At 63.1% G+C, this 57,671-nt stretch carries 50 protein-coding genes and 1 tRNA gene (1 of these 51 only partly in view); 17 read left to right on the forward strand and 34 right to left on the reverse strand.

Annotated features, from left to right (window positions below; genetic code table 11):
* The 3 genes from J5J06_11525 to J5J06_11535 all read left to right on the forward strand — a co-directional run.
* Positions 1-774 carry the end of a choice-of-anchor B family protein gene (locus J5J06_11525; protein ID MCO6437710.1) on the forward strand. It extends 1,239 nt beyond the left edge of the window, so 774 of the gene's 2,013 nt are visible here — the last part of the coding sequence; its start codon lies beyond the left edge, outside the window; it ends in the stop codon at positions 772-774.
* A 48-nt stretch (positions 775-822) separates the two neighbouring features.
* Positions 823-1,539 (forward strand): hypothetical protein, encoded by a 717-nt coding sequence (locus J5J06_11530; GenBank protein MCO6437711.1) that lies wholly within the window; start codon positions 823-825, stop codon positions 1,537-1,539.
* A 175-nt stretch (positions 1,540-1,714) separates the two neighbouring features.
* Positions 1,715-3,724 (forward strand): C1 family peptidase, encoded by a 2,010-nt coding sequence (locus J5J06_11535; protein ID MCO6437712.1) that lies wholly within the window; start codon positions 1,715-1,717, stop codon positions 3,722-3,724.
* A gap of 178 nt (positions 3,725-3,902) precedes the next feature.
* Here the strand turns inward: J5J06_11535 and J5J06_11540 are convergent, their stop codons facing one another.
* The 3 genes from J5J06_11540 to J5J06_11550 form a co-directional block, all read right to left on the reverse strand.
* Positions 3,903-4,403 carry a hypothetical protein gene (locus J5J06_11540; protein ID MCO6437713.1) on the reverse strand — a complete coding sequence of 167 codons (501 nt, stop codon included), beginning with the start codon at positions 4,401-4,403 and terminating at the stop codon, positions 3,903-3,905.
* A gap of 31 nt (positions 4,404-4,434) precedes the next feature.
* The gene (locus J5J06_11545) at positions 4,435-4,944 is read right to left on the reverse strand and encodes a hypothetical protein (protein MCO6437714.1); all 510 of its coding nucleotides are present in this window, start codon (positions 4,942-4,944) and stop codon (positions 4,435-4,437) included.
* A 154-nt stretch (positions 4,945-5,098) separates the two neighbouring features.
* Complete coding sequence (locus tag J5J06_11550; protein ID MCO6437715.1) at positions 5,099-6,214, reverse strand: aminopeptidase; 1,116 nt, start codon at positions 6,212-6,214, stop codon at positions 5,099-5,101.
* Positions 6,215-6,422: 208 nt separating this feature from the next.
* Here J5J06_11550 and J5J06_11555 point away from each other — a divergent pair, with 208 nt between their 5' ends.
* Complete coding sequence (locus tag J5J06_11555) at positions 6,423-6,746, forward strand: co-chaperone GroES (GenBank protein MCO6437716.1); 324 nt, start codon at positions 6,423-6,425, stop codon at positions 6,744-6,746.
* 90 nt (positions 6,747-6,836) lie between these two features.
* Complete coding sequence (locus tag J5J06_11560) at positions 6,837-7,622, forward strand: BtpA/SgcQ family protein (GenBank protein ID MCO6437717.1); 786 nt, start codon at positions 6,837-6,839, stop codon at positions 7,620-7,622.
* 15 nt (positions 7,623-7,637) lie between these two features.
* Here J5J06_11560 and J5J06_11565 read toward each other — a convergent pair whose 3' ends face one another.
* The 5 genes from J5J06_11565 to J5J06_11585 all read right to left on the reverse strand — a co-directional run bounded on the left by J5J06_11565 (position 7,638) and on the right by J5J06_11585 (position 12,004).
* Positions 7,638-8,138 (reverse strand): response regulator, encoded by a 501-nt coding sequence (locus J5J06_11565; GenBank protein ID MCO6437718.1) that lies wholly within the window; start codon positions 8,136-8,138, stop codon positions 7,638-7,640.
* Between the two features lie 39 nt (positions 8,139-8,177).
* Positions 8,178-8,852 (reverse strand): PEP-CTERM sorting domain-containing protein, encoded by a 675-nt coding sequence (locus tag J5J06_11570; protein MCO6437719.1) that lies wholly within the window; start codon positions 8,850-8,852, stop codon positions 8,178-8,180.
* 291 nt (positions 8,853-9,143) lie between these two features.
* The gene (locus J5J06_11575) at positions 9,144-9,797 is read right to left on the reverse strand and encodes a PEP-CTERM sorting domain-containing protein (protein MCO6437720.1); all 654 of its coding nucleotides are present in this window, start codon (positions 9,795-9,797) and stop codon (positions 9,144-9,146) included.
* Between the two features lie 243 nt (positions 9,798-10,040).
* Positions 10,041-10,631, reverse strand: a complete 591-nt coding sequence (locus tag J5J06_11580) for a PEP-CTERM sorting domain-containing protein (GenBank protein ID MCO6437721.1) — start codon at positions 10,629-10,631, stop codon at positions 10,041-10,043.
* A gap of 119 nt (positions 10,632-10,750) precedes the next feature.
* Positions 10,751-12,004, reverse strand: a complete 1,254-nt coding sequence (locus J5J06_11585) for a hypothetical protein (GenBank protein ID MCO6437722.1) — start codon at positions 12,002-12,004, stop codon at positions 10,751-10,753.
* A gap of 564 nt (positions 12,005-12,568) precedes the next feature.
* On the opposite strand from J5J06_11585, the gene J5J06_11590 reads away from it, so the two are divergent.
* The 4 genes from J5J06_11590 (at position 12,569) to J5J06_11605 (ending at position 16,952) form a co-directional block, all read left to right on the forward strand.
* A complete protein-coding gene (locus tag J5J06_11590; protein MCO6437723.1) occupies positions 12,569-13,159 on the forward strand; it encodes a peroxiredoxin in 591 nt (196 codons plus the stop codon).
* A 153-nt stretch (positions 13,160-13,312) separates the two neighbouring features.
* Positions 13,313-14,944, forward strand: coding sequence for an acetolactate synthase large subunit (locus tag J5J06_11595; GenBank protein MCO6437724.1), 1,632 nt, complete (start codon positions 13,313-13,315; stop codon positions 14,942-14,944).
* 47 nt (positions 14,945-14,991) lie between these two features.
* Complete coding sequence (locus tag J5J06_11600) at positions 14,992-16,692, forward strand: DUF2723 domain-containing protein (GenBank protein ID MCO6437725.1); 1,701 nt, start codon at positions 14,992-14,994, stop codon at positions 16,690-16,692.
* Positions 16,693-16,861: 169 nt separating this feature from the next.
* Positions 16,862-16,952 (forward strand) — tRNA-Ser (locus J5J06_11605).
* A gap of 80 nt (positions 16,953-17,032) precedes the next feature.
* On the opposite strand, the gene J5J06_11610 is transcribed toward J5J06_11605, so the two are convergent.
* From J5J06_11610 to dnaA, 4 genes are all read right to left on the reverse strand, one after another.
* Positions 17,033-19,606 carry a DNA gyrase subunit B gene (locus J5J06_11610; protein MCO6437726.1) on the reverse strand — a complete coding sequence of 858 codons (2,574 nt, stop codon included), beginning with the start codon at positions 19,604-19,606 and terminating at the stop codon, positions 17,033-17,035.
* Between the two features lie 7 nt (positions 19,607-19,613).
* Entirely contained in the window at positions 19,614-20,015 is a 402-nt protein-coding gene (locus J5J06_11615; protein MCO6437727.1) for a hypothetical protein, read from the reverse strand.
* Between the two features lie 50 nt (positions 20,016-20,065).
* A complete protein-coding gene (gene dnaN / locus J5J06_11620; GenBank protein ID MCO6437728.1) occupies positions 20,066-21,178 on the reverse strand; it encodes a DNA polymerase III subunit beta in 1,113 nt (370 codons plus the stop codon).
* A gap of 336 nt (positions 21,179-21,514) precedes the next feature.
* On the reverse strand, positions 21,515-22,822 hold the full coding sequence (gene dnaA / locus J5J06_11625) for a chromosomal replication initiator protein DnaA (protein MCO6437729.1): 1,308 nt from the start codon (positions 22,820-22,822) through the stop codon (positions 21,515-21,517).
* A 296-nt stretch (positions 22,823-23,118) separates the two neighbouring features.
* Between dnaA and J5J06_11630 the strand changes: the two genes are divergently transcribed.
* Complete coding sequence (locus J5J06_11630) at positions 23,119-25,098, forward strand: DNA topoisomerase VI subunit B (GenBank protein ID MCO6437730.1); 1,980 nt, start codon at positions 23,119-23,121, stop codon at positions 25,096-25,098.
* A gap of 180 nt (positions 25,099-25,278) precedes the next feature.
* On the opposite strand, the gene J5J06_11635 is transcribed toward J5J06_11630, so the two are convergent.
* Positions 25,279-25,713 (reverse strand): IPTL-CTERM sorting domain-containing protein, encoded by a 435-nt coding sequence (locus J5J06_11635; GenBank protein MCO6437731.1) that lies wholly within the window; start codon positions 25,711-25,713, stop codon positions 25,279-25,281.
* 417 nt (positions 25,714-26,130) lie between these two features.
* Here J5J06_11635 and J5J06_11640 point away from each other — a divergent pair, with 417 nt between their 5' ends.
* The 6 genes from J5J06_11640 to J5J06_11665 all read left to right on the forward strand — a co-directional run bounded on the left by J5J06_11640 (position 26,131) and on the right by J5J06_11665 (position 31,586).
* Positions 26,131-26,451, forward strand: coding sequence for a nucleotidyltransferase domain-containing protein (locus tag J5J06_11640; GenBank protein ID MCO6437732.1), 321 nt, complete (start codon positions 26,131-26,133; stop codon positions 26,449-26,451).
* Entirely contained in the window at positions 26,432-26,818 is a 387-nt protein-coding gene (locus J5J06_11645; GenBank protein MCO6437733.1) for a HEPN domain-containing protein, read from the forward strand. Before J5J06_11640 ends, J5J06_11645 begins: the two co-directional genes overlap by 20 nt.
* Positions 26,815-27,303: a hypothetical protein gene (locus tag J5J06_11650; GenBank protein MCO6437734.1), complete on the forward strand. Its 489-nt coding sequence runs from the start codon at positions 26,815-26,817 to the stop codon at positions 27,301-27,303. Before J5J06_11645 ends, J5J06_11650 begins: the two co-directional genes overlap by 4 nt.
* A gap of 17 nt (positions 27,304-27,320) precedes the next feature.
* Complete coding sequence (locus J5J06_11655; GenBank protein ID MCO6437735.1) at positions 27,321-28,439, forward strand: ATP-binding protein; 1,119 nt, start codon at positions 27,321-27,323, stop codon at positions 28,437-28,439.
* A 52-nt stretch (positions 28,440-28,491) separates the two neighbouring features.
* The gene (locus tag J5J06_11660) at positions 28,492-30,255 is read left to right on the forward strand and encodes a hypothetical protein (protein MCO6437736.1); all 1,764 of its coding nucleotides are present in this window, start codon (positions 28,492-28,494) and stop codon (positions 30,253-30,255) included.
* A 389-nt stretch (positions 30,256-30,644) separates the two neighbouring features.
* Positions 30,645-31,586, forward strand: a complete 942-nt coding sequence (locus J5J06_11665; protein MCO6437737.1) for a hypothetical protein — start codon at positions 30,645-30,647, stop codon at positions 31,584-31,586.
* 43 nt (positions 31,587-31,629) lie between these two features.
* On the opposite strand, the gene J5J06_11670 is transcribed toward J5J06_11665, so the two are convergent.
* Positions 31,630-34,170, reverse strand: coding sequence for a serine/threonine protein kinase (locus tag J5J06_11670; GenBank protein ID MCO6437738.1), 2,541 nt, complete (start codon positions 34,168-34,170; stop codon positions 31,630-31,632).
* A 352-nt stretch (positions 34,171-34,522) separates the two neighbouring features.
* Here J5J06_11670 and J5J06_11675 point away from each other — a divergent pair, with 352 nt between their 5' ends.
* Positions 34,523-34,861: a hypothetical protein gene (locus J5J06_11675; protein MCO6437739.1), complete on the forward strand. Its 339-nt coding sequence runs from the start codon at positions 34,523-34,525 to the stop codon at positions 34,859-34,861.
* A 43-nt stretch (positions 34,862-34,904) separates the two neighbouring features.
* Here J5J06_11675 and J5J06_11680 read toward each other — a convergent pair whose 3' ends face one another.
* The 20 genes from J5J06_11680 to J5J06_11775 all read right to left on the reverse strand — a co-directional run bounded on the left by J5J06_11680 (position 34,905) and on the right by J5J06_11775 (position 56,078).
* Positions 34,905-35,384, reverse strand: coding sequence for a hypothetical protein (locus tag J5J06_11680; GenBank protein MCO6437740.1), 480 nt, complete (start codon positions 35,382-35,384; stop codon positions 34,905-34,907).
* Positions 35,385-35,400: 16 nt separating this feature from the next.
* Positions 35,401-35,982, reverse strand: coding sequence for a histidine phosphatase family protein (locus J5J06_11685; GenBank protein MCO6437741.1), 582 nt, complete (start codon positions 35,980-35,982; stop codon positions 35,401-35,403).
* 77 nt (positions 35,983-36,059) lie between these two features.
* The gene (locus J5J06_11690) at positions 36,060-36,590 is read right to left on the reverse strand and encodes an inorganic diphosphatase (GenBank protein ID MCO6437742.1); all 531 of its coding nucleotides are present in this window, start codon (positions 36,588-36,590) and stop codon (positions 36,060-36,062) included.
* A 115-nt stretch (positions 36,591-36,705) separates the two neighbouring features.
* Positions 36,706-38,250: a TrkH family potassium uptake protein gene (locus tag J5J06_11695; GenBank protein MCO6437743.1), complete on the reverse strand. Its 1,545-nt coding sequence runs from the start codon at positions 38,248-38,250 to the stop codon at positions 36,706-36,708.
* Entirely contained in the window at positions 38,251-39,588 is a 1,338-nt protein-coding gene (gene trkA, locus J5J06_11700; GenBank protein MCO6437744.1) for a Trk system potassium transporter TrkA, read from the reverse strand.
* Positions 39,589-39,715: 127 nt separating this feature from the next.
* On the reverse strand, positions 39,716-40,759 hold the full coding sequence (locus J5J06_11705; protein MCO6437745.1) for a DUF1570 domain-containing protein: 1,044 nt from the start codon (positions 40,757-40,759) through the stop codon (positions 39,716-39,718).
* Between the two features lie 61 nt (positions 40,760-40,820).
* On the reverse strand, positions 40,821-41,510 hold the full coding sequence (locus J5J06_11710) for an NAD(P)H-hydrate epimerase (GenBank protein ID MCO6437746.1): 690 nt from the start codon (positions 41,508-41,510) through the stop codon (positions 40,821-40,823).
* A 58-nt stretch (positions 41,511-41,568) separates the two neighbouring features.
* Complete coding sequence (locus J5J06_11715) at positions 41,569-43,158, reverse strand: NADH-quinone oxidoreductase subunit N (GenBank protein MCO6437747.1); 1,590 nt, start codon at positions 43,156-43,158, stop codon at positions 41,569-41,571.
* Entirely contained in the window at positions 43,148-45,028 is a 1,881-nt protein-coding gene (locus J5J06_11720) for an NADH-quinone oxidoreductase subunit M (protein MCO6437748.1), read from the reverse strand. Before J5J06_11720 ends, J5J06_11715 begins: the two co-directional genes overlap by 11 nt.
* 37 nt (positions 45,029-45,065) lie before the next feature.
* The gene (gene nuoL, locus J5J06_11725; protein MCO6437749.1) at positions 45,066-47,030 is read right to left on the reverse strand and encodes an NADH-quinone oxidoreductase subunit L; all 1,965 of its coding nucleotides are present in this window, start codon (positions 47,028-47,030) and stop codon (positions 45,066-45,068) included.
* Positions 47,031-47,166: 136 nt separating this feature from the next.
* A complete protein-coding gene (gene nuoK, locus J5J06_11730) occupies positions 47,167-47,469 on the reverse strand; it encodes an NADH-quinone oxidoreductase subunit NuoK (protein ID MCO6437750.1) in 303 nt (100 codons plus the stop codon).
* Complete coding sequence (locus tag J5J06_11735) at positions 47,469-48,245, reverse strand: NADH-quinone oxidoreductase subunit J (protein MCO6437751.1); 777 nt, start codon at positions 48,243-48,245, stop codon at positions 47,469-47,471. Before J5J06_11735 ends, nuoK begins: the two co-directional genes overlap by 1 nt.
* On the reverse strand, positions 48,242-48,859 hold the full coding sequence (locus tag J5J06_11740) for an NADH-quinone oxidoreductase subunit I (GenBank protein ID MCO6437752.1): 618 nt from the start codon (positions 48,857-48,859) through the stop codon (positions 48,242-48,244). Before J5J06_11740 ends, J5J06_11735 begins: the two co-directional genes overlap by 4 nt.
* A 49-nt stretch (positions 48,860-48,908) precedes the next feature.
* On the reverse strand, positions 48,909-50,132 hold the full coding sequence (gene nuoH / locus J5J06_11745; GenBank protein ID MCO6437753.1) for an NADH-quinone oxidoreductase subunit NuoH: 1,224 nt from the start codon (positions 50,130-50,132) through the stop codon (positions 48,909-48,911).
* A 102-nt stretch (positions 50,133-50,234) separates the two neighbouring features.
* Positions 50,235-51,857, reverse strand: coding sequence for a (2Fe-2S)-binding protein (locus J5J06_11750; protein MCO6437754.1), 1,623 nt, complete (start codon positions 51,855-51,857; stop codon positions 50,235-50,237).
* 223 nt (positions 51,858-52,080) lie between these two features.
* Positions 52,081-52,287, reverse strand: coding sequence for a hypothetical protein (locus tag J5J06_11755; GenBank protein ID MCO6437755.1), 207 nt, complete (start codon positions 52,285-52,287; stop codon positions 52,081-52,083).
* Between the two features lie 52 nt (positions 52,288-52,339).
* Positions 52,340-52,546 carry a hypothetical protein gene (locus J5J06_11760; GenBank protein ID MCO6437756.1) on the reverse strand — a complete coding sequence of 69 codons (207 nt, stop codon included), beginning with the start codon at positions 52,544-52,546 and terminating at the stop codon, positions 52,340-52,342.
* Between the two features lie 335 nt (positions 52,547-52,881).
* Positions 52,882-54,189, reverse strand: a complete 1,308-nt coding sequence (nuoF, locus tag J5J06_11765) for an NADH-quinone oxidoreductase subunit NuoF (GenBank protein ID MCO6437757.1) — start codon at positions 54,187-54,189, stop codon at positions 52,882-52,884.
* A gap of 42 nt (positions 54,190-54,231) precedes the next feature.
* Positions 54,232-55,581, reverse strand: a complete 1,350-nt coding sequence (locus J5J06_11770; protein ID MCO6437758.1) for a hypothetical protein — start codon at positions 55,579-55,581, stop codon at positions 54,232-54,234.
* Between the two features lie 197 nt (positions 55,582-55,778).
* Positions 55,779-56,078, reverse strand: a complete 300-nt coding sequence (locus J5J06_11775) for a hypothetical protein (protein ID MCO6437759.1) — start codon at positions 56,076-56,078, stop codon at positions 55,779-55,781.
* Positions 56,079-57,671: the final 1,593 nt, after the last annotated feature.

Genomic DNA, 57,671 nt, shown 5'->3' on the forward strand with positions numbered 1-57,671 from the left:
GGCAGTGACATCGAACGGGGCTTGTTTGTCTGGCGTTTCAATGCGCCGGCCGATCCGCCCACCGGCCCGAATCCCGCGGCCGGCTATCCACACGCGGCCCTGAAGAACCGCTACGTGAGCTTCTCGCCCGACGCATCACTTCTCGGCACGCCGCACGCCTATCGCGTGCAACACGTGGGCAGCGGATCGGCCTGGTACGTCAGCACTCCGCGAACAACGCCCGTATCGATTGACGGACAGGGCTTGTGTTTCCTCGTCTCCGATCCTGCCCCGCCGCTCCATGACTTCGCGTCCGAGCCCGTGCTGCACGTGGGCGGCTGCATGATTGCACCGGGACAGTCCTATGAGGTGCGCACCACGACGGACGGAATCCTCTTTTCCGATCCGCTCGTCGTTTCAACCGCCTCCCAGCCGACGAACGGACGATGGTGGGCGGACGTTGCCGGGTTGCTGAGCGCGGCGGGAGACGGCTCCACCATTCCGCCAACGCCCGCCGGAGCATGGACGCCGCCCGACGGACTCGTGAGCGGATTCGACGTGACCGCAATATTGGGCGGTTTCGTGCAGTCCCCTTCGGCCGCGCACTTCACGTGGCTCGACCTCAACCCGGAACGCACCGACCGCGTGGTCAACGGCAACGACATCCTCCAGGCGGTCAACGCGTTCTCCACCGGCAGTGGGAAGGAGTTCTATCCTTTCGCGATGCCGCTGGCCGGACCGCAAGGGCAACCAATCTGCCCGGCGCCGCCGTTGTCATCGGCGCTAAGTCCGTAGAAAATCTGAGCCCGGCAGGAATGATGATCTGCCTGTGGTGACGGCCCCATGTTCCGCCGAATGCTCTTCTGGGCGCTGACGGTTTCAGCCATTCTGACGGCGTCACTTGCGCTGGTCAGCCAGCGATCGGCGATCATGATTGTCCACGGCCGCGGGATGCTTCCCAGCGGCCTGCAGGAGCTGGGCTTCAGCCGGGGGTCTTTTGTACTCCAATCCACCTTCGACCCCACTTCACCCGGTTCGTCGGTTCTCGGGTACCTGCCCGATTGGATTGAAGTTCTGGGCGTCTCCTACCAGGCGAGGAGCTGGGCACGGGGCGCCGGATACCTCCAATTGAGCGTAAGCCTTTGGTCGGTCGCAGTTCTCCTCGGCCTGTACCCCGGCGCGGCGACCCTGCTGATTCCGTTTCGATTTGCGCGACGCCGTGCCCGGCAGCAGTGCCATCGCTGCCGATACAGTCTCGTGGGCAACACCAGCGGAGTCTGCCCGGAATGTGGCGAGCCATTGATGGCCGCATTCCTTCCGCCGTGGCAGCGAACCTGTGTTGCTTTGGCCACGGCGCTCATCGTCGCCCTGCTCGTGGAATACGTCGTTCAGCAATTCGCCATTCAGCATCGCATCGCGATCTGGTTTATCCAGTGGTTTCGCACGGACAATGGCGCCTGGCTGATCACCGCGCTGATTCGCTGCCTGCCGGTGGCCGCGGTGAGCCTGGGCAGCTATTTGTACCTCAGTCCTGAACGGTTTCCGGACCGCCGGCCGTGATGGCCCCCCGCCGTGCGCCCGATCTTCCCGATGCGCTTGGCCTCAAGGCGCGTCCCTGCCGATGATATTCCTTGCCCGGCCGCGCTCCGGCCGGGAAACTTGGGTCTCCGGGCCCGACGGCGCCGGCGCGCCCGCCGGGGTCGATCATCCGAATCTGAACACAGGGAGGAAGGTAATGCGCAATCTACCGTGGTTCCGCTTTCTGGCGGTTGTGCCGATTCTGGTCCTGGCGTCCTGCCCGGCGACGATGCCGCCGCCCGATGGCGGAATGACTGAGGGAGTAACTTTCGGGGCCACGGAGCCCGATCGCTCCGTCGTCGAGGCGCGCCCGCAAACGATCAATCCGTATGCCGCCAACGCGGACGCCGAACTGCCCCGCTCGGCCGATCTCACCCGCGACCTTCCCCCCATCGGCGACCAGGGCGGGCTGGGCTCGTGCACGGCGTGGGCGTCGGGCTATGCCGCGGCGACCTATACCGCCAATCGCCAGTTCGGCTGGGGCGCGAGCACCTCGTCACACCAGGCTAGTCCGGGCTACCTCTATGAGCGCCTGATCGAGACGGACAATCTCGATTGCGGTTCGGGCACGTTCATTCAGACGGCCATGAACCTCCTCATCCAGGACGGCTGCTCGAGCTTCGACACGGTGGACTACAGCGACCAGGTCTGTTCGGCCAATTCGTCCACCAGCGATGCGGCCAACTTCCGCATCGGCAGCTTTAACCGCGTCGTGGAAACCGATCGGCACGCGGTCCGCGCCGAATTGGCCGCGGGGCGCATACTGGTGATCGGCGCCAGCCTGTACGACGATTTCCCCCAGTGGACGGGCGACGGCGTCTACCGCGGCAGCGGGAATTTCCTCACACAGGGCAGCCAGCACGCCGCCCACGCCATGGCCGTGGTAGGCTACGACGACAATCGCCAGGCCTATCGCATCATGAACAGTTGGAGCACGGCATGGGGTGACTTCGGCTTCATGTGGATGCACTACGACACGTTCCACGCGACCGTGTTCGAAGTGTATTCCATCGAGCCGGCCGGTGACCGCCAGCCGCCCTCGCCTCCGGGACCGGGACCCGAGCCTGAGCCATTGCCTGATCCGGATGCGTTCCTCGACGAGGCCTACCAGTTCGCCGACGTCGATCCGGTCTCACGCGAGGATCAGGTCTATCTCGTCTTCTACTATCACTTCACGGCTCCCGTGTTCATCCGCACGATCACCGTCACCGACCCCTCACTCAATCAGGGGCAGCAGACATACAACGCCTGGTACCAGGAGGGGTATGTCTATTTCGTGCAGACCGGCGGATTCCAATGGGAACCCGGCCCGTACACGATCGAGTTCAATACGCGAACGGAGAACGGCAACGACATCATCTACAGCGGCGTGGCCGACATCGCGGCACTGGATGATGGCTCTTCCGACAACGGGCTTTGCTCCGATCTGTGCATTTTCGCCTTCGACGGCGAGTGCGACGACGGCGGGCCCGGCGCGGATTACAACGTCTGCGCGTTCGGAACCGATTGCTTCGACTGCGGTGTCCGCGGCGATGACAGCGGCGTCGACATGCTGTGCAACGACACCTGCCGGTACGCGGGCGACGGCGAGTGCGACGACGGCGGCCCCGGCGCCGACTACGCCGTCTGCGAGTACGGAACCGACTGCACCGACTGCGGGTCGCGCGATGACGTCGTCGTCGACCAGCTCTGCGAAGACTCCTGCATCTTCGCGTTCGACGGCGAGTGCGACGACGGCGGAGCCGGCGCCGACTTCGACGTGTGCGCCTTCGGCACGGACTGCTTCGACTGCGGGCCGCGTGACCCCAATGATCAAACCGACGCCTTCTGCACCGATACCTGCCCCTTCGCATTCGACGGGGAATGCGACGACGGCGGGCTGGGGGCGCTCACCGACGTGTGCGCTTTCGGCTCAGACTGCTTCGATTGCGGGCCGCGCAGCGCCGACGGATTCAAGAGCGTCGTGAAACCGGAATCCGCGGCCGCCTCAACCGGAACCGGCGAATCGTCCAAACCGACGGCGCGCAAGTTCCGGGGTATACCCATCAAGACGCCCGCGTGGGCCAAGGAATTGCCCACGGCCGGCGTCCGCGCGGAAACGCTGGGGGCCAACCGTCAGCCGGTGACGATCGTTCAGCCCGAACCGGCCGATGAGGGCGAGAAATAGTCCGCGGCGCGATCCGCGATTGCGGATTCATCAGGCAATTGAAACCACCGAACCAGGGGCGATGCTCGATGAGCGTCGCCCCTTTTCTTTTGGCGTTTCCGCAAACGTGGGATTCGCTGTGTGGATTATCCGTCGATCCTATGGCTCCTGCTCGCGCGGGGCTACAGGGCAGAATTATTCATCCCCGAATGGTCCTGAGTATGTCACTCAGGAAATCAAGTGGTCCGCGATGAATCCAATCGTAGTTCGCGAGCCAGAAGAAGACGGTTAGTCCTGCGATCTCGAATCCAAGCCATCCCAGGAATCCGAACCGTCGTCGCTTTCGGATATAGGTAGCGGCGAAGGTGGCTACGATTCCAAGGTGAAGCAGCAATCCAGGCCAGAACGTCCAGTTGAGGAATTCTCTCGTCGCACGACCCATGTGTCCTATCTTGATTGGCTCCAGGCTTAACCGCACACCTGCGGCGACGATCAGCGCAAGCCCCACAGCCGCCAGCACAAACATGGCCGCTCCGGAACGCGGAATCCGCGGCGACTTCGAGTACGTCACAGGATCTTCGGGATCGAACTCGCCGCCGCACTCGGGGCAGCGCGGCCGCTCAAGTCCGCGAAGCGGATACGCACAGTCAAGGCAATACTCTTCTGGGAGATCGTGTCGCGAATGTTCTGGGTTCGACATGATCCTCGATCCAATCGCCCCCACAGCGGGGTCATCGCATCTTCGATGCCTGAAATACTATCTTCTGGTCGTCGCCCTTTCCGGCCTCGTCGATGCCGTTGCGTCCGCGGCTTAGAAACCAGAACTCATTTTCTCTTGTCCCTTTCATGAGCCTGATCGGGTTACCCCATCCGTCGTAGATTTGTTCATCGTCGACCGGAGTGCGCAGAAACTTGAATGTCTCGTCATCCAGACAGGGCCAGTGACGCATGAGCGCATCCGTCGGTAGCGCCAGGCCAAGCAATGCCCACTGGTCCTCCAGCATCGCAACTTCGAACTTCAATTGTCGCAGCGTGTCTTCCGTATCCAGCCAAGCATGGAGCAGCGCTTTTCGATGCGACCCCACGGCCTGCTGCAAAACGAAGAGCGCGGTAATGCCAACGGCAACAACTGCATAAACGGCTCGGTGGCAGCGGCGTTCTCGGCGACGCCGAACGGAAATCAGCGATCGCCCATCAGGACGTGCGCTGGCCTGTGATTCGATCAGATCATTGCGCGTCATCGGTCGATTGTAGGCGCGGAGATCCTGGGAATTCCTGCAAATCGGGCCGTGGTGTTGCGTGGGCGAAAGCCACGCGGCTTAGAAGATAAGCCGCTCCCCGGATTCTCCGACCCGTTCCCCATTCACCATTCCGCATTGGCGGGCGCAGCCCGCCCTACTTCAGATTTTCCGGATTCAGCCCTTTTAAATCCTCCGGCACGAACTGGCCGTCCTTGCGGATCAGCGTGTCGTCGAACCAGATTTCCCCGCCGCCGTACTTGGGCGTCTGGATGCACACCAGGTCCCAGTGGACCACGGACTTGTTGCCGTTGTCGGCTTCGTCGTACGCCCCGCCGGGGGTGAAGTGGAACGAGCCGGCGATCTTCTCGTCGAAGAGAATGTCCAGCATGGGCTCGGTCACGAAGGGGTTGAAACCGATGGCGAACTCGCCGATGTGGCGGGCGCCCTCGTCGCTGTCGAGCACCTTGTTGATGTGGGCCGTGTTCGTGCTCGTCGCCTCCACGATCTTGCCCTCCTTGAAGACGAAACGCACGTTGTCGTGGATCACGCCCTGGTAGATGGAGCGGGCGTTGTACTGGAGCGTGCCGCTCACGCTGTTTCGCACCGGCGCGGTGAAGACCTCGCCGTCCGGGATGTTGAGCTTGCCGTCGCAGCCGATGGCGGGGATGCCCTTGATCGAGAATTTCAGATCGGTGCCCGGACCCTTGATGTGTACCCTGTCCGTCGATTCCATGCGCGCCTTGAGCGGCTTGAGCGCCTCGGCCATGCGGGCGTAGTCCAGCGTGCAGACGTTGAAGTAGAAGTCCTCGAACGCGGCCGTGCTCTTGCCCGCCTGCTGGGCCATCGCCGGGTGCGGCCAGCGGAGCACCACCCAGCGCGTCTTGGGTACGCGAATGTCGAGGTGCACGCGCTTCCACACCGTGGACTGGTACAGCTTGTGGGAGTCTTCGGGCAGGTCGGAGAGCTCGGCGATGTTGTGGCTGCCGCGCATGCCGATGTAGGCCTGCACGTTGCTCATGGTGAGCACTTCCGCGTCGGCCCACTGGTCGAGCTGACTCTTGGTGGCGCCCATGAGCAGTTCCCGGTTCACCTGGTTGCTCTTGAGCAGAACCAGCGGATCGGCCCCGGCCGCGCGGGCCACGCGGACCAGCTCGCAGGTCATCTCGTGGGGGATGTCGATGGCTTCGATCAGGATCTTCTCGCCGGGCTTCATTTCCGTGGAGTACCGGATGAGCACTTCGGCGAGCTTGGTCATGCGTGGATCGGTCATGTTCGGCTCCGGGCTTGAGGGGTCGCGGGGAAACTTCCGATACCCAAGTGGTACGGATACTGGTTTCCCGAAGGATACCGGAATCGGCGACAGGGGTGAATCCACGACGTGGCTTCACGCAACAAACACGGCTAGAATGCACAAGGAGAGGACGCTCGCTCATCGGCGGGGATTCCGCCCCGCGGCGGCGTTCGGATTCGAGATGAATATGAGTCAACGGCCCAAGGCATCCGCGGCGAAGTTCGACACGGTGGAGCCGCTCGGCAAGCGCGTGCTCATTCGCAAGGACGAGGACAAAAAGGTGACCAAGGGCGGCATCGAGCTGCCCGATTCGATCGAGATTCCCACGATCACCGGGCGGGTCGTCACCGTCTCGCACCAGGTCGAGCTGGACGAGAACTTCCCCATCCGCCAGTACGACCGCGTGCTCTTCAACCCCAAGAACGCCATCCCGGTGGAGTTCGACCCCGGCAACTGCCTGTACGTTGTGCCCATCGAGGACGTCGTGGCCGTGTTTCGAAAGAGTGAGTAACGGGCAATGCGATTTCGCACGACCTTCAGAGAATCTCGACCCCTGTTCTGTTAGACCCCGTTCTTCACTATTGCCTGTTGCCTTCTTCCCATGCTCGACTTCCCCTCTCCAGCGCTGATCGGCGTCATCCACCTTCCGGGCCTGCCGGGCAGCCCGCTGCACACGCTGAGCATGGAGGAAATCCTCAATCGCGCCGTGTCCGACGCACGCACGCTGAAAGGCGCCGGCTTCGACGCCGCCATCGTGGAAAACTTCGGCGATGCGCCCTTTCCAAAGGACAATGTTTCCCCCGCGAGCGTTGCCGCCATGGCCATCGTCGCCGACCACGTCCGCCGCGAGTCCGGGCTGCGGATCGGCATTAACGCTCTGCGAAACGATGCGGTCGCCGCACTGGGCATCGCCGCCGCCGCCGGGGCAGGCTTCATCCGCGTAAACATCCACACCGGCGTCTATGCCACCGATCAGGGACTCATCGAGGGGCGGGCCGACGAGACGCTGCGCTACCGCCGACTGCTCGGCCGGCGCGTCGCCATTCTCGCCGACGTGCACGTCAAGCACGCCACACCCCTCGGCCATGCCGACATCGCCGCCGCCGCCCGCGACACCGCCTACCGCGGCCTCGCCGACGGACTCATCGTCACTGGACCTGCGACGGGATCTGCCGTCGACTTCGACGATCTGACGAACGTTCGCCACGCCGTGCCCGACCGCCGCATCTTCGTCGGCAGCGGCGCCACCGCCGACACCGTCGCCTCCCTGCTCAATCTTGCTAATGGCGTCATTGTCGGAACGGGCATCAAGCCCGGCGGCGACCCGGCCGCGCCGATCGACGCGGCCCTTGCCACGTCGTTCGCTCACGCCGCGGGACGTTCCTGACGGGGGCGGTTGAATTCAGGTTCTTGCGGAAAGAATGTTGCGAATCTGCTCGACCAGCGCCCGGCGATCAATGGGCTTGGAGAGGTAGTCGTCGGTGCCGCACTCGGCCGCGCGCTCCACGTCGCCCGGCTCGTTCAGCGCCGTGATCATGATCACCACGATGTCCCGCGTTGCCGGATCGCTCTTGATCCGCTTGCAAACCTCAAAACCCGACATCTTCGGCATCATGATATCCAGCAGCACGATCGCGGGCGATTCCTCCGCGACGAGACGCATCGCCTCGAGCCCGTTGGTCGCCGTCAGCACCCGAACTTCCGGCACGTCCTCCAGGTAGGCCTGGAGCAGCTCCAGGTTCTGCGGATTATCTTCAACAAGGAGCACGACGGGACGTTGGTCTTTGGCGCACATGATGACGATAAGTCCCCGATCCGCGATTGGCCCCGCAGCGATGACCGCCTGCGGGAACGATCCCGCCGCAATAGCGCGCACCAACTTGCGGCCCTGTGCGGCGCGCACGTCAGCATAATCGAAAGAACCCGTTGCGTCAGGTGGGTCTTACTTGGTGAACCTGCGGCGGGACAGCCCCATTGCCGCAAGGAGCCCTGCGCCCAGAAGTCCGAGCGTGGCCGGCTCCGGGACGACGGTGAATTCGGCCGTTCCCCCGGTGAGATTACCCAGCCGGGGACGCGAATCGACAATGGGATCGAGCCCGCCGAAGCCGGACATGACCCGAGCCCCCGTCGGATCATTCAGATCAGAAGGATTGTCCGACGGCGTAAGCAGGGTGAAATTGAACGTCGTCTCGGAGACAACATTCGGCATGGTGATGTTGAAAGAACCGAGCCGGAGCGCGCTCCCGTCGCCCGGCAGCAGGTACTGCCCATTCGTATTCAACACGACGCCCAGGTACGCCACCGACGGGATCGGTGGATTCCCGAACGCCGCGTAGCCCACGCCCCCATCCGGAATCGACGTGAAGTCCCAGGTAAACCCGTTGACCGCCATCTCGATGGGATCGTCCGAGTCACGAATGTCGAGTTGGACCAGGCGAAGGTAACGATCCGCGACGCCGCTCACCGGATTCGCCAGGTCGACAAAAACATCGATGGTCTGTCCGGGGTTGTACGGACCGGCCGCGCTGGGCGTGAGCGTGAATTCCTGGGCCACCGCCGCGCGGACCGAGGTCACAAGTATGAATGCAACGAGTGTGCGAACGAATCGACGTGACATGATAGAATTCCCCTCCGGGCAAGTTCGCAGCAACAGCGTCTCGCGGACCGGCCGGGCATTCTGCGCAAGCCTCAAACAGCGTTGCGCGAAAATACCGCAATTTCCTCCATTACTATTTTATCCGTGGGCTATCGTGCAATCAATCCCTAATCGCACCGGGTTGCACCACGCAGATCATCAGTGCACCCTCAAGCACACACTCCCAAAACAGACGGGCGTCGAGCACAAGTGCCCGACGCCCGGTAATCATGGCTTCCTGTGGCCGCTTCGCTGGACCAGCCTGGGTCGACGCTATGCTTTCCGGCGGCGACGCAGCACCGCCAATCCGCCAAGACCCAGCAGCGCCAGCGTAGCCGGCTCGGGCACTACGGTGAGCGAGATCGACCCGCCCGACAGATTTCCCGTACCGGGGCGCGAGTCAATCGTCGGATCGGATGCAATCATGCCGAACCCCGAAGAAACCCGCGTACCCGTGGTCAGATCAAAGGCCGAATCCGGCGGCGTGAGGACGGTGAGGAGATACGTCCCCGGCGCATTGGGCAAGGTCACATTGAACGAGCCAAGACGCAGGGCGCTCCCGTCGCCCGCCAGCAGGTACTGCTGGTTCGGATCTTCGCTCAGCCCCAGGTAACCGACCTGCGGAATCGGCGCCACGCCGGACACGAGGTAGCCGGAGCTCCCCGTGTTGACCGAACTGAAATCCCACGAAAATCCGCCGTTGATCGCCGCTTCAATCGCGTCGTCGGAGTTGCGGATGTCAAGCTGCACATCGCGCAGGTAACGATCCGGCGCACCACTCGGCTGGGACAGATCGACGAAGATGTCGATCGTCTCCCCGCCGGTGTACGTCCCGCCGACGCTGGGCGACAGCGTGAAGGTCTGTGCCTGGGCCGTACCGACCCCAAGCACGACCGCCGTCGCGATGATGGCTAGTTGCTTCAGCATCGATTCCCCCCTCTGCGAGGTATGCTCGCCTCAACCGGGTATCGAGACTCAGCGCCCGATACCCGGGCTTCGCCTTCCAGCAACGAGGCCGGCCCCGGTTCGCCCCTGGTTTACCCCGGCGAACCCCTCCAGCCCTCGCCCGGCCGATCGCAAGGGTGCGACCGAACCGCTCAGGCGAAGCCCTGCATGCCGCGAAATGATCAGGGATTCCCTGACCATCCCGCGGGCTTCATACGGGGACGATTACGCAAAGCGGCGACGGGCCGCAACCAGACCACCGATGCCGAGGAGCAGCAGCGTGGCCGGCTCGGGAACAACGCGGAAGGTCACCGAACCCGCGAGAGGCTCTTGGCCGCCGGTTGCGTTCTGAATCGCGCTCAGGAACACGCTGGGATCACCGAAGAGATCGCTCTCGCGCATCGGGCTGACTTGCACCGTGTGACTGCTGCCCTCCGCCAAGCCCGACGTATCCACGGTCAGCGTGCCAATCAGCAGCGGGGAAGCCCAGCCACCGAAGTTGTTGGCGCCGGCCTGAATGTCGGTTCCACCACCGAGGGCATTGTAAACACCCTGGTCGGCCGGAGCCGCCGGCGGAAGCGACGCCGTGTCGAGGATGCCCTGGGCGTGCATAAACGATAGCCCCAGACCCTCTTCGGAACCGAACAGCGCGTTGTACGCCGCGATCGCTGCATTGCCTTCGGAGGAGATCGTCACCTGGTACTGAACGCTCGCCGTACCGGGAAGAATCTCCGTCGGACCATTGAACTCCACCATGCCCGCCATCGCACTTGACGTCATCGCGAAGGCGGCCAACAATGCGAAACACTTCTTCATAACAAACACTCCTTATCCTCACCGTTTATTTGGGGGGTGCCCCCTTCCCCATCCGTTTCCCGAGAAAGCCGAGCAGGCTTCCGATTATACCCTGTTTTACGAACCAATCCAATCCCAGATTACGGGTGCCCCGTGGGCTTCGCCAAGAATCCGCCCGTCGGGATGTTGCTGTTGGCTGCACCAACGTCAATGGCGTTGATGAACCGGTTTCCATCAATGTCCTGACGACGATTGTCCGCCTGCAGCCCCGCGATGATCGCGTTGTTCACGGTGCCTACGTCGATGGCATTGACAAATCCGTTGTTGTCGGCGTCGCCCGCCATCAAACGATAGTCAAACCTGAACGGAGCGGCATTCGCCCAGGCGCCCAGATTTTCCACGGTGTACCACTTGCGGTGAAGCAGCTGTGCGGGATTCGAGTCGATGATCCGAAGGATACGCGGAGCGTTACCTTGAGCCGGATCGGCCTCAACTGTAAACGCGAAATTCGCACCAACGTTCAGGTCCGGACCAAACGTGCCACCTGCGAAATTCGCACCAGTGGCGGGAGAAGGACCTGCGTTCAGCTCGCGAATCTCGATGCCTGCACCAGAGACGGCGCCGGTCGCGGCGGCAATGTTGGTGTTGAACTTGATGCGGATAACCTGTTGCGAGCTTCGCCAAAGGTTGCCGCCATCGAGCGGGTGCGTGAAAGGCGTCTGGCCCACCGGGGGGACCGCTGGCTCACCGGCGACCACAGCCGTCGGCGTGTTCACCACGAAGTTGTACGTGCCGCCGGTCAGGTTCGCGCCGGGACGATCGATCGTCACCGCGAACGTGTCATCCGGATGCAGGCCGTTGGCGCAAGCGTCCGGCGCGGTGCAGCCGAAGCCGTAGATCACCGCGGCCTTGTCATCGTTGGTCGCGCCACCGGCATTCACCAGATCCAGAGCGTAGCTGCCCGGCGTGGCCGGCATGGTCACCTGGAAGGAGACCACCTGGACCGGGGCGCTAGCCGGAATCGCCAACTGCTGCGTGGGATTCGGACCCAGATTGCCGGGATCGGTGTAGTAATAGGCTGACGCGATGGTATCGGCCGAGTCCACGTTGTAGTGACCGGCGGCACTCTTCGCGAACAGCGTGGCCGGCCCGATGGTCAGTTCCGGAGCCGTGTTGTCGAGCTTGAAGGCGACGAGGCGGAGCAGGTGCTCCACGCCGGCCGGCGTCTGCTCGAGGTAGACGTTGACATTAACCACCTCGCCGGGCAGGTAGTGTCCAATCGGGTTGAGCGCATTTGACGACACGTTCTGCGGAACAATGCGTACGTTCGTTCCCGCAAAAGCCGTGGACGCAACCCCCAGCAATGCTCCCACCACCAATCCGCAAGTCCTCATCGGAAAAGCCTCCTCAATTATGAAACGTTCGCGCCCGGCGAACCCGTTCCCCAAGAGACTGGGCGTCGGCCACAAGCGAAGCAACAATCCGCCACGATCTCCAAAGTGCAAGAATCCCCCTGCGAAGCCTCGCCCCCAAATTCCCCGTGGCGTGGAACCGCCCGGGACCCTCGCTGGCTACAAGGCATACCATTTAACACGTTCAAGGAAGGCAAGTCAAGCGTTGAAAGTCTGATTTCGAGTCGTTTTCACAGTCCATCACGAGCCCCCCGGGCCGGCGGAAATGCCGATTCTTCCGGCGAAATCCACGCTCTTTCTCAACTTTCGGCAACGGCGCGGCTCGTCCGTAGTGGACCGATAATCCCCGTCCCGGAACGACTTTGCGGACGCCCGCCCGGCCGATTCGAAGACCCGATTTTCACAGCCCCCCGACTGGACGAGTTCACGTCCGCCTTTAGAATACCGGACGCATTCCGGTGGCGGCACCCGCGGCGCTGCCCGCGTCCCCTGGCCGGCACGGAACCGGAAAAACCGCAAAGTACTTCAAATAAAGAGGATACAAACATGAGCGTCATGGTTACGCAACCCGCACCGGACTTCACCGCCATGGCGGTGATCAACAAGCAGTTCAAGCAGATTTCGCTCTCTTCCTACCGCGGCAAGTACGTCGTCCTGTTTTTCTGGCCCCTGGACTTCACCTTCGTCTGTCCCACGGAAATCGTGGCCTTCAGCGACGCCTATCCCCATTTTCAGGAGCGGGGCACGGAAGTCCTCGGGGCCTCCGTGGACAGCCACTTTACCCACCTCGCCTGGCAGCAGAAGCCGCGGAGTGAAGGTGGGCTGGGCGACATCGCCTACCCCATGGTCTCCGACCAGACGCACCAGATCGGCCGGGACTACGGCGTGCTCCTGGATGACAAGGGCGTGTCACTTCGCGGACTTTTCCTGATCGACAAGGAGGGGGCCGTGCGCCACATGCTGATCAATGACCTGCCGCTGGGGCGCAGCGTCGACGAGGCCATCCGCATGGTCGATGCCCTTCAGTACTACGAGAAGAACGGCGAGGTCTGCCCGGCCAACTGGCGTCCGGGAGCGGATACGATCAAGCCCGATCCCGAGAGCAGCAAGACGTTCTTCAAGAAGTGGGGGAAGTAGGAACCGGTTCGCTCGCCGCCGCGATCGAGCAGAATGCGGCGTTCGATGGGGGTGCTGATCGCAAACGTCCGGCCAACCTGCCGGACGTTTTTGCTGCGCGGCATGCTGGACGCGCGGCGTTGACGTTCGCACGAGCAAACAAGGAGATGCAGCATGAAAGCGGCCGAGTTGTTTGTGAAATGCCTGGAAAATGAGCACCCGCCGTTTCTCTTCGGCTTGCCCGGCGAGGAGAACATGGACGTTCTCGACGCCTTGCTCGACAGTTCGCTGCGCTTCGTCCAGACGCGGCATGAGCAGGGCGCGGCGTTCATGGCCGACGTGCAGGGACGCCTGACCGGGCGGGCTTCCGTCTGCCTGGCGACGCTCGGACCCGGTGCAACCAACCTCGTTACCGGTGTGGCCGACGCCAACATGGACCGTGCCCCGCTCGTGGCCGTAACCGGTCAGGGCGGAATCTCCCGCTTGCACAAGGAATCCCATCAGGCCATGGATCTCGTGGCCCTGTTCCGGCCCATGACCAAATACAACGCCCAGTTGGTCACGCCGGGGATCATCCCCGAGGTGGTCCGCAAGGCCTTCAAGGTCGCCCAGACGGAGAAATTCGGGGCGACCCACATTGACTTCCCGGAGGACATTGCGAGCATGCCGGCCGAAGGCGAGCCGCTCCCCGTCCAGCAGCCCAAAGACGCGGAGCCACGGACCTCGCAGATCGAGTCGGCGGCCGCGCTGATCAACCAGGCCCGCTTTCCGATCATCCTCGCGGGCAACGGGGTTATCCGCGACAACGCTTCCCCGGCGCTCCGCGCGTTCGTCGAGAAAAGCGGCATCCCTTGCGCGCACACGTTCATGGCCAAGGGCGTTGTTCCCTACACCAGCGAACTCTCGCTGCTGGCCGTGGGTCTTCAGGCCAAGGACGTGGTCAACTGCGGGCTCGAGCGCGCCGACGTCGTGCTTTGCATCGGCTACGACCTCGTCGAATACCACCCCCAGCGCTGGAACGAGGGCCGCGACAAGAAGGTCATCCACATCGACCGCTCTCCGGCCGAAGTAGACGCGCACTACACCGTGGCCGTGGGAATCGAAGCGGGCCTGACGGAAACGCTCTCGGAGCTGGGGGAGCGGATCACGCCGCGTTCCGATCGGGCGGTGCACACGCTGCGTCGTGCGATCCTCGACGAATTGCAGGAACTCTCCGAGGATGCCTCGTTCCCCGTGAAGCCGCAGCGGATCATGCACGATGCCCGCCGCGCCATGGGAGCCGAGGACATCCTCATTTCCGACGTCGGCGCCCACAAACTGTGGGTGGCCCGGATGTATCCCGCCCTGGAACCGAACACCTGCCTGATCTCCAACGGTTTCGCCTCGATGGGCATCGCCCTGCCCGGGGCGATCGCGGCCAAGCTGCTTTATCCCGATCGGCGCGTCTTGGCGGTGTGCGGCGACGGCGGATTCCTCATGAACTGCCAGGAGATGGAGACGGCCGTTCGCGTCGGCGCCCCGATCGTATGCCTGGTTCTCAGCGACGGCACGTTCGGGCTGATCAAGTGGAAGCAGCAGGTTCAATTCGGCCGACCGGCGTTCATTGATTTCGGCAACCCGGATCTGGTGATGCTGGCCCGCAGCTTCGGCTGGGAGGGCGTGCGTATCGCCGCCGCAGACGAACTGAAACCGGCGCTGGAGTCGGCTTTTGCTTCCCAGCGCCCCACGGTTATCGACTGCCCGGTGGACTACAGCGAGAATGTCAAGCTGACCGAACGGCTGGGCAAACTCGTCTGCCCCATCTGAGCCCGCGGTTCGGGCTGACGGGGCCTGTTTGCATCGAGTGCGTGACGATGGGTAGCAAGCCCTCACACGTGGACACCACCATCCGCGATGCGACGCGCGGGATCGATCTTGCGGCACGGGCGCCGCGCACCGAAGGCCCACCTATCCCTGCGCCCCGTTCAACGCAGAGAGGAACGCTTGAAGGCGACGAGAACGCCTGGCCTCGCCTGGGCCTTGTCGACTGGCTGGCGATCCTATTGACCATTCTTGTCGCCGTTGCGATCACCGTTCCGCGCCTGCCCCCGGGAATCTGCCTTGGGGATTCCGGCGGGTTCCAACTGGCCGCGGCGACATTGGGCATCACCCACCCCCCGGGCTACGCGGGATATGTTTCCATCGCACACGTTGTTTCGTGGATTCCGGGCCTAGATCCGCCCCTAACAGTGACATTACTATGTCACTTGTCGGGTTTGGCCGTCCTCGCCTTGTGCATGATGTTTCAGATCCGGCTGGGCGTGCACGCATTCCTGGCCGGCGCGCTGACGCTGCTGTTGTGCGCGTACGTTCAAATATGGACCAATCTGATCAAGGCCGAGGTCTACCTGCCATCGTTGGCGCTGATGTCCGCGTCGTTCTACCTGCTGTTGCGATACGCCGCCCTGGGGCATCGTCGAGATCTTCTCATCGCGGCCTTGGTGTACGGTCTGGTCGTGGCCAATCGGCCCCCCGCCATTCTGGCCCTGCCCTTCGTGCTCAGCGCCTGGTGGATAGCGCGACGGCGATGGGAAACCGGGGGGACCTCAGCGGTACGGACGCTACTGCTCCTGTCGCTGCTGGCGGCGCTGCCCGGTATCTACTCATTCGCTTACTACTGGGTCCGCGACGCCAAGACTACGCCCTACAACTATCTGGACGTCCTCAATGCTGAAACACACGAGCTGCCGGAATCGTCCGATGGCGCCCAGGCGAAACTACGCCGCGTCGTCTGGCTCGCCCGGGCCGAGCAGTTTCGCTATCTCATGGGCAACAACTGGAACGGAATTCGCGCGAAAATGCGCTGGCTGCGGCTCGGCCTGCTGGACAACTCCATTCTGGATACGTTCGAAGCGAACATGCTGCTGCTGGCCCCCGTGCCCTCCGGCACCGTCTCGCTGATCCTGATTCTCTCGTTGAGCACGCTGGGCCTGGTGCGCACGCTTCGGCGGAACCCGGCCGCGGCAATGCTGTTGCTGGGCATGATCTTCTCGAGCGTGGCCTTCGTTTGCTACTACCGCATCGCTGGTGATGCGGCCGACATTCGTCCTCTCCTGTTCGCGCTGATCGTGCTGATCGGCGTCGGACTTACGCCGGTCTTCCCGCGGACGACCCGCCGGTTTGGAGCCGTGGCGGCCACGATCGTCTTCCTCCTCACCGTGGGCGTCACGTTCATTGACGCCCCTGGACGGCGCTGGCCGGGCCCCCGCCCGGACGCTCGTCCGTTGCTCCGCGACGTGAACCTCGCTTCTCTGCCGCCCGATGCCGTGGTCTTTGCCGCCTGGCCTGCGGCGACGCCGCTTTGGTATGCGCGGCTGTTCATCACGCCGCGCCCCGACGTGACCATCATTAACGCCCAGACCTACAACTGGTTCGCCATGTTCGATCCACGATTCGCCGACCGCACATTCGCGGCCGTGCCCGTCGCCCCGGAATGGCCCGGCTATGAATGGGTCCCGCACGGCAAGATTCTGCGGCTGGAGCCTTTGGCCGAAACCGGGATTGGGGCGCCATAGTTCCCGTGGCGCCGGAACACCTAACGTTGGGGGCCAACCTTGACGGTAATCGGCGCGGCGAGTAGCCTCCGGCAGTCACCATCCAAGGTTGTTCGGATAGCGGCGGAAGAAAGGTCCCGGGGACAGTTCGCCGCAGGCTTCCCTTCGACCTGAACGAGATGACTGGCCTGGAGAGGTGGGTGAGTGGCTGAAACCGACGGTTTGCTAAACCGTTGTACTGGGTAAACCTGGTACCGCGGGTTCGAATCCCGCCCTCTCCGATCGTTTCTCACGTCCTGACAAGTTTGCCGCGAAAGATCCCCGATCTGCGCCCGCCCGCAATCCGTGCCCTCCGCACGGCCTACACGTCCAGGTTCTTCACGTTCGTGGCATTGTCCTCGATGAACCGCCGGCGGATTTCCACGTTGTCGCCCATGAGCAAGCGGAAGATGCGGTCGGCTTCGCGGGCGTCGAGCTCCGCCTGCTCGATGTCCTCCATGTCCTCGGAGATGACCACGCGCAGCAGCGTGCGAACCTCAGGGTCCATGGTCGTCTCCCAGAGCTCCTCGGAGTTCATCTCGCCCAACCCCTTGAAGCGCTTCACGGCCATGCCCTCACGGCCGAGGCTCCGCACGCCGGGCGCGACTTCGACAAGATTGTCCATCTCGTGCAGCTTCTCGTCGCTGTCGCGAACCAGAAACTTGGCCGGAGGCAACTCGCCCGTGACCAGCTCCTCGCGAACCAGAAACAGGTCCGCAATGGAAAGACCTTTGGCTTCGATCCGCGCAAGAATGTCGTCGATCGCCCGGCATTCCGAGAGCGGGAAGCGCACGATGCGCCCGGCCGCGTCGTCCTCCGCATTCTGACGCGCCTCGTCGGCGTCGGTCTCGGAGAGCAACACGTGGCGACTTTCCATGACCTCCACCGGCTTGCCTGCCCGGTCGGATTCCTCCGACACAATTTCCGCCACGGCCTCCTCGGTGTGCACGAAGCGCTCTTCCGGCTCCTCCACTCCCGCGCGGTGAATGTGCAGAAGCACCTTCGGCAAGCCGCGTTGCGGATCGCGGTGCTGCTCGACCAAGGTGCGAAAATCCAGCCCGCGCCGCGCCAGGACGCGGCGCTGCGTCTCCAGCGCATCGAGGTCGGTGATCAACTCGCGCAGTGCCGCGCCGTCAATCACGCGTTCCGCTCCCGCGCCGTCGCGAACCAGCAGCGCCGAACCACCCAGTCCAATCTCCGATAGCTTGGCGTTCAGCACACGATCGTCGAGCACGTATTCGGTGTGTTTCCCCTTGCGTACCTGGTAGAGCGGCGGCTGGGCCACGAACACCCGGCCCGCCTCGACCAATGGCCGCATGTGCCGGAAGAGGAACGTCAGCAGGAGCGTACGGATGTGCGAGCCGTCCACGTCGGCGTCGGTCATGATCACGATCTTGCCGTAACGGCACTTGGCGACATCGAACTCCTCCTTGCCGATGCCGCATCCGATGGCCGAGATCATCTTGGTGATCTCGTCGTGCGACAGCATCTTGTCGACCCGGGCCTTCTCTACGTTCAGGATCTTGCCCTTGAGCGGAAGGATGGCCTGCGTGAACGAGTCGCGCCCCTGCTTGGCGATGCCCCCGGCCGAGTCGCCCTCCACCAGGTAGAGCTCCGTCGAATCCGAGTCCTTGCTGCGGCAGTCCCAGAGCTTGCCGGGCAGTCCTCCGCTGCTCAGCGCGCTCTTGCGCGAAAGATCGCGCGCCTTGCGGGCAGCCTCGCGCGCCTGGGCCGCCTGGATGCCCTTCTGCACGATCTTGCGGGCGTCGGTCGGATGCTCCTCGAAGTAGTTCCCGAGGCGCTCATTGAGCAACTGCTGGAGGAACGTCTCCACTTCGGGATTCAGCAGCTTGACCTTGGTCTGGGCTTCGAACTTCGGATCGCGCAGCTTGACCGCCGCCACGGCGATCAGTCCCTCGCGCCAATCGTCTCCCGTAACCTGCGTGTTACCCTTGATCAGATCATTCTTCTTCGCGTAGTTGGCCGCGACGCGGGCCACGGCCGTCTTCAGCGCCGACATGTGCGTGCCGCCGTGCACGTTATGAATGTTGTTGGCAAAACAGATGAGGTTCTCTTCGTAGGCATCCGTGAACAGGAGCGACACCTGGCATGCCAGGCCGCTGTCCGCATCCTCGCCGCGGATCAGGATCGGCTCCTTGTGCAGCCACTCGACGCCCTCCGCCAGGTGCCCGCAGAAATCCTTCAGCCCGTCTTCGTAGTAGTATTCGCTCTCCCGCCCGCCGATCTCGTCCACGATGCGGATGCGCAGGCGGTCGTTCAGGTACGCCAACTCCCTCGCCCGGTTCTGGAGTGTTTCGTATTTGAACTCGCATTCCTGAAAAACGTTGGGGTCGGGTTTGAATTCGATAGTCGTCCCGGTGCGATCCGTACCGGCGGTGGACTGCATCTCCTGTACCGTCGCCCCGCGCTCGAAGCGCATCGTGTGGATCTTTCCGTCGCGATGGACCTCCACCCGCAGCCACTCGCTCAGTGCGTTGACCACGCTGATGCCCAGCCCGTGCAGACCACCCGACACCTTGTAGCTCTTGCGGTCGAACTTTCCCCCCGAGTTCAGCACGGTCATGACCACCTCCAGCGCGGGGCGACCGTTGAGCTTGGGGTTCTCGTGCTTCATCGGACCAACGGGAATTCCCCGGCCGTTGTCCACCACGGCGCAGCTCCCGTCGGCGTTCAACCGGATGAGGATGGAATCGCAATAACCCTCCAGGGCCTCATCGACGGCATTGTCCAGCGCCTCATAAACGAGATGATGAAGTCCTGCTGAGCCCGTTCCACCGATGTACATGCCGGGGTTCTTCTGAACGGCTGCAAGCCCCTCGAGAACAGTGATGCTGGATTCGTCGTAACGCGGTTCCGTCAGCATAGTTTGCGACATATACCTTTCACCTGCCCGCCGACCTGTCATCGAGGCCGGACGCCGGGATGATATGCAGTTGCACGCCGTGGTCACCCCAGGCGAAATGCACCTGGCGGATCGCCGGCATTCCGTGTGCGACGCGCAGCACGGATTCCAAGCGGCTGCGCCATTGCGCTCGAATACCGAACACTTGCCCGTGCTCGGCCACGTTGATCACCAGTACGCCCGACCGTATCGCCGCCAGACGACACTGCTCACGAAACGGCTCGTCAGTATGCGGGGCAAGATAATCCGCCACTTGCTGCAGCGCCGTATCGGCTTCGCCGTCCAGCCCCCACGCCAGGGAGAGCACGCGCTCGCCCACGGTCGTCGTCCGCCGCCGGCGCGCCCGGTTCCGCTGGACCCAGGACAGTTGCTCCTCTGACATTCGCAATCTCATCACCGGACGAGGACGTGCTTGCGGCGGCGGCCCGAGCGTCATGCCGAACCCAGATTCACCGGCATGACCACGTACAGGAACCCCTCCCCGGAGCGAAGCAGACCAGGCCGGTTTGCATCCTTCAGCGCAAACGTGATGCGCTCGGCCTGCCCCTGTGCGACCTTGAGCACGTCCAGCAGAAAGACGGGATTGAACCCGATCTCCATGGGCTCGCCCTTGTATTGTACAGGAATCGAGACGCTGGCTTCACCCTGTTCCGGCGCCCGGCTGCTGAGGGTCAACTCACCGTCTTTGAGCGAGAAGCGGACACCCTTGGACTCTTCGTTGGTCAATAACGCCGCCCGCTTCAGCGCCCCGAGGAACTCGTCCGTCTCAAGCTCCAGAACGCGATCACAATCGGACGGAATGACGCTCCGGTAGTCTGGGAAATGACCTTCCACGAGCGAGCTGCTCACCAGCGCCCCACCGACGCTCAACAGAATCTGCGACGGCAGGATCTTCACACCCACGGCCCCCTCGCTATCGGCGTGGAGCCGGTTGAAAAGCGAGAGCGCTTTGCCGGGCACAATAACCGAAGGTATCTCCCGTACAGGCGCGCCCATCAGTTCCCCATGGGCCACGGAAAGGCGCCGGCCGTCGGTGCCCGCCAGCGTGAGCTTCGAGTCCTTCGTTTCCCAGAGTACCCCGTTGATGGCGAAACGGGTGCTCTCGCGGGCGGCGGCAAAGGCCGTCCACTCCACGAGCTTGCGCAGGACGCCGTCGGACACCGTGAAATCGGGCCCGTCCTCCATCGTGGGCACCGCCGGAAAATCCGCGGGATCTTGCGTGACGATCTGGAAGTGACTCCCGGAACCTCGAATGTGCAGATGGTTTCCCTTGGTCTCCGCGGTGAGCACGTCGTCATTGCATTCGCTGACAATCCGCGAGAGGGTGTCGGCAACGACCAGGGTCTCCCCCGTCTTGCCCACCTCGACCTGGGAAACGGCCGCGCGAAGAGCCAGCTCGAGATCGGTTGCCGACAGCAACAGGACATCGGAGCGCGCCTCAAGTCGAACACAGCGCAATACCGGCTTGGGTGTTCGCGCCGCCGCCACGGCACATACTGCCCGCAGGGCATCGGCCATCTCTTCACGGTTGAAGTTCAGTTTCATTGCCTGCTGCTCCCTCGCCTGCTGCTTTCCCCAGCCCGTCCGGATGTTTCTCAGTCCGGCCTACTCGATTCAATTCTCTATATAGGTACATATGGTACCCGTTGTAGGCTCCGTGAAAAGTGTTCGATATGGCCCGGCGGGTTCCTAAACATCGCCTTTTCCAATGGTTCGTATCCGTCCAAAACTCACGCCGCGCGACCGTGGTTGTGTACAAGATTGTCAGTCATGCGTCGCTTAGCCACACGGTTTGGCCTGTCCCACGCTCGGGTCCGCGTTACGCCTGTGATACCGTGATTTCAGCGCTGCTGCGCTGTCAGTCCCGCCCCCGTCGCCATCTCAGTTTCCGCCCCTGCGGATTTCCTCCCCGAGTTCCCTCACGAGACGTGCCAGGTCGACGTCTTCGGCCAGGCGCCGCCCCATCTGCCGCGTGGCGTGCAGAACGGTCGTGTGGTCCCGCCCCCCGAAGTAACCGCCGATCTGCTCCAGGCTGTCGTGTGTGAACTGCCGGGCAAGGTACATGCAGAGGTGTCGCGGCAGCGTGACCGATTTCGCGCGGTTTTTGCCTTGTAGGGCCGAAACCTTCAATTTGAAGCGCCGGGCGACGACTTCCATGATGCGTTGCGTCTGCACGATCATCATGGGTTCAGGGCCGAGCGCCGAGCGGGCCAACTCGATGGTGACCTTCCCGCCGTCCAGTTGGCTCAGTGCGTCGAGACGCAGCAGGGCGCCCTCCAGTTCGCGGATGTTGTTCTCGAAACGCAGGGCGATGTACTCCAGAACCTCGTCCGGAACGGGGACACATCGTAACTTCGATTTGCGCCGCAGAATCGCCAGCCGCGTCTCGAGGCACGGCCGGTCGATCAGGGCCACCAGCCCCGAATTGAAACGGCTCACGAGACGCTCTTCGAGACTCGGGATTTCGGAGGGCGGACAGTCGGCCGACAATATGATCTGCCGCTGCGTCTGATGCAGCGTATTGAACGTGTGAAAAAACTCCTCCTGGCTTCGCTCACGGGTGCCAAGGAACTGGATGTCATCGATCACCAGCGCGTCGACGTGTCGGAACCGGTGGCGGAAATGGTGCAGCGCGCCGACCTCGACGGCCTCGATAAAGTGATTGATGAAGGCCTCGCAGGAAAGATAGGCAAGTTTGAGCGGGTGTTGATCCTTGGAAATACGGTGACAGATCGCCTGAAGCAGGTGGGTTTTACCTAAACCAGCGGATCCGTGTACAAATAGTGGGTTATAAGAGCGCCCGGGTTGCTCGCTGACCGCCGTCGCGGCAGCGTGCGCCAGCCGATTCCCAGGGCCAACGATGAAATTCTCGAAGCTGTAGTCAGGGTTGAGGGGCAACTCTTCAAACGCGAACGCCGGCTCCGCGTGGTTGTCCTCCTGCGGCTCCTCCGCCCAGAAGCGCACGGAAACGAGTCGCCCGGTAACGGTCTGGGCGGCTTCGGAGAACGCCCGGCGGCAGTTACGCTGAAGGTAGTCGAGTTGGAAGAGATTGCGGGCCTGGATCGAGATCGTCCCACCGACGAGATTTCCATCGTCAAGATCGCTGAACCAGCCTCTGGCGAGGCCCGGGTGGTTCTCGCGAACCAGGCGCAGGACGTGCTCCAGCGTTTGGCGGGTGGTCGTGGCCATTGCTTGTCAGAAGACCGGTAGCGCGATCAGACGGGTGAATCTGTCTACAGCGTGGATCTCGCGCCAGCCTGAGCCGAACAGTCCGTTATCGATCTCGAATCCCGCGTGACGAGCCCGCCATTGTACCGATAACACGCTGTATTCGCCAGCAATTACTTGGCTCGGAGCGGGGAAGTGACGGCCTCGGGGAAAGCCCCCACTCACGCGTTTGCTCCCGGGCGGTGGCGAGGATCCGGCAGGCTCTTACCATGATGGGGATTGCTTTCGAAGCAGGCCTGAGCAGGGAGGTGGCGGCCATGAGCGCAGCGGCGGAGGCAAAGAGCGACGGGCAGATGGGCCTGGCGTTTCCGGCGACGGAGGCCAGGGAAACGGGGGAGTCAGGGCAAGAGGATGCAGGTATGGCCAAGGCGGGTGAGAGGACTTCGAGAGAATCGGGGAAGCGGGCGTCCAAGCCGCGCACGGCGGTCACGGCCGAGGGCATGGCCAGGCAGCAGCGGGACATCTCCGTCTCCGAGTTCTTCGCCAAGAACCGCCACCTGCTCGGCTTCGACAACAAGCGCAAGGCCCTTCTGACCACGGTCAAGGAGGCGGTGGACAACAGCCTCGACGCGTGCGAGGAGGCCGGAATCCTCCCCGACCTGGAAATCACGATCCAGCAGACCGATGCCGACCGCTTCCGCGTGCTCGTGCGCGACAACGGCCCGGGCATCGTCAAGCAGCAGATTCCCAACGTCTTCGGCAAGTTGCTCTACGGCTCGAAGTTTCACCGGCTGAAGATGTCCCGCGGGCAACAGGGCATCGGAATCAGCGCCGCGGGGATGTACGGGCTGATCACCACGGGCAAGCCGATCCGGATCATCAGCCGCACATCGTCGCGATCGCCGGCACACATGTACCTCATTGCCATTGACACCAAGAAGAACAAGCCGGACATCATCCGCGACGAGACCATCGAGGTGGAATGGGCCCACGGCACGGAAGTCTGCATCGAGCTGGTCGGTTCGTACAACAAAGGCCGGGCAAGCGTCGATGAGTACCTGGAACTGACGGCGATCGCCAATCCCCACGCGCGGATCGCCTATCGCCCTCCGGCGGGTGAGGCGGTGGAGTTCCCGCGCGGGACGGAGAACCTCCCGGCCGAGACCAGGGAGATCAAGCCCCATCCCTACGGCATCGAGCTCGGCACGCTCATGAAGATGCTGAAAGACACGCCGGCCAAGAAGGTCGGCGCGTTCCTGGCGGACGAGTTCTCGCGCGTGAGTCCGTCGGTCGCCAGGAAGGTCTGCGCCGACGCGGGCATCACCACATCCACATGGGTCAACTCCCTCGAGCCGCCGGCTATCGAGAAGATCTACAATGCCCTTCAGAATTCGAAGCTGAAGGCACCCTCCACGGACTGCCTGGCGCCGATGGGCGCCGAGGCCATCCTCGCGGGACTGCTGCGCGGGGTGAAGGCGGAGTTCTACACGGCCAGCACGCGCCCCCCGTCCGTGTATCGCGGCAATCCGTTTCAGATCGAGGTCGGCCTGGCATACGGCGGGGAGTTGGGGCTGGACCGCCACGACATCGAGGACGAGGCTGCGGGCGGGAAAAACGGCGGCAAGAACGGCGACGCCGAAGCAAGCGCCCGCGTGATTCGCTTCGCCAACCGCGTTCCCCTGCTCTACCAGCAGGGCTCGTGCTGCATGTTCAAGGCCACGACCGAAACGCGCTGGAACAACTACGGCATCTCGCAGTCGAGCGGATCGCTGCCGCGTGCGCCGATGGTCATTCTCATCCACGTGGCCAGCGTGTGGGTGCCCTTCGTGTCGGAAAGCAAGGAGGCCGTGGCGGATTACGACGAAATCCGCAAGGAGATCAAGCTGGGCATCTCGGAGTGCAGCCGGCGCCTGGCGACGCTGCTGAAACGCAAGCGGAAAAAGGCCGACTACACCCGGCGGCGCGACGTGTTCACGCGTTATATCGATGAAGTTGTCGAGGCCACGCGGGCGATCGCGGTGATCAACAAGGAGGATTTCCGCAAGTCGCTGCTGGAGTTGTCGCGGCAGTTCACCGCCCACGCCGACCTGGAGTTCGACGAGCACGGCAAGGTCATCAAGACGGCGCACGAGGGGAACGATCTGGGCTTGCAGGACACGATCGTCGTGGAGCGCGAGGGCTCGCCCGAGGTTTCGGAGGAGCTCTTCGACGCCGGCGAGGGCAACGGCCGGGTCAGGAATTCCGGCAAATCCGCGAAGAAGAAGCGAGGGCGCGGAAAAGTAAAGAGCCGGTCATAGCGCGCGCTCCGCCATTGCGGCGCAAGCCGGAATCCAGAAGCTGCGCAAGTCGGCGTTTCTTGGACTCCGGCTTTCGCCGGAGTGACGACAACCGGTTCCTGCTGCCCATATGGAACCAACGGCGTTCTTTGTAGCGCCTTTCCGGCGATGGAATGCCGACGGGTCGCCATTGCCCAGGCATTAAGCCGGGCGGAAGCGCACGACGGCCGTTCCCGCGACCAGCACCAACAGCGACATCGCGGCCAGGCCCCATTCGGAGACAGTCGGAATTGGCTCGGGCTCTCCGACGGTGATCGTCCCGGTCATGCCGACGGCACAGTGCGGCGTACAGAAATAGGGAATGGTCCCGGCAGGCTCGCCGCCGGGAATTACGTACTGAACCGTGCCGGACGTGAGCGCCATGTCGAACCGGCCGTCCGACGTGCAGGGGGTGCCCGATGTCACCGTGTGAATGCCGCCGGTGTGTACCCACTGGACGGTGTCGCCCGGCAGCACATCGACGTTCGGAGGGCTGAACGAAAGGCCCGATTGCGTGACGACGTGTGTGGCCGCAGACGCCGCTCCGGCCACGGCCAGGCTCAGTATCCCTGCGAGCAAGAAATTTCGTATTCTCATCCCGTTTCCTCCTCCGTAAATCTCGACATGCGCGGTGCTTCGCCGACCCCAGCCCGTGGATGGGAAAAACTCGAGACGCCGCTGTAACTGGAGATGTCCCGGCCGCCCGGTGTGATTGCAGGCTTTTTCAGAAAATTTCCGTGCCTGGCGAAATCGAGCCGTTGACGGGCGGAACTCGAACCGGGGGAGATGAGAATCGGCGTTTCACGGCCCAATCAGCCGGTTTGGCTGAATAGGTGGAGAGAAGACGGGGGATTATAATGGGGGGCGAGGAAAGGCCTTGCGACGATGGGTGGCATGAGGGTGGCATGGCCACGCCTCGTGGCCATGAACGATGAACGATTGGTACAACATGCCCACGAAGCGTGGGCATGGCACTCGCGCGGAAACGGAGCTGGGTCAACGGAGAGGCGTGACATGGTCGCAATGAACCAGATCATCGAGCTTTCCGAGCGGATCGGGCGGAAGTACGACCCTGAGCGGATCGTGCTGTTCGGATCTCACGTTTACGGATCGCCGCGGGAGGATTCGGACGTGGATCTGTTGGTTGTGATGCGATTTGAGGGCAGTGCCTTCCGGAAATCGCTGGAGATACTCAATTGGCTGGATCCACCGTTTTACGTTGATGTGCTGGTGCGAGACCCGGCCGATACACAAAGGCGTTATCGAGATGGCGACCCGCTGATTCGCGAGGCGCTGGACCGAGGGCGGGTGCTGCATGAACGAGATTGTTCGTGAGTGGATTTCCAAGGCGCAGGGTGACTACGAAACCGCCCTGCGGGAGCCCCGCGCCGCGCCGCCCAACTACGACGCGGCGTGTTTTCACGCGCAACAGTGCATTGAGAAGTTGATGAAAGGCATGCTCCAGAGCGGCGGGATCGTCCCGCCACGAACGCACAATCTCCTGGAACTGAATGAACGACTGAAGGAGATACTGCCTGAATGGGCTTGCGAAGTGGGCGATCTTCGGTTCCTGACTCGGGCGGCGACATCGTTTCGCTACCCCGGGGAATCCGCTTCGCGGGAAGATGCGCTTGAGGCCATTGCCGCCTGTGAGCGCATGCGCGACCAACTGCTGCGGGCGCTACCGGGCGAAGAACCATGAAGCCCTTGGGCCACAAGAGTGAGCTTTCGGAAGCTGACGAAGGAAGCGTTGTCGACGCGGGCTTGCGCTGCGAGAAATGCAAATACAACCTGACGGGACTGGAGGATAACCGCTGCCCGGAGTGCGGGACGAAATTTGAAGTGGGCCCAGGAGGTGTATTGCCGACATATCGATCGCGCCCCTTGCCGATCATATTGATGACATTTGCCGCGGTGTGCCAACTCAAGATCGTCGCAGGCATGGCCATCCCGGGCGTTATGTTGGTAGTTAAAGGGATCTCTGTGTTTGACTTTGACGGGGACGGAACACCGATGGAGCTCGTCGTCGTCGGTGGCGCTTTGATCCTTCCATTGGCATTGCTTTCCGGCCTTGCATCGACGGTGGGGATGTTTGCCACTCCGAAGTCATGGCAATTCAAGCCGTTGTTGCTTGTTTCTGTCCTTGAGGTTGGGATTGGCGTGCTGGGGGTAGTGTCCCGTGGTTGAGCAGAATCGGTGAGTTGATGCCTGCTTCCTTTTCCACCTTCGAACGTCTCAAGAGTCGCGGCGTAGCGGCCTATCGCGACGGGGACTTCCGCTCCGCGCGGGCGTACCTGACCGACGCGGCCGAGTGCATGATCGAACTGGCCGAGCAGGCCAAGTCGCCGGACATGCGCCGCCAGCACGAGGAGATCGCCGCGGAGCTGATCGACCTGGCCAAGGACGCCGAGCGGCTGGCGAAGTCGCCCAAGGAGGCTCGCGGGCGGCAGCGGATCAAGGAGGAGAACGGCGGGTCGGACGCGTCGGACTGGATCATCCGCGACCGGCCGGACACGGGCTTCGACGACATCGCCGGGCTCGAGGACGTCAAGCATGAAATCCGGATGAAAATGATCTACCCGTTCCGCCATCCGGAGCTGGCACAGCAGTACGGCATCGGCGTCGGCGGGGGGATTCTGCTCTACGGCCCGCCCGGCACGGGCAAGACGATGATCGCCAAGGCCATCGCCCACGAGATCGAAGCCACGTTTTTTCTTGTCAGCCCGGCGCAGATGATGAGCAAGTGGGTGGGCGAGGCCGAACAGAATATCAGGAAGCTGTTCGACGCGGCCAAGGCGGAAAAGGCCAGCGTGATCTTCCTGGACGAGATCGAGGCGCTCGTTCCCCGGCGGAAGAGCGACAGCTCGACGGTGATGCAGCGCGTGGTGCCGCAGATCCTGCAGGAACTGGAGGGGTTTGATCGTAAGGGCGATCGGGCTCTATTATTCGTTGGTGCGACGAATCGGCCCTGGTTGCTGGACGAGGCGATGATGCGCCCGGGCCGAATGGACGCGCGGGTCTACGTCGGTCTGCCGGATGCGCCGGCGCGGTACAAGCTGCTGGAGATCTATCTGGCCAAGCGGCCGCTGTCCGAGGACGTGGATTTCGGCTTGTTGTGCGATCGGCTCGAAGGCTACAGCGGAGCGGACATCAAGGCGATTTCGCAGCAGGCGGCGCAGATTCCGTTCATGGCGGCGATCGGCGGAGGCGAGCCGCGACCGATCGCCCTGAAGGACGTGCTCGATGTGATCGAGCGAACGCCACCGTCGGTCCATCCGGCCGACCTGGTGCGGTTCGAGAAATTTGCCGAGTTGGGGAAGTAGCCGCTGTTTTCGACATGCCAAGGCGGGGTGATTCCGCATAGCGAGGTGCAACATGATCGGCACCAGGTTTGATCCGCTTCCGTTTTTCGGGGCGACCGAGCACGTGGCGCTCAGCGTCGCAGCGTCGGAGATCTTCAGCCTGCTCAAGCGATCGCTCGATCTTCCGCCGACGTGGGGAGCGCTCGTGTCGCGGACGCGGGGCGATCACGTCGTCGTCGCCGCGGGCGGTGAAGTTCCCGGCGCCGATGCGGACAGCGTGATGTTCTTCCGCACGACGCCCCTGCAACTGACGATGGAAGAAAAGGGGCTGGCGACGAAGGACGGCTTTCAGGCCGGGGCCGGCGCGGCGATTCGGTTGAGCCTGATTCCCGATCGCGGCGAACTGCTTTCATTCCAACGGGCGGCGCTGGGAAGCCATCGTGTGATGCACCTGGAACGCCTGGCGGCCTATCTGGCCCCGGCGGTGCGCGCGACGCTCGGCAGGTTCGCCGCCGGGCAGGATGCGGCGGCTCTGACGAGCGCTCAGTCGGGCAGTGACGCATCTTTGGCGCTGGCCGAAGGGCTGGCGGGACCTTGCTTCGACGCGGGCCTGCGCCTGGAAGGAAAGCCCACGGTGCGATTCACGTCCGAGTCGTACGATCAGGTCCGCCGCGTGCAGGAGGACATGGCTCGCAGGCGCAGCGAGCACGAGGCCGCGCGGCAATTGCAGGAGGCGATCAGCGACGCACGGGACAAGCATCTCGATCGGTTGCATGAATTGTTGGAGAAGCTCGATTCACTCGCGGCCGATTCACCCAACGTCGCCTTGCCGGACCTGATGCGCACGTTCTCCGAGCGGGAACGTGGCGAGTTGTACGAGGCGCTGTTCGCGGCCGAGCAGCCCGCAACACGCACACAATGGGTCGTGGTGGCCATTGGGGAGGAGTTGCTCTTCTACGACGGTTCGCGTCCCGTAACGCCGGTGCGGCGGTTTGCCATCGGCGGACAGGCCGGTCCGGTGCGTTCCGTTCAGGCAGGCAATGTCGCAGGCAAGCAGGTATTGCTGCTCGGTGCCCAGCGCGGCGTATACACGCTGCCCATCGAGCGGGCCGAACCCGACGCCACGTACCTGGTTCCCAATGCGCCCTCGCCGCGCGGAGGATTCAATTCCGTCGCCGTTTGCGGCGGATTCCTCTACGCATCGCACTCCGAGCTGGGCCTGTACGAATGGAAGCTGGGCGAGCCGGGTTCGGCACGGCGGTTGTTCGAGGCCTCGACGGCCGATGCCGATGCCGTTCGCGGCGTGAACGAACGCGATGGCGTTCTCTATGCGTCCATCGATGCTCAGATCATCGCCTGGCAGCCCGGCGCGGATGCAGAGCGCCCCGGGCAGACGTTCACGGGAAGCAGTGACATCATAACGGCACTTCTGCCGACGGGAAGCGGGCTGCTGGCGGGCAACAGCCGCGGGGACGTGCTGCGCTGGAAGGCGGGGCAATTCTCCGAGCCGGAGACCATCCACCGCGGCGGCGGCCGGCCCGTGGAGTCCGTGTGGCTCGTGCGCACGCGCGGCGTGGATCGCCTCTTCTTCACCGATACGACCCTGCACGTGACCTCCCGCGTACTGGGCGACACCTTTCTCTGCCGCTACGAAGCCGGTGGACAAACCCTGCGCCGCGTGGAGGTCGCCCCCGACGCGCTCGTGGCCACGAATGACCTTCGCGATCGGCTCATCGTCTGGCGCCCCGGGCAACCCGCCCGCCCGGAGTTGATCGTCCCTGTCGGCAGCCAGACCGGCCGGAGCGTGCAAGACGTCTGCCTCGTCGCCCTGGCCTGATCGAAGATAGCTTCATTCACGAGCTGAAGAGCCGCCCTCGCGCCTCAAATCCCCGAACGCCGGTGCCGGATCTTTTCTGCGGGTGTCGCTTTCCTTTCGCAGAAGCTCACGATCTTCAAGTGCGTGCGGTGCGCGAGAATCTGGATCAAGCCCAAAGGAGGAGATCCTGTGAGACTGGGATGTCTCAATCACGGCCAGATAGAGTAAATGTGCGAGGGTCGGTATGTCGAGCCTGTAATGTGCCCCTGCTGAATGAGCTGAGCCCATCGTCGCTTCACCTTGTGTGGCCGATCTGGGGGTTGCGAATTTCCGCTGTTGCTTTTAACCTTAGCCTTGGACCGCAATCCAATCACAACAGCACGTCCTTTTCCGCGCAAAGGAGACGATCAATGCCCGCCCGATCGCATTTCGCGACAATCCTCCTGCTGGTTGCCGTCGCAGGAATTCCGTGCATTTCCGGTTGCGCCGTCAAACACCGGACCTGCTGTATGACCTGCCCAAAGAACGCCCCATGCGATGATCTTGATCCGGCCGGATCGCGCGGGGCGACCGTCGCGCTCGTTCCGGCGCAGCCACCCAACGGAGAATACCCACCGGGGACAATCGTTCGAGGAAACGAGATCGTTCTCAGACGAAAAAACCTGCGGGGCAGAGTCACTGTATATTTTGACATCGTTGTGCGTGACTGGGGGACGAAACACGCGGACGCAGGCCGAGACGGCGGTCGCGTTGTGTCAGTCGCATTCAGCGAGACAGGTAGCTGTCTTTACTTGAGGGCCGAGACCCGCAAGGTGGATTGCGAAGAGCAAGTCTCCGCCGAGCGCTGCAAGGGAATGCGTTGCAGCGTGTTCAGGAAGGGTGGCTCGTGCGGAGATCCTATCTGGGGCAGCCTCGAATCGCTCGATTGCCTGAATATCGCGCGGCTTGGGGGCATATTCGACGCCCCACCGCCGGAGAGCGTCTGCAACTCCGCCTCGCCGGTGGCCATGGAGCTCGTCGGCGGGCAGGTAAGCTGTGCGCAGTTCGGGGGGTCGGTGTTTTCGGAATCCGGGCCGGATGCCGTTCTGGACAAGCCCTGTGAAACATCGCTGCAATTCAGCGCGGGCGACGCCGAGCCGTTGTCAGATCGGGGCCAAGCCGCCTGCCTGGCGACGTTGGCGGTGACGATACCCGTTGACCAGATCATACCAGTACCAGGGCAGAGCATCTCGTTTCGAATCAACCTGGTGGGCCCGGGCCTGCGAAGAGGCACGTTGCCGCTGCTTCAGGACGAAACGGGCCGGATGATAAACGTGGATGGCAGCGGGGCTGCCTTCGTCATGGTTGATTGAGTACGAGCGGTCCCTGTGCCCGGACCCATGCCGGGCAAAGCGATCAGTTCTGACTTGAAGAAGCAAGGCGCGCAGCCCAGCGCTTGGCCTCTTCGTCGCGCCCCAGCTTCTCATACAGACGGATCAGGCACTTGATGTTGTCAGGCGATCGGTCGCGCGATGCATCCGGCTTGGCGTCGAAGATTCGCTGGGCTTCGAGCAATTCATCTTCGGCAGCTCCAAGGTCTCCCTTCAGCATCAAGGTTTCGCCCAGATTGGATCGAGACCGCCCCACCCGAAAGTCGTCTTTTCCAAGAAGCCTGAGACGCATGGCAACGGCCTGCTGCAAATACTCCGCCGAAACGGCGTAGTCCTTCTTCAACCGGAAGACCGCCCCGAGGCTGGTTAAATCGCCCGCGATGTCGCTGTGGTCCGGTCCGAGGATTTTCCTGCGCATGGCCAGGGATTCTTCGAAGTACTTCTGCGCTTCGTCGAGTTCGCCAAGCCAGAGGTATAAGCTACCCAGGCCCGAGAGGGCGGATGCGGTGCGTTGGTGCTCCTCGGGCAGCACTTTGCGATAAACGGTGATAACGTGGAGGAGAAGGCGCTTGGCCTCTTCCAGCCGGACGGCGTCTCCTTCCTCGGACAGAGAAACAAGCGCGTTCGCAAGGTAATGCTCGACAATTGCGGCTCCATAGTGCTCTTGGCCGTATTGTTCCCTCGCGCGTTCGAGCGCCGAGCGGAACCATCGCTCGGCTTCGTTCGCAGAACCTTCGCGGCGATAAGCCTCTGCCAGGTTCAACTGGAGCTCCACGAGTGCATCGTCTGCATTCACGCTGTTTGTGGACAAGTCGCGCATGGCCGTCTCGACGACTTCCCTGGCCTCTTCCAGCCGCCGGCTTCGCATCAGCACGTCTGCAAGCGCCGCCCTCCAGGCGATGGTCGCGCGAACGGCGCGGGGGCTTTGATCAAGGTGTGCGTCCAGCGCGGCGCGGAGCAAGCGCTCGGCCATAGCCTCATCCCCCAGATTGATCAGCGTTACGGCAAGGGTGTAGCGCGTCTCGGCAAGCTCCAGCGCGTCGGCGCCTTCCGCCTTTTCCATGGTGTTCAGCGCCGCTTCGCCGAGTTTTCTGGCCTGTTCGAGAAACCCGAGGTTGCGGTAAATCGCGCCGATCGTTCGCAGTAATCGGGCGCGAATGAGAGGCTGCCCGGCGAGTTTCTCCTCGACGCGGGCGGCGCCGCGATCGAGGATTTCGCGGGCCGTGATCGTTTCCCCCATCGCTTTCTTCGGGCTCGAAACCTCGAATACATCGACAAGGAAATCCGTAACCTGCTTGGCGGCGTCCGCCTCGCGCTGGGCGCGGTCACGCTGCTCCAATGCGATCGCGCGCTGTAATGAGGCATCCTCTGCGGCGGCTTCGGCCTTCGCGCGGGCTCGGTTGGCGCGGTCGGCCATTACGATTGTGCTTGCCAGCCCGATCGCCAACGCCAATCCGACCGCCACGCCGGCCAGGACAGGGCCCCAGTTCTTGCGAACGAACTTGCGCAGGCGGTAGGAATAACTTGGCGGGCCGGCCAGTACCGGCTCGAAATTCAGAAAGCGCTGAATCTCCATGGCCACCGCACTGGCGGTGTCGTACCGCCGCGTGCGGTCCTTTTCGAGACACTTCATCACGATCCAGTCGAGGTCGCCGCGGAGTTGCCGGCTGAGTATGCGGACTTCGGTGCCCCGATTCTGGGCCACGGTGGTCGACGCATCGCCGAGACTGCTCAGGCGCGTGCTCGGTTTGGGCGGTTCCACCTCGCGGATGATCCGCTGGATTTCGGCGAAGCCGGCCGCCCGAAGCGAGTCATCGTCGAACGGACGAACGCCGACGAGAAGTTCGTATAGCAGGACGCCGAGCGAATAGATGTCCGTTCGCGTGTCGATGTCCAGTGCCGTCATTTCCGCCTGCTCGGGGCTCATGTAGCCCGGCGTGCCGATCAGTTGGCCCTGCTCCGTAAACAGCGTCAGCTCGGTCAGGCGGCGTTGCGTCGCCTTGGCCACGCCAAAGTCGATGACCTTGGGGACAGGCCGGTCCTCCGCGATCGCGACGATCACATTCGAAGGCTTGATGTCCCGGTGGATAATTCCCTTCTGGTGGGCATGTTGAATGGCATGGCAGACATCCGCGAAGAGCCGCAGTCGATCCTCGGTTCCGAGGCGATGCTTGTCGCAGTATTCCGTGATCGGAATGCCGGGTACGTACTCCATGGCGAAATAAGGCCGGCCTTCGTCACTCACCCCGGCATCGAGTACGCGGGCGACGTTTGGATGGTCCATCAGGGCAAGGGCTTCCCGCTCCGTCTCAAAGCGGGCGACAACCTGCTTGCTGTCCATCCCCAGCTTGATGATCTTCAAGGCTACGCGGCGGTGGATGGGCTTGTCCTGCTCCGCCAGGTAGACGACGCCCATGCCGCCCTCTCCGATGACTTGGAGGATCCGGTACGGGCCGATCTGTTCCGGCGGATTCGTTCGTTCACGTAGGAACTGTTCCTGCAGCTGACGAGGATCGGAACCGGGATCGAGCGGTTCTGTCGGCCGTGTTGGCGGGTCGCCGGACATGATGGGCCTCCCGATGGGAAACCGTCTTCTGACGGCTGCCGGGCGATATGGATTTGGACCGAGCCCACCAAAGTGTGGCGCAGGCTCAGCCTTGCGTCAATGTCGGCAGTGGCCGGAGCCCCACGGGATCTGCGGACCATTGTTACAAAAATGAGCAATCCGCGGCGGCGGATTCTCGGGTCGCCGTACGTATGGGTTTGAAGATCTCCGGCCGGGCGCAATAGGATGAGATAGAAGATCGCATGCGCCGTTCACCCGTCATACCGCGTTCGACGTTTGCAGTCCGCCCGAGACCGAGGGCGAATTTGAGAAGACACGTCCCCGAAGGAATGTTCAATGTGGAGTCGTCATCATGCATGCTGCTCTATTGTTTTCTGGAAGCGGTCCGTTGGTGATTCTCACCAGCCACGAAAGTCTTGAAGATCCGGTCTTGCTGAAACGACTGGACAGCAAGGGGATCAGAAGGTTCATCGCCTTTCCGATATCCGAGGCGATCGCCCGCGAGATGTATGGAACGCACTTCGACATCGTCTGCCGCGATCTGCGCGAAACGGACGACTTGCGCGTTCTGGACTTCGACGGGCACCGCGCCATGGAACTGGTGCCCCTGCGCGAACTCGGCGAGCCCATCATTCACGATGGGAGCGAAGGCGCCAATGCGACCAAAAGCGCGAGAACGGTAACCGCGTAGTCTCCGTGCGATCGAACCGCACGGAGCAGGTGTTCCGCGCCGATCAGTCCGGGGTGCCGGCCCTCATCCGGTACCAGCCGGCCCAGAGCCTTCGACTCGCCATCGCCAGGGCGATGCCCACGGCGACGTAGAGCAGGCCCACCACGTACCGCGGCAGCAGCCCGCCCCGAAGCGCCCTCCCCAGGCCGGCCATCACTGCGACGAATGCCCACGATCTGAGCGAGAAGAATCCGCCCACGCAGCGACCATCGCCACGCTCGCGGATGCGCGCCACGGCTCGGTCGGCCGTCCTCTCCAGAACCAGGCGCGATTTGATCACGCCAAGCAGCGCGGCCGCCGCGATGAATACCCAAGCGTACGACATCCCGCTCCCGATCGCCCAGCGCATGCCCACCAGGGTCAACACCGTGCCGACCAGCGTCCACATGGACGCCGCGAGCAACGCGTGGGTCCCGGCGGATGCCGCGGGCTTGTGGGCGCTCAGCCAGTTGCCGATGTCCATAATTGGCTTTCTGACCCCCACCTGCGCCGGCGCGGATTCAATCGAGGCTGCTCACGGGACCATAGCTTCCCATGACGAATTCGGGCTCGCGATCATCATAGAGCACGACCTTGTACAGGTCGCGGTAGCGAATGGGCGGATCCCCCGGACCGCCGAGCCGGTTCCACAGCTCTTGGAGATTCCCGCTCTGCGTAGGCGTCTCCGGGCCGGTGTTGCCAATCCACAGCGCAACCCCGCCTGCGTGGTCGCGCAGAATGTCCTCGATGAGACGATTGGCCAAGGCCCGCGTGTCCGCCACCTCCAGCGCCGAATATTCCTTCACGGACGGATTGACCTGCTCCACGAGCGGCTCGGCCGTCTGGCGGTTGCGGATCAGCGCCGGGTAATACACCGCCGTAATCCCCTCGTCTCCCAGTTCGTCCGCGAGGATCTGCGCTCTTGCCAGTCCTTCCTCGTTCAATGGGGGATCCAGGCCCGGATCGCGCTCCGCGTGACGCACAATGAAGAGTGTGGTCGTCGTGCCGGGCGGAGAGTACACCGTCGTCGTGTTCAGCGCCGTGCAGCTTCCCACGAACAGGCTGACGACTGCCGCGCCGACCACCTTCAGACGAGAACGCATTTCCCAACGAACTCCCTTGACCATTTCCGGGCAAGTCCTTTCCCTTCGGACACCAAAGTGCCGACGCTCCCGATTTCTTATCGTTCCCGCGACTGTCGATACCGCCCGACCGACGCCGCGACTTCCCCGATCGCCGATTTCGCATCAGTCCATCCACTGGTCTCGATGGCCGCGCCCTCCAGTTGCTTGTACGTCGCAAAGAAATGTTCCATCTCCCGCAGGAAATGGCGCGGCACATGGGCGACATCCTCATACTCGCCGAAGAGCGGATCATGGTGCGGAACGCCGAGCACCTTGTAATCCGGCTGACCGCGATCCTTCATGTGAAACAGTCCGACGATCCGCGCCTCGATCAGGCAGCCCGTAAACGTCGGCTCATTCACCAGGACGAGAATGTCCAGTGCGTCGCCGTCCTCGGCGAGGGTCTGCGGGATAAATCCGTAGTCGCCGGGATAGTGGCTGGAGGAATACAGGTAGCGATCGAGCATGAACAACCCCGTGCGCTTGTCGACCTCGAACTTGCTCCGCCGCCCCTTGGGAATCTCCACGATCATGTTGACCACGTTGGGCGCGCCCGTCGTCGCGGGGACATGAGCGAATTGGTCCATCCTCACGGCTGCGAACCTCCTTCGGCCTGGTAACGTCAAGGCCCGGATCGAGTATAGCCCCTACCCGCGCCAGGGAACAATGCACATGCATCCACGTGGGCGGACGCCGGCCAATTCAATCGCTGCGCCAGAAACGCGGCTGGAACAGTACGAGGAGCGTAAAGACCTCCAGGCGCCCCAGCGCCATGAGCACGCTCATGATGACCTTGCCGGAGTCGGAGAACCAGGCGTAATTCTGCGTGGCGCCGACACGCGCCAGCCCGGGGCCGATGTTGTTGAGGGTCGCGGCCGTCGCCGTCGCCGCCGTGGTGATGTCGATGCCGTTGCGGGCGTCGGTCAGCATCAGGGCGATCGTTCCCATCGCGAAAAGCAGCATCACGCTCATCACGTAGACCAGCGTGCTGAGGCGCAGGTCGGCATCAATCGCCGCCGATCCCACTTTCAAAGGTCTCACCACCCGCGGGCGGAATACGCGCTCGACCTCCGCAACCAGCAGCTTGGCCACGATGATAATGCGGATGACTTTGATCCCGCCTCCCGTGGAACCCGCCGACGCGCCGACAAACATGAGGATGAGCAGCGTCGCCTTCGCCACAAACCCCCAACGATCGAAATCGGCCGTGCAGAAACCTGTGGTAGTCTGAATGGAGACGACCTGGAAGAGCGCGTCACGCAGCAGCAGCAGTTGGTTGCGCGACTCTTCGTCTGCCGCCATTGGCGGTGGTCGAAGCCAGAGGTCGCCCGTTACGACAATCGTCGCCACAACGATGATGCCCAGATAGACCAGGAATTCGCGGTCCTGAATGGCCCGCCGCCATTTCCCCACCAGCACCTGGTGATAAAGGGCGAAGTTCACGCCCGCCAGCACCATGAAAACGGCAATCACAAGATGAACCGCCGATGACGGAAACGCGGCGATGCTCGAGTCGTAGGTGCTGAACCCGCCGGTCGCCAGCGTGGCCATCGTGTGACAGACCGCGTCGAACGCATTCATGCCGCAAAGAAGGAGTGCTAGAATCTCCGCGGCCGTGATACCCAGGTAAATCACCCACAGGATCCTGGCCGTATCCTGAATGCGCGGACGCACGCCGTCCGGGGACGGCCCGGGAACCTCCGCGCGATAGATGCGCCGTGCTCCTACGCCCAGCGCCGGAAGAACGGCCACGAACAGCACGACGATCCCTAATCCGCCCAGCCAGTGCGTCGTTGCCCGCCACAACAGGAGACTACGCGGGAGCGTCGACAGGTTCGTGATGACCGTGGCCCCGGTTGTCGTGAACCCCGACATCGTTTCGAAGTAGCAGTCCACGAAATTCGCGAAAGGATGCAGCTTGCCCGGGACCACCGTCTGAAGCTGACCCCAGATGTAAAACGGCATCGCCCCCAGCCCGGCGCCGACGATCCAGCTCAAGGACACCAGGAGCAAGGCCTCCCGGTGACCAAAGGCCGTGCGTTGCCCGGCCCCGTACCAGCGGAGCCCGCCGCCCGCCGCGGCGCCCACCGTGGCCGCGCCGACCAGCCCGAAAAACTGGGGCTCGACCCCGAGCCCCTGCCAGAGATCGTCCAGCAGCGAAAAGACGCCGATCGACGCCATGATGGCGCTCAGCAGGAGCAGCAGATGCCCCAGTTCGCGGGAGATGAGTCGAAGATTGAGGTCCATTCAGTCCAGGAACAACTTGGTCAGTTGCTTTTCGATGCCCACGGGACCGATGATCAGCACGATGTCGCCTTCACCGATCTGGTCATCCGCGCCGGGTACCATCACCTGATCGTCCCGTTGGATGGCGGCGATCATGGCCTGCGACGGGAGTTGCAGGTTCCGCAGTTCATTCCCCAGGAATTTGCTGCTCTTCGAAGGGTGAACCTCGTAAACCCCCGCCACACCCTCCGCGAACGTTGCCAGCGCCCGAACTTCGCCCACGTCCAGCAGCGATCGAATGGCGCTCACCGCCACGGAACGCGGGCTGAACGCATGATCGATCCCCACGTGCGAAAAGAGGTGCATGTACTTCGATCGTTGCACCACCGCCACCGCCTTGGGAACACCCAGCGCCTTCGCCTGGGCGCAAGCCAGGATGTTGCGCTCGTCATCCACGGTCACCGCGACGAACGCATCCGTGTGTTCGAGGTGCTCCTCCACGAACACCGCCTCATCGGTGGGATCGGCCTCCAGAACCGTGACGTGCTCGAGCTTGTCCGCCAGTTCTTCGGCGCGAGCGTGGCCTTCCACGAACAAACGAACGGAGAACGACCGCCCGCGAAGCGCCCGGCACAACCACACCGCCGTGGCCGTCTCGCCCATGATGGATATGCCCTGGTGGCGCTCCTTGCCCTTGCGGAAAAGTCGCCGTGCCTGGTCGAAGCTCTGCAACTGGCCGATCAGCGTGACCTGATCGCCCTCCCGAATCTCCGTTGCGGCGCGGGCGATGCTTGCCCCGTCCGCGTTTTCCACCGTGGCCAGCCGGGCGCTCGGCGGAAGGCGAATATCGGCCAGGCGCTGTCCCACGGCCGGCGCTCCCTTGTCCACGGCCAGCGTCTGCATGATCAACTGGCCCCGCCCGAATTCCTCCAGCGCGATCAGGCCGGGGTTGCGCAGCGTCCGCGCCAGCGCCAGCGCCGTCAGGTGCTCCGGGCAGATCATCTCATCGATGCCCATCCGCTGTGAGTACACCGTGTTGCGCAGCGAGAAATTGGCCGTATGGTGGACGCGCACGACGGTCTTCTTGGCCCCGGCACTCTTGGCCAGGCCGGCGGCAAGCATGTTGATTTCGTCAATCTGCGTGGCGGCCACGAACAGGTCGCAGCGCTCGACCCCGACCTCCTCCAGAATGTCCAGATGGGCGCAGTGACCGCGCAGCGTGCGCACATCCAGCGAGTCGTCGAGCTGTTCGAGACGTAACTCGTCCAGATCGATGACCGAGACGTTGTGGCCGAGCGCGGACAGCACCTCCGCCGCGTGCCCGCCGACCTCGCCGGCTCCGGCGATGATCACGTTCATACGCTGACTTTCGCGTCTCGTGCAGTAGCCGACGCGGCCCGCCGCGCCTTGCCCATAGCTTCGGGCCTCAAAGGCGAGGCCGACTGGCCCCGCCCCAGACCGAAACCGCGCCGTTGCGTGTGATACTTTACTTCGGGCTTCCCGTCGGGTCGAGATCGTGCGCCAGCACGGCGTTGATCCAGGTGAGCATCGCCTCCGCGTCCGAATCGCCGAGCGCCGACACCACGTTCTGCCGGATTTCCGCCCGTCCGTCCTCCGCCGGCTTGTTTAGCGCATCCCGGAGGACCGCACGGTAAAGGTCAGGGTGGGCGATGCGCAGGGAATACACCGAGGCCCAGCTCTGCGCGTAACGATCGGCGGCAAAAGCCGGCGGTTCCTCCAACGGCCCCTTACGATTGATGAATGTCTCCGATGGGATAAGCCGCGATCGATCCAGTGCATCACGCAACTGTTCAATCGTCGCCGCCTGTGCCGTCGCATCCAATCCCAATATGCCGCGGAGGTCGGAGAGTCGATAAGGGCTCACCGCGATTTGCTCCGCCCGGTATGCCGCCAACGACCCTTCGAACTGACACGCCAGCCCCTCCGCCAGCCACGGAGGAAGCGAGGACGCCCGCCCGGCCGCCGTGACGTTGGCGAGAATCAGGTGCACGACCTCGTGCTGGAGCGTGAGGACAAGAGCGGGATCAAGCTCCCCCGGGGGCCGGTTGCCCACCTCCGCCAGATAGACGGCGTTGGCGCCGGCGTTGTAGAAGCCGCTCACGCGCGCCGTTGGGGGATTCCCTTGGGCGACGATTCCCGCCCGTTCGGCCCGCGCCGCCAGCACCTCGGGATTCTCGTACATGACGATGTTCATTCGCTGCGCCGGCTCCGCGACCTGCACCCCATTGCGGCGCAGGTGTGCCACGACAATGGCATAAAGCGGCTCGAGACGCTCGGCGACGGCCTCGCCGGAGCGGCGATCAGCATCGGAAAAAAGCAAGAAATGCTCAGTCGGAATGATGCTGGTCAGACCCACCGGCGGAACGCAGGCTGGAGCGTCGTCGCTAGCGTACACTCGGGCACGCTCCGTCCCCGCCGCGATGACCGCGACGAACAACGCCGATCGAATGACAATCCAACCGTCCTTCCACGCCTGGGAAAGCGAAAGCTCGAATAGGCATCTGCACATGAACCAAGTCCTTGACCAGGCGGCCGATCGAAGTTCTCTCGCCCCACGGAGCCCCAACGGCTCAGCCCCGACGAACCTCATTCAATAGAGCTTGTGGGGCGCCGATATCCGCGACCGCCACGTCACCCAAGTAGGGCCATGCCGAAGACTGGGCAAACCCCGACTTCTTCGCCACAAAGGTTATCGTCAGATCGGCTCGAATGGTCGCATTGGCCGGCGTTCCCGTTTCACAATCAAGCCCGGACGGCACGTCCACCGCGACCATTCCCCGCTTGCGCGCCTGGTTCAGCGCCGCGATGAACTCCGCGATCGGCGATCGAACCTCTCCGCGAAACCCGGTACCGAGAAGCGCATCGAACACGACATCGCCATCCCCAATCCCCCCCGCCAGCGCCCGCAGCGCTTCGGCATCCTCGCCGGACACGATGGAGATCCCCATCGCTTCGGCAATGGCGTGGTTCGTGCGCGCGTCGCTGGTCAGCTTCTCTTCTCGGCCCGCCAGGATGATACGAACCGACCAGCCGCCGTTGTGCAGATGTCGGGCAATTACGAATCCATCGCCGCCGTTGTTGCCCGTGCCACAGGCAATCACGGCCGAGCCGGAATCGCCGTATCGCCCCCTCGCGATCTCCGCCGCATTCCGCCCGGCGTTCTCCATCAGCAGAATGCTCGGCATCCGGTACCGCTCGACCGCCAGACGATCGACCTCACGGACCTGCTCTCGACTCAACACGAGTTCAGATGCGGACATGTGCGAGCCCCGTCGAAATCTCACGAAGTGATTGGTTTGGAATCGCGCCGGGCAAGGCTCAATGATTCGACATGGCGCCGGCCAATCGCGCGTCATCCGTCTCGCGGGCCTCTCGCTCCGCCACGCCGGCACGCGCCGCCAAGGCGCTACGCTGGATCATGGCGGTCGCCTCCCGCGCTGGCCGCAGAAGTCGCGCCGGCCGGGCGAACAGAAACAGCATCGCCACCGCGCACACCGCCACCCCCACGCGAAGCGGAATGCCGCCCGCCGGCGTGATGCGCTCCGATGCGCTCTGCGACGGCGCCGGGCCGAGATACGCCGCCCCGGCAATACGCAGATAATACGCCGCCCCGATCGCCGAATTGAGCACGCCGATGATCGCCAACGCGTACATCGCCCCCTGATGCGCGTGCGCGGACGTCACCGTGAACGCCCCCGCGAACACGTAGACCTTTCCCAGAAAACCGGCCGTGGGCGGAAGCCCCATCAGGCTGAACACGCAAATGGCCATGGCCAGCGCCGCTTCCGGCGCCCGCCGGGAAAGCCCCGAAAGATCGTCGTACGTCTCCATCGCACGCCCGCCGCGCTCGTACGCCGCCAGAATCGCAAACGCCCCCAGGTTCATGACCCCATACACGGCCACGTAGAACAGCAGCGCCGATACGCCGTCACGCATCGGCCCGTCTCCCGCAACCGGTCCCACCAGCAAGGCCACCAGCATGTACCCCGTGTGCGCAATGCTCGAATATCCCAGCACGCGCTTCACGTTGCTCTGGAGCAGCGCCAGCACATTACCGGCCGTCATCGTGACCACCGCCAGCACCCACAGCGCCCAGAACACATGCTGCGGCAGGCTCCATCCGCAAACGGTCATCAGCTTGATCAGCGCAACGGACCCCGCCAGCTTGGGCACGAACCCCAGCAGCCCCGTCACCGGCGAAGCCGCGCCCTCGTAAACGTCCGGCGCGTACACATGGAACGGCACCGCCGCCACCTTGAACGCCAGCCCGCCGATCGCCAGCAGCAACCCCGCGATTCCCAGCGCGCCCAGCGACCCCGGCAGTGTCGAGGAAATGACACCCCCGTGGACATGCCCCATCAGCGTCGTCCCCGAAACGCCGTAGAGGAAGCTGAACCCGTACGCGAGAATGGCCGCCGAAAGCGCCCCGAGGAAGAAATACTTGAGCGATGCTTCCGATGCCCGCTGATCCAGCCGGCTCAGGGCGATCAACGCGTACGTCGGCACGCTCACCAGTTCGATGGCGAAGAAGAGCACGAGGTAATCGTTGGCCGAGGCCGTGAGCAGCACACCCAGCAGCGAGAACAGCATCATGCCCATGTACTCGCCGCGCTCTTCGGGAACGGGCTGGGCCCAGTTCACCAGCACCAGCAGGAACCCGACCCCCAGCGTGATCCAGCGGACGTAATGCGTCAGCGGCGAAAGCCACAGCCCCAGCATCGCGTGACCCGACGGCTCGCCGATCCGGTACGTCGCGAACAGCGCCCCCAGCACGACCACGGCCGCGAGGAACGGCACCGCCGGTGTCCGCTGCCCCGCCCGGCCCGCGCCGACGAGCAGTATCACGCACGTGCCGACCAGCAGAATCCACTCCGGCAGCAGCGGAAGGATGTAATGATCAACGACCATCGGCATCCTCCTTCGCCGCCAGCGCTACGCCGAGCTTGCTCGGACCCTCGCTCAGCGCGCCGGCCTTGATTGGCACGAACATCCCTTCCGAGCCGCCCAATTCCCCCCGCACGAATTCTTCTTTCGAGCCCCAGGCCTCAGCCTGCGCGGACGTGCCCATGTCGAGCATCCGGAACGCCGTGGAACCGCCAATTCCACATTCCGCATTCATCATTTCGCATTCTTCGCCCGCGGCGTCCGCCGTCGGGAATCCCGACGGCGACTTTTCCCGCAGAATGTGCTGCTCCGTGGCGACCGCAAACGTATCCAGCAGCGGCTTGGGATAAACCCCGATGAACACGCACGCCAGCGCGATCGGCACCAGGATGGAAATCTCCCGCGGCGTCAGGTCCGTGGTCAGCCCGCGCGACGTATCCGGCGTGTGCGGCGGCTCGGTCAGCGGGCCGAAGAGCACCCGCTGGCACATCCACAACATGTACACAGCACCGAGGATGATCCCCAGCGCCGCGGGAATCACATAAGCATATCCCAGCGGACCGGCCGGGTAGCCGTCCACGCCCGTGGCGGAAACCGCCGTCCCCAGCAACACCAGGAACTCGCCCCAGAAGCCGTTCAACCCCGGCAGGCCGATGCTGCTCAGCGTGAAAAACACCAGGAAGAACGCCATCCACGGCATCCGCCGGGCGAGCCCGCCGATCGCATGAATGTCCCGCGTGTGATAACGCTCGTAGAGGCAACCCACTACGAGGAACAATGCCCCCGTGGATAGCCCGTGGTTGATCATGTACAGCACGGCCCCGTTGACGCCCGCAATCTTCAGGCTGAAGAGCCCCAGCATGCAGAAACCCAGGTGCGAGACCGACGAATAGGCCACCAGCTTCTTGACGTCACGCTGCACCCACGCCGCCAGCGCCGCATAGAGAATGCCGATGATCGCCAGCACCGCGACATAAGGCCCCAACTGCTGCGAGGCGTAGGGCAGGATGGGAATGCTGATGCGACAGAAGCCGTACGTCCCCAGCTTGAGCAGCACGCCGGCCAGGATCACGCTGCCCGCCGTGGGCGCCTCGGTGTGCGCCAATGGAAGCCATGTGTGCACCGGGAAAAGCGGAACCTTGATGGCAAAACCCGCCGCGAACGCCAGGAACAACCAGAACTGGGCCTTCGACGCGATCCACCCCGCCTGCCCCAGCTTGGCGAGCTTCTCCATGTTCAGCGTGACGTAGGGCTGTTCACTCCACGATGTAATCTGGTAGCTGCAATAGGCGAGGTAAATGATGCCGGCCAGCATGAGCATGCTGCCCGACAGCGTGTAAATGAAGAACTTGTTGGCCGCCCGCCGCCGCTCCGGACCGCCCCAGATCCCGATCAGGAAATAAAGCGGTATCAGCGTGAACTCGAAGAACACATAGAATAACAGCAGGTCCTGCGCGCAGAACACGCCCAGCAGTCCAACCTGAAGCAATAACAGAAGCGTGTAATACTCCCGCTCGCGCTCCCGGATGGACGTGAAGCTCGACCAGATCGCCAGCGGCATCAGGAACGCCGAAAGCGTGAGCAGCCAGATGCTGATCCCGTCCACGCCGACGTGGTATTCGATCTCCACGCGCACGTCGCCCGTTTCGTCCACGGGATCAAGCCAGGTGTAACGTTCTTGAAGAAGGAACCTCGGATCGCCCCCGGCCGAGGACGGGGCGTTCTCATAAAAGCGGACCACCGCCAGAATCGCCAGGAGCAAAGTGACCAGCGAATAGAACAGCGCGCTCCAGCGCACCGACCGACCCTGCCCGTACGGTGGCATCCACAGCAGGAGCACGCCCAGCAGCGGCGAGAAGATAATCAGCGTCAGCAGACCCAGATTCGGTATCATGACTTACCGATGCCGTCGCGCGGCCCCGTCGCCTCTGCTACAACCAGTAGACCAATAGAAGCACGATCGTAATTCCCGCCACCATGCTCAGTGCGTAGCCCTGCATGACCCCGCCCTGCATCGTTCGCAGCACAAGCGCCAGCCCGCGGGGTACCGCCGTAATCGCCCAGAGCAAACCATCGATCAGGTAGTCGTCCAGTGCCACCGCAATGCGGCCCAGTTGCCGCGCCGGCGAGACGATCACCGCATCGTACAGCTCGTCCACGTACCACTTGTTCCACAGCGTTCGATACGCCCCTTCGAACGTCGCCCGGATCACGCCCGGGATCCACGGCTGACGCACGTAGAGCACGTAGGCCACGGCAATCGCCGCGAGCGCGATCGCCCCGGAAACGAACATCAGGCCGTATTCCTCCCAGAACGTCGGCTCGACCGTCCACCCCCCGTGCCCGTGGGCGCCGTGTGCGGCGAACGTGTGCGCGAACACCGGAGCGAGAAACTCGTGGAACGGCTTGCTCGCCACGCCGACATACCCCGCCAGAATCGCCCCGACGCTAAGCACCACCAGTGGCAGGAGCATCCACCCGCCGGACTCGTGCGCATGCACGCCCTCCGGCACACGGACCGGACCCGCGAACGCCAGGAACACCATGCGGAACGTGTAGAACGCCGTCAGCGCGGCCGTGACCAGCCCGATCGTTCCCAGCAGCCAGTGCGACGAGAACGCGTGGTGGATGATCTCGTCCTTGCTGAAGAATCCTGAGAGCCCCGGCACGCCCGCCAAAGCCATGGAACCGACCACGAAGGTGATGAACGTCCACGGCAGGACCTTGCGAAGCCCGCTGAAGCGGCGGACGTCAATCACCCCGCCCATGGCGTGCATCACGCTGCCCGCCCCGAGGAACAGCAGCGCCTTGAAGAACGCGTGCGTGAACAGGTGGAAAATGGCCGAGTCGGCCGCAAACACCCCGGCGCCGAGAAACATGTATCCGAGCTGGCTGATGGTCGAATACGCCAGGATGCGCTTCATGTCCGTCTGGACCAGCGCGATCGTCGCCGCGAACAGCGCCGTCACCGCCCCGATCGACGCCACCACCGTCATCGCCGTTTCCGACGACGCGAAGATCGCCCCGCACCGCGCCACCATGAACACGCCGGCCGTCACCATCGTCGCCGCGTGAATCAACGCCGACACCGGCGACGGACCCTCCATCGCGTCCGGGAGCCACACGTGCAGCGGAAGCTGGGCGCTCTTTCCACAGGCACCGCAAAGCAGCAGCAGGGCAATCGCCGTGACGCGCCCGTCGCTCAGCGCAACACCACTGGCCGTGACGCCCTGCTGAACCATGTCGAACACCGCGCCATATTCCAGCGTCCCGAAGGTCAGATAGATCAGCAGGATGCCCAGCCCGAATCCGAAATCGCCCACGCGATTGACCAGGAAGGCCTTCTTCGCCGCCGCGGCTGCCGCCGGCCGCCCGTAGTAGAACCCGATCAGCAAATAGCTGCACAGGCCGACCGCCTCCCACCCCAGGTAGAGCAGCAGGAAGTTGCCCCCCAGCACCAGCGTGCACATGGCAAAAACGAACAGCGCCAGGTACGCGAAGAATCGCTCATACCCCCGCTCCGGATGACCGTGCTCGCGCATGTAGTCCCGCGAGTAGATCACCACCAGCAGGGAGATGAACGTGACCGTTACCAGCATCACGGCCGTGAGCGGATCGATCAGAAAATCGACAAGGAAGGCTTTGCCCGCGGCGTCCAGTCCCCAGTCGTAAATGGGAATGGAAGCGGAAGGATGCTCCGCCCCAGCGCCGTGCACCGTCAGCAGAACGATAATCGCGCATACGCAGGCCGTGCCCACGCCCCAAATCGCCGGCCAATGCGCCCGGCTCTTGAGCCAAACGGGCCCCAGCCCCCCCGACAGGATCGCCCCCGCCAGCGGAGCCAGCAGGATCACGATCCCGCAGAGCTTCAGAGTTTGAATCGTCTCAGGCGACATACGTAGCGAGCCGCAGGCCTCGGCCTGCGCAGACCTTGATCAATTCCGGCGTAGCGTCCGCCGTGCGGACTTGCCGTGTGCCATTGCACTTGAGCAGCGCTTTCAGTCCGCCTCGCGGACCAATCCTGTGCCCGCCCTACCCACGCATCAACGACCACGCCTCGGCGTCGAGCGTACCGCGCCGGCGGTAGAGCAGCACCACCATACCCAAGGCCAGTCCCGCCTCCACGGCCGCGATGACCAGCAGAAACAGGGCGAATACCTGACCTTCCAGATGCTCGTGCAACCGCGAAAACGCCACGGCGTTGATCACCACACCCTGAAACATCACCTCCGTCGAAAGGAAGATGACGATCAGGTTCCGCCGCGACATGAAACCCACAAGCCCCAGGGCGAAGAGGATCGCGCCGACGACGATGTAACCGCTCAGCGGATTCATCAGAACGGATCCACCTCCCGTCCGATCTGACCCAGCGGCGTGGTCGGCACCGGAGCGCCCTCATACGGCACCCGCTTCCGCGACAACGCCACCGCCCCGATCATCGAAACCAGCAGCAATACGCCCGCGATCTCCAGCACGACCACGTACCGCGTCATCAGCACGGCCCCCACCGCCGCGACATTCCCCGGCGGAAGCGCCGTCGAACCATCCCCCCCAATCTCTACCGACCGCGCCGCCACAGCGCTCGGCGCCGGCACGCTCACCGACTCCCCCGCGTGACCCGCGATCGCCGCCATCAGCACGAACCCGGTCAGCACCGCCAGAAGCGGCTCCCGCGCCCGCGTGTCATACACCGTTTCCGTATGCTGCTGGGCCAGCATGATCACGAACAGATAGGTCACGATGATCGCCCCGGCATAGATGATCACCAACGCCACCGCCAGGAACTCCGCCTGAAGCAGCACGAGCATCGCGGCCGTGGAGATCACCACCAGCACAAAGTAAATCGCGCTGTACACCGGCTTGCGGTGTGTCACCACCCGCGACGCACCCAGTATCGCGATCGCCGAAAACAGGTAGAAGTAGAACGCCTGCGATCCGCCGACCAGCCCCCGCGCACCCAACACCAGTAACAGCGCCAACACGGCAAGCAGCCCCAGCACCGCCCCGGCCGCGCCCGTCCGACGACGCTCACCCCCCGGCAGCAGCAGGTACAGCCCCACCCCGCCCAGGGAGAAGACCATGTACAACAGGCTGGCCGAAACCGAACTCAACCGTGCTTCTCCCGTTCTTCACCCGCCTGATCCTTCGGCGCATCAACCCGCTGTCCGGACGTGTGCCCGGTGCCGGGGTAGCCGGTGATCTTCGGGTTCTTGCGAGGCTTCACGTCCTTGGTCGCATCGTAAATGCCCAGCAACTCTTCCTTGTCGAGAATCATCTCTTCCCGCGTCCGGCCGACAAGGTCGTAATGCTGCGTAAGCTCGATCGCATCCACGGGGCACGCTTCCTCGCACATCCCGCAGAAAATGCACCGCAGCTCGTCCAGATCGAACTTGACCGGGTATTTCTCCCGATCCGGCCAGGGAGACTCCCCCGCCTCGATATGGATGCAGTGCGCCGGACATGCCGTGGAGCACATGTAGCACGCCACGCACGCCACGCGCCCGTCCTCGTCGCGATTGAGCCGGTGCACCCCGCGGTAGTTCTCGATGCGCACCTCGCGCTTCTCTTCCGGATACTGCACCGTCTTCGCCTTGCGACCCAGCAGCGTCTTGCCCCAGTGGCGCAGCGTGACCCGCATGCCGTCAAGGATCTGCGGCAGATAGAGCTTCTCGGCCGCGCTCAACCGCGGCGCGTCAATCTCGATAATGTCCTCGTTGCGAATCATCGCCTCGATGCATTCCCCCGACTTTCCGTTCCCCGCGTTCCTCTCGAAACTACGACATCCCCGCCATCGCCCCGCCCTGAGCGGATTGCACCGGCGGCAGGTTCGAAGTCCTTCCCGTGATCTCCGCCTTCGACAGCCCCGCGTACACCAGCGTGCCGACCAGCGCCACCACGTTGCCGCCCAACGCCCACAGCGGCGACCGCTCCTCGCCCAGATACACCAGCACCACCGTCCAGACAAACAGCACCAGCATGAGCGGAATCAGCCCCGACCACGCCAGGCGCATCAACTGATCGAACCGGAAGCGCGGCAGCGTCCAGCGGACCCACATCATGACGAAAATGCAGATGGCCACCTTCCCCGACAGCACCAGAATCTTCGCCAGAACGGCCCCGAAATGCGTCACGTCCGGCTGCGTCCAGGCGATGCCCGGGAAGTGGTACCCGCCCAGGAACAGCACCGCCAGAAACGCGCTGCTCGTGATCATCGCCGCATACTCGGCCAGGAAGAACATGCCGAACTTCAGCGCGCTGTACTCCGTGTGAAACCCGCCGATCAGTTCCTGCTCCGCCTCGGCCAGGTCGAACGGCGCCCGGTTGGCCTCCGCCAGCATCGTCGTGAACAACACCACGAACGCGATGGGGTGCAGGAACACGTTCCACTTCGGTATGAACCCCAGCCAGTACTGCGCCTGCGGGGCGATCATCTCCTCCAGCCGCACCGTCCCCAAAGTGAGTACCACGATGAGGATGCACAATCCCATGGGGATCTCGTAACTCAGCATCTGCGCCGTGGCCCGAATGCCGCCGAAAATCGAGTATTTGTTGTTGCTGCTCCAGGCGCCCAGCACCACGCCGTACACGCCCATCGACGCCACGCCAAGGATGTACAGCAGGCCGATGTCCAGGCTCGCTACCTGGATATCGATGAGCTTCCCATTGATCTCCCAGTAGCCGCCCCAGGGAATGACCGCGAAGCCTATGAAACCCACGAGAAACATGATGGCCGGCGCCGCGATGAACAATGGCTTGTCCACGTTGCCCGGGATCACGTCCTCCTTGAACACGAACTTCAGCCCGTCGGCGATCGGCTGGAACAAACCCGCCGGGCCGACGCGATTCGGACCCCAGCGATCCTGAATCCACGCCGAGATCTTCCGCTCGAAGTAGATGCAGTACGCCACCGCCCCGAGCAAAACCCCCAGCACCACCAGCGCCAGCACCACGCTCACGCCGAACTGGCTGGTCAGAAAGTTGTAAAGCCCATCAGGCATACACCACGCCGCAAGCACTTCAGATGGAGGGCGCTTCTCCAGTCATGGAAAAGTCCGCCGTACCGCGCCCTTCTTCATTCCGCATTCACAATTCCGCATTCTTCAGTGTGCATGCACGACCGGCGCCGGCGGCTCGTAGACCTCTTTCATCGCCGGCACATCCCCGGCCATCATGTCCCGCACACTCTCCGGAAGAAACAATCCCACCAGCCCGGCAATCTCGTACAGGTACTGCCCGTCGCGCTTGGCACCCTCCGGAGGCTGAACCGCCCGCTCGAACCCCTGCGCCACGCCGCCGGCATTGATAAACGTCCCTTCCCGCTCCGCCCACGCACATGCGGGCAGCACGATCGTCGCTGCCTCCGTGAAAGCGTTTTCGAACATGTCCTGCACGACCAGCAGGCCTATCTTCGCCGCAATCTTGGCCGTGTCCTTGTCGACCCAGTTCTTCGGATACCCCCCGGCGATCCACGCCGCGGAGAACGTGTCCTTCCCGGCCTGCTCCACGAACTCGGCAAACGAAAGCGATCGACCGCCCGCGCCGGCAATGACCGCCTCCACGCCGCGCCGGTTCGGACACTTCTCATTCAAAATGGTGAACTTGATCTTCTCGCCCGACGCCCCGGCCGGGAACGTCTGATCCTCCCCCTCCGTCGGCACCGGCCCGGGAACCAGCGCCGCATCCGGCGCGACCTCGCGCATGAACTTCACGATCAGCCACGCCTCTTCGCAAGACAGGAACGGCGACAGCACGACGGCCACGCCTTCGCCGCCCTTCTCCCGGACGTGCTCCTCGAACCGGAAACGCACGATCTCCGGAACCGCGTCCCACGTCGGGTACGTGGTTTCCATCCCCCGCTTGACCCTCGGCCGGGCGATCCGCGTGCGATCGTGAACGTACTTCCAACCGAAGCGACCCTCGTCGCACATCCACCACTGGTTGACCTTGGGGTTGTAGCGCGGCTTGAGGCGGTAGATCCGATTGTCCGCGTGATCCACGCGGATCGAGCAGCCGGTGGCACAGCCCGGACAGATCGACTCCGCCCCTTTGAGCTCCCACACGCGGCGCTTGAAGAGGAAGTCCTTGTCCAGCAGCGAGCCCACCGGGCAGATGTCCACCACGTTGCCCTGCAACGGGTTGTCCAGCGGCTTGCCCGGGAACACGTCGATCTCCGCCCGCGCCCCGCGGTTCACCACGCACAGTTCATACGTCCCGGAAACTTCCGCAGCGAAACGGACACACCGCGTGCACATCACGCAGCGGTCCTGGTAAAGCAGCGTCTTCGGGCCCACGTCCTTCTTGGGATTCTTGATTTTCAGGTCCACCATCCGCGAAGTGGCGTGGCCGAACTCGTAGCTGTAATCCTGGAGATAGCACTCCCCCGCCTGGTCGCACACCGGGCAATCCAGCGGGTGATTCAGCAGGAAAAACTCCATGCAGTTGGACTGGTTCTGCTTGACCTTTTCCGAGTCGAAGCGGACCTCCATTCCGTCGCGCACGGGAGTCTGACAGGAAGGCACAAGCTTGGGTGACCAGACCATTTCCTGCGTCTTGGGGTCCGGCATCTTCATTTCCATCAGGCAGAGCCGGCACGACGCCACGATGGATAGCCCGGGGTGGTAGCAATAGTGCGGCACGTCCCACCCGGCTTCCAGCGCGGCCTGGAGCACGGGAACCCCCGCCCGGCACTCGATGGTCTGGTTGTCAATGATGATCTTGGGCATTTTCGATCCGCTGTTCTCTGCGGACGGTCTTCAGTTATTGCGGCCAGCCGCCTTCTGACTTCGCAGGTTCCGCCATGCGAACCATTCAGGAAAGCAGGGCATGCGGTTCGCGTGGCGCCAGACACGCGGTTCGCATGCCTTCACCATCTACCCACCGCCGATCGCCATCCCTCAATTTCGCAATCACCCTTCCGAATTCGTTTCTCTGGTCCCGTTGAGCCGACTATCGCGCGGCGCGCAGCTTCGTTTTCACCTCCACGGGCGGCACGGCATCACTTTTCTCGCGACGCCGTTTCTGAAACACCGTGGCGTCCTGTCGATCCGCTTCGCCGGGCGATTTCGCAAACTCCGCAGCCAGCTGCCCTAGCACTTCCGTCTGGTCGGCCGTCTCCAGCCTTCGGAATGCCTGCTTGATCGCCGATTTCGTCATGAGCCCTGTCCACTGATTCGTGCGTCCAAGGCTTCCCTCGGAACACCCGCCCTCATCCATTCGATGCCGATTTTCTAGCAATCAACTCCCGAACGTCGGGTACAAGGTCAAGCGGAATCTCCATCAACGCTTGCGTCGGATCCTCTCGAGCAGCCTCGTCTTCAGCCACGGCTTCATCTTCCGTCTGCTTTTCGTAATGCTCCAATACGCGCCGAACGCGATCCTCACTCCAGCCCTTCGGGAATCGGTCGGGATTCATGGCTTTCTCCGACGCATGCGGCGCTTATGAGCTTGCAAGGGCTTGCCTCGCAGTTCGTACGCCGTAATGACGAACAAATGGTCCCTTCCGCCCTCCACGACATAGATGACCCGCAAATGCCGGCCACCTTGCGTCCTGCCGATCGCTACTCGAGAACCGTCGCGGCCCGGTCGATCTTCACTGGGCCTGCCAAGTACCTCTTCAACCTCCGACGTCGACACGCCGTGACGCTCAATATGAGGTCTGTCCGTTTCTATGTCCGCGTAGAAACGAATACCCACTCTCAAGCTTCCCCGTCACATCCCAAGCGCGCCACCCTCATGGCGCGGTCGATCTTAATTCAACACCCGCAGCCGCTCCTGCACCCTTCCCGCCGGCTGGTTCCGAATCGCATCCTCCAGCTCGCCGCGGAACTTCTTCACCACCGTCTCGATGGGGTACGTTGCTCCGTCAGGCAGGCCGCAGATGCTCAAGCCCGGCATCATGCCCATATTGCGCGACGTTTCAAGCAGGATGTCCAGATCCTCGATCCGCCCGGCGCCCTCCGCAATCCGCGAGGCGATCTTGTACATCCACATCGTGCCCTCGCGACATTGCGTGCACTGCCCGCACGACTCCGTGCCGTAGAATCGCGCCAGGTTCCGCAGCACAATCCGCATGTCCGTGTCCTGATCGATCACCACCACCGCCGACGTGCCAAGTCCCAGCAACCCGTACTTCCGCGGGTCGTCGAAGTCGAGCTTCATATCCAGTTCGTCGGCCGTCAGCGCGCCCATCGAAACCCCGCCCGGCAGCACGGCCTTGACCTTCTTGCCCGGCAGCATTCCCCCGCCAAGATCCGGGCGCTCGATCAGGTCGCGCACGGTAATGGTCATCGCCTCTTCGTAGCACCCCGGCCGATTTACTGACCCGCTGATGCAGAAAAGCTTCGGCCCAGTGCTGTGAGACGGGCCGATGCTCGTGAACCACGATGCTCCGCGCTCGATGATGTGCGGCAAGTTGCACAGCGTCTCGACGTTGTTGACTACCGTGGGCTGGCGGAAGAGCCCTTCCACTGCTGGGAACGGCGGTTTGATCCGCGGCCAGCCGCGCTTGCCCTCCAGCGATTCGATCAGGCCCGTCTCCTCGCCGCAAACGTAGGCTCCCGCGCCGCGATGAACGTAAATATCGAGCGAATAATCACTTCCGAATATCTTCTTCCCCAGGTAGCCCGCCACATAGGCCTCATCAATTGCCCGCTGTACCACGTGAAACTGCTCGTGGAACTCCACGCGGAGGTAAATGTAGGCGGTTTGCGAACGGGTAGCATAGGCCGCAATGATCGTCCCTTCGATGAGCTGATGGGGGTCGTGCTCCATCAACACGCGGTTGCTGAATGTGGGCGGTTCGGACTCGTCGCCGTTGACGCAAAGCAGGGTCGACTTGCGGTCTTTGGGCAGAAATCCCCATTTCACACCCGCGGGGAAGCCGGCTCCACCCCGGCCGCGCAGATTCGCTTTCTTGACTTCCTCCACGACCTCGTCGGGCGCCAGTTTGAGCGCCTTGCGGGCGCCCTGGTAGCCGCCGCGCGACTCGTAGACCTTGAGCGTCTGAGAGTCCGGCACCCCGACGTTCTTCAGCAAAACTGTCTCGTACTTGCTCATGCTTTATTTATTAGTTGAACGCTCAACTAATTCAGCACTCCTTCACAATATGCGAACAAAGGGCCACTGCATGATGAATCGGAAGTACAGCACGCTCCATACCACGAGCACCGGCGTCAGCCAGCGCCATCCCGACCTCGTCGCCGCCGGTATCGCGAGGGCGAAGAGGACGGGAACATAGTCCAGCGAGAAGCGGTTGTACCCGCGCTGGTACGCGCCTGTCGCATGGAATAGCAGCAGCGCCGCGATCGTCAGCAACGCGCCGCCCAGCAGCATCCGCCGGGGCGGATCACGAAGGATACGACGAATTCCGACCAGCAGAAAGAGGAGAACCGGGGTCGTCCACCAAATTCCGGTTCCCATCTGGTTGGGCTTGAGCAACCACTGCGGCCGTCCCTCCGATTCGATCCGGTACAGGTTCGGAAACCCGGCGTTCATATAGTAGAGGTTGCGCGGCAGAAAGTACGGCGAGAACAGGCCGTGGGCTCGCGCATCGCGGGCGAACATATCGTCGGTTCTTCCCTCGTAGATGAGCATGTAGCCGGAGTTCCAGGGCCGATCAAACTTGAGTGTATTGGCCAAGAGCGGAACGCCAACGGCAAGGGTCAGGAAGAGTGCGACGATGCCCATCCGGCGGAACCGCCCGGCCGGGTCGCCTTCGCGCCAGGCGAGCCAGACGAGGGGCAGGGCCAGGCCAATGGTGAGCTGACGGGCGAGGGTCGCGAGGAGCAACGTCAAACCGCAAGCCCACACGCGCCGCCGGCCGAACCATTCGATCAGGAACGCGAGCAGGGCCATCGTCGCGAGGACGTGGTTCACGTGGTAGGGGCTGGCGCCGATGACTACCTTTTTGAGCACGGGCCAGAGCGACGTGCCGGAGAGCAGTCCGACGCCGAGGACCGCGCCCCACTGGGGAGAGCCGCTCACGCGCCGGCAGAGTTCGAAGCAGAGCAAGGGGACGGGGAGCGCCAGCAGGACGAGAATCCAGTGCGGCACGCCGCCGAAGAAGGGCACGACGGCGGCCGAGATGATGGTGAACAGCAGGGGGAAGTGGCTGTAGAACTTGCCGTCGTACACGGCCGTGTCCAGCCAGCGCTTGGGCACGTCGAGCCGGCCTTGCCACCACGCCTGGGCCTCGGCGATCTGGGCGTTGGCGTTGCCGTCGAAGACGATGCCGGGGCGATAGAGCTTGGGTTCAAAGAGGATGAAGAAGGCGACGTAGACGGCCAGGAGGCAGAGCCAGTCTTCGGCGTGGTAGCGGAAGCGGCGGGATTTCGATTCGGGATTGTCCTTTGGCGAAGAGGGGTCGGAGCGCGCGGGCATTTTTTTAGGCGCGGCGATGGCGCCCTTCGGGGTCGATCCGTTGGCGGGTGGCACGGGTGGCACGGCCATGGGGTTATGGTCACGTCGTGGGGGGGCGGAGTCCAGAGGGAGGTGCCGGCCGGGCGAGGGGCGATCCAAGAGTATGGCAGAGAGGCGTGGGCAGGGCGGACGTGGAAGAGGTGCGTCGGGGGACACAGGCTACGAAGCCATGGTGCATCAAGATGCACCCTACCTCGCTTGGCCATGCCACCCGCCGGACTACCCGGCTAATTCGCCGCCGCGGCGTACTCGGACAAAGCCAAGAGCGCGAGGAATGTCGCGTGGGGATCGCTCTTTCCGGCGCCGGCGTCATAGCCGAAAAGCTGCCCCAAAGTCCGCCCCAGGGAGCGATGGTAGGTCCATCCGCCGTCCGCATTCTGTGAGAGCAGTATCCTCTCGATCCAACGTTGGCGGACCGCCGGCGGGTCATCCATATAGAGCCAGAATGCGATGCGCTCGTTGTATATATCGCTTGTGAATGGATCCCAGGATTGAATCCAGCGCAGTCTGCCATTGACCGACAGCACGAGTCTTTCTACTCCCCGGCGGTTCGCCTCGACGGGATCGATTTCCTGCAACCAAAGATAGGCAAGCAGGGCGTGCGTTAGCTTGTAACTGCCTTTGAGAAGCGAAGGATTGCGAAACAGCCGCTCGTCCTTTCATTCAAGCGAGTCTCTGTGGGGTAGAGGGCGTGGATGAGCCACTGGGCATAGAAATCCTCGCGGCGGGTGGACAAGAACGCCTGAATCCAAGCCATGTCCTGGGGTGTCAATGCGTCGCGGGGCCACCCCGGCAGGCCGAAGAACACTCGCCATTGAAGGTTTTCGCGATTGAGATCGGACGCGCGTGCCATTTGATCGCACAGGCACGGGGAGTTGTGTCGCCGGAGAACGCGTTTCAGGAGAAAGTGGTGGGGTGCAGCTTCCCCCTCCTCTTCCAAGGATTTCGCAAATGCACTGGAACGGCAGAGGTAATCCAACCCTCGTTCGATCGCCGAATCGGTGCGGCTGCTTGTCCATTCCTTGGAATGGAAGGCAAGGTTGCAGAAAGCCCAGAGATAAGTAATCGGTAATGCAAGGAAGAGGAACAGGGCGGCGAGAAATACGAGCTTTCGGCGAATACGGTTCCGGGATGGCTTCGGCTCCGCCGGCTTTGCTTTTCCTGAAAGCTGTTCCGAACTGTTGGACACGAATTTGTCCTCGCGGCACGTGCCCGACAAGAATCGACTGGGTTACCTCGCTGCCGTCAACCGACAGCGAGCGACGTTGGGTAGGTGGCATCTTGATGCGTCTTTCTCTGTTCAAGTCACGGGCGACGCCCATGGGCTGCAAGCGTGAAGAAAGACGTCGAACGCTCATCGTTCCATCGAACGGACGCGGGCACGGTGGATTATTGTCGTCTTTTCAATTTGTGCATCAAGATACCGACTGCCTCTTGAGGCAAGCCCATGGCGGGGCCTCGTCCCGGCTTTGCCGAACGGGCTTGGCCATGCCACCCGTCGGCGCAGTTCAAGAGCATGCCCACACCTCGAAGCGACGCGTGGGCATGGCACACGTTGAAGAGGTGCGTCAGGGGACGCACCCTACGGAACTGGGACCCCGTCTGGGTCTCCGCGGACTGAATCGCGTGAAACACTCGGGGCAACGGTCGGACTCAAGCCCAGTGAGATCGTAGTCGCAACGAATACAATGTTGACCCGGACGGCGCCAACGGCGCACGATTCGGGTGAGCATTATCGCGAAGGCAATCGTATACGCGGGGGTGAATATCAACGCAAGGCTGGCAAAATAAGGACCGCCGTTGGGAGGAATGAGTGGACTGTTCAGTAAGTAGAAACCTGCTTGCCCGAGCTCGAATACACCTCGGTCAACATCGATAACGTATCTTGCCATCCACCAATCATCGCTGTGAGCCCAAGGTGCCCCGAAAATCGCATATATCCACCACAGAGACCAGAGCAGCAGGGCAACACGATCCCTCTGCCCTTTGCAACCCATCAGGAGTACGGCGTATCCAACCGGCATCATGACGAAAAGCCAAAACGCGTCTGACTCGATTGTGTGAACAAACAATCCGTTCCTGGATAGAGGCCCCATCCAACCCGTCTCGATGACTCTCTC

This window comes from Phycisphaerae bacterium (genome assembly GCA_024102815.1).
Classification (GTDB): domain Bacteria; phylum Planctomycetota; class Phycisphaerae; order UBA1845; family UBA1845; genus JAGFJJ01.

Excerpts from the sequence above, each read along its gene's own strand:
- J5J06_11610 (MCO6437726.1), bottom strand. The coding sequence starts at position 19,606 with ATGTCGCAAACTATGCTGACGGAACCGCGTTACGACGAATCCAGCATC.
- J5J06_11740 (MCO6437752.1), bottom strand. The coding sequence starts at position 48,859 with ATGATTCGCAACGAGGACATTATCGAGATTGACGCGCCGCGGTTGAGC.
- J5J06_11555 (MCO6437716.1), top strand. The coding sequence starts at position 6,423 with ATGAGTCAACGGCCCAAGGCATCCGCGGCGAAGTTCGACACGGTGGAG.
- nuoK (MCO6437750.1), bottom strand. The coding sequence starts at position 47,469 with ATGAATCCGCTGAGCGGTTACATCGTCGTCGGCGCGATCCTCTTCGCC.
- J5J06_11720 (MCO6437748.1), bottom strand. The coding sequence starts at position 45,028 with ATGATACCGAATCTGGGTCTGCTGACGCTGATTATCTTCTCGCCGCTG.
- J5J06_11585 (MCO6437722.1), bottom strand. The coding sequence starts at position 12,004 with ATGAGGACTTGCGGATTGGTGGTGGGAGCATTGCTGGGGGTTGCGTCC.
- J5J06_11715 (MCO6437747.1), bottom strand. The coding sequence starts at position 43,158 with ATGGTCGTTGATCATTACATCCTTCCGCTGCTGCCGGAGTGGATTCTG.
- J5J06_11665 (MCO6437737.1), top strand. The coding sequence starts at position 30,645 with ATGCCCGCCCGATCGCATTTCGCGACAATCCTCCTGCTGGTTGCCGTC.
- J5J06_11685 (MCO6437741.1), bottom strand. The coding sequence starts at position 35,982 with ATGCGTTCTCGTCTGAAGGTGGTCGGCGCGGCAGTCGTCAGCCTGTTC.
- J5J06_11630 (MCO6437730.1), top strand. The coding sequence starts at position 23,119 with ATGAGCGCAGCGGCGGAGGCAAAGAGCGACGGGCAGATGGGCCTGGCG.
- J5J06_11710 (MCO6437746.1), bottom strand. The coding sequence starts at position 41,510 with ATGTCCGCATCTGAACTCGTGTTGAGTCGAGAGCAGGTCCGTGAGGTC.
- trkA (MCO6437744.1), bottom strand. The coding sequence starts at position 39,588 with ATGAACGTGATCATCGCCGGAGCCGGCGAGGTCGGCGGGCACGCGGCG.
- J5J06_11635 (MCO6437731.1), bottom strand. The coding sequence starts at position 25,713 with ATGAGAATACGAAATTTCTTGCTCGCAGGGATACTGAGCCTGGCCGTG.
- J5J06_11670 (MCO6437738.1), bottom strand. The coding sequence starts at position 34,170 with ATGTCCGGCGACCCGCCAACACGGCCGACAGAACCGCTCGATCCCGGT.
- J5J06_11545 (MCO6437714.1), bottom strand. The coding sequence starts at position 4,944 with ATGACGCGCAATGATCTGATCGAATCACAGGCCAGCGCACGTCCTGAT.
- J5J06_11575 (MCO6437720.1), bottom strand. The coding sequence starts at position 9,797 with ATGCTGAAGCAACTAGCCATCATCGCGACGGCGGTCGTGCTTGGGGTC.
- J5J06_11530 (MCO6437711.1), top strand. The coding sequence starts at position 823 with ATGTTCCGCCGAATGCTCTTCTGGGCGCTGACGGTTTCAGCCATTCTG.
- J5J06_11655 (MCO6437735.1), top strand. The coding sequence starts at position 27,321 with ATGCCTGCTTCCTTTTCCACCTTCGAACGTCTCAAGAGTCGCGGCGTA.
- J5J06_11705 (MCO6437745.1), bottom strand. The coding sequence starts at position 40,759 with ATGTGCAGATGCCTATTCGAGCTTTCGCTTTCCCAGGCGTGGAAGGAC.
- J5J06_11770 (MCO6437758.1), bottom strand. The coding sequence starts at position 55,581 with ATGGCCGTGCCACCCGTGCCACCCGCCAACGGATCGACCCCGAAGGGC.
- J5J06_11750 (MCO6437754.1), bottom strand. The coding sequence starts at position 51,857 with ATGCCCAAGATCATCATTGACAACCAGACCATCGAGTGCCGGGCGGGG.
- dnaN (MCO6437728.1), bottom strand. The coding sequence starts at position 21,178 with ATGAAACTGAACTTCAACCGTGAAGAGATGGCCGATGCCCTGCGGGCA.
- nuoF (MCO6437757.1), bottom strand. The coding sequence starts at position 54,189 with ATGAGCAAGTACGAGACAGTTTTGCTGAAGAACGTCGGGGTGCCGGAC.
- J5J06_11590 (MCO6437723.1), top strand. The coding sequence starts at position 12,569 with ATGAGCGTCATGGTTACGCAACCCGCACCGGACTTCACCGCCATGGCG.
- J5J06_11580 (MCO6437721.1), bottom strand. The coding sequence starts at position 10,631 with ATGAAGAAGTGTTTCGCATTGTTGGCCGCCTTCGCGATGACGTCAAGT.
- J5J06_11645 (MCO6437733.1), top strand. The coding sequence starts at position 26,432 with ATGAACGAGATTGTTCGTGAGTGGATTTCCAAGGCGCAGGGTGACTAC.
- nuoH (MCO6437753.1), bottom strand. The coding sequence starts at position 50,132 with ATGCCTGATGGGCTTTACAACTTTCTGACCAGCCAGTTCGGCGTGAGC.
- J5J06_11650 (MCO6437734.1), top strand. The coding sequence starts at position 26,815 with ATGAAGCCCTTGGGCCACAAGAGTGAGCTTTCGGAAGCTGACGAAGGA.
- J5J06_11540 (MCO6437713.1), bottom strand. The coding sequence starts at position 4,403 with ATGTCGAACCCAGAACATTCGCGACACGATCTCCCAGAAGAGTATTGC.
- J5J06_11600 (MCO6437725.1), top strand. The coding sequence starts at position 14,992 with ATGGGTAGCAAGCCCTCACACGTGGACACCACCATCCGCGATGCGACG.
- J5J06_11615 (MCO6437727.1), bottom strand. The coding sequence starts at position 20,015 with ATGTCAGAGGAGCAACTGTCCTGGGTCCAGCGGAACCGGGCGCGCCGG.
- J5J06_11560 (MCO6437717.1), top strand. The coding sequence starts at position 6,837 with ATGCTCGACTTCCCCTCTCCAGCGCTGATCGGCGTCATCCACCTTCCG.
- J5J06_11690 (MCO6437742.1), bottom strand. The coding sequence starts at position 36,590 with ATGGACCAATTCGCTCATGTCCCCGCGACGACGGGCGCGCCCAACGTG.
- J5J06_11595 (MCO6437724.1), top strand. The coding sequence starts at position 13,313 with ATGAAAGCGGCCGAGTTGTTTGTGAAATGCCTGGAAAATGAGCACCCG.
- J5J06_11695 (MCO6437743.1), bottom strand. The coding sequence starts at position 38,250 with ATGGACCTCAATCTTCGACTCATCTCCCGCGAACTGGGGCATCTGCTG.
- J5J06_11755 (MCO6437755.1), bottom strand. The coding sequence starts at position 52,287 with ATGACGAAATCGGCGATCAAGCAGGCATTCCGAAGGCTGGAGACGGCC.
- J5J06_11550 (MCO6437715.1), bottom strand. The coding sequence starts at position 6,214 with ATGACCGATCCACGCATGACCAAGCTCGCCGAAGTGCTCATCCGGTAC.
- J5J06_11535 (MCO6437712.1), top strand. The coding sequence starts at position 1,715 with ATGCGCAATCTACCGTGGTTCCGCTTTCTGGCGGTTGTGCCGATTCTG.
- J5J06_11760 (MCO6437756.1), bottom strand. The coding sequence starts at position 52,546 with ATGAATCCCGACCGATTCCCGAAGGGCTGGAGTGAGGATCGCGTTCGG.
- dnaA (MCO6437729.1), bottom strand. The coding sequence starts at position 22,822 with ATGGCCACGACCACCCGCCAAACGCTGGAGCACGTCCTGCGCCTGGTT.
- J5J06_11660 (MCO6437736.1), top strand. The coding sequence starts at position 28,492 with ATGATCGGCACCAGGTTTGATCCGCTTCCGTTTTTCGGGGCGACCGAG.
- J5J06_11640 (MCO6437732.1), top strand. The coding sequence starts at position 26,131 with ATGGTCGCAATGAACCAGATCATCGAGCTTTCCGAGCGGATCGGGCGG.
- J5J06_11675 (MCO6437739.1), top strand. The coding sequence starts at position 34,523 with ATGCATGCTGCTCTATTGTTTTCTGGAAGCGGTCCGTTGGTGATTCTC.
- J5J06_11570 (MCO6437719.1), bottom strand. The coding sequence starts at position 8,852 with ATGTCACGTCGATTCGTTCGCACACTCGTTGCATTCATACTTGTGACC.
- nuoL (MCO6437749.1), bottom strand. The coding sequence starts at position 47,030 with ATGTCGCCTGAGACGATTCAAACTCTGAAGCTCTGCGGGATCGTGATC.